Source organism: Coleofasciculus sp. FACHB-1120 (assembly GCF_014698845.1).
In the GTDB taxonomy this organism is placed as follows: domain Bacteria; phylum Cyanobacteriota; class Cyanobacteriia; order Cyanobacteriales; family FACHB-T130; genus FACHB-T130.
The window spans coordinates 1-53184 of the sequence record NZ_JACJTV010000036.1 but is presented as its reverse complement, the minus strand read 5'-3'; the positions used below and the strand labels follow the sequence as shown (position 1 = coordinate 53184).

General features: G+C 44.9%; 42 protein-coding genes and 1 riboswitch. Of the genes, 27 read left to right on the top strand and 15 right to left on the bottom strand.

The genetic code is table 11. From position 1 onward, the window contains the following. Window positions 1-312: 312 nt before the first annotated feature. Together H6H02_RS22885 and H6H02_RS22880 are read left to right on the top strand one after the other, a co-directional pair. Window positions 313-1458, top strand: a complete 1146-nt coding sequence (locus H6H02_RS22885; protein WP_190822109.1) for a hypothetical protein — start codon at window positions 313-315, stop codon at window positions 1456-1458. A gap of 135 nt (window positions 1459-1593) precedes the next feature. After that, complete coding sequence (locus H6H02_RS22880) at window positions 1594-1779, top strand: PCP reductase family protein (protein WP_190822107.1); 186 nt, start codon at window positions 1594-1596, stop codon at window positions 1777-1779. Window positions 1780-1841: 62 nt separating this feature from the next. Here H6H02_RS22880 and H6H02_RS22875 read toward each other — a convergent pair whose 3' ends face one another. The 4 genes from H6H02_RS22875 to H6H02_RS22860 form a co-directional block, all read right to left on the bottom strand. After that, the gene (locus H6H02_RS22875; protein ID WP_190822105.1) at window positions 1842-5825 is read right to left on the bottom strand and encodes a hypothetical protein; all 3984 of its coding nucleotides are present in this window, start codon (window positions 5823-5825) and stop codon (window positions 1842-1844) included. Next, entirely contained in the window at window positions 5822-7120 is a 1299-nt protein-coding gene (locus H6H02_RS22870; RefSeq protein WP_190822103.1) for an ATP-binding protein, read from the bottom strand. Before H6H02_RS22870 ends, H6H02_RS22875 begins: the two co-directional genes overlap by 4 nt. A 171-nt stretch (window positions 7121-7291) precedes the next feature. Next, entirely contained in the window at window positions 7292-8119 is an 828-nt protein-coding gene (locus tag H6H02_RS22865) for an SWIM zinc finger family protein (RefSeq protein ID WP_190822101.1), read from the bottom strand. A 69-nt stretch (window positions 8120-8188) separates the two neighbouring features. Further along, a complete protein-coding gene (locus H6H02_RS22860; protein ID WP_190822099.1) occupies window positions 8189-11398 on the bottom strand; it encodes a DEAD/DEAH box helicase in 3210 nt (1069 codons plus the stop codon). 310 nt (window positions 11399-11708) lie between these two features. Here H6H02_RS22860 and H6H02_RS22855 point away from each other — a divergent pair, with 310 nt between their 5' ends. The 4 genes from H6H02_RS22855 (at window position 11709) to H6H02_RS22840 (ending at window position 17163) form a co-directional block, all read left to right on the top strand. Continuing rightward, window positions 11709-11915, top strand: coding sequence for a hypothetical protein (locus tag H6H02_RS22855; protein WP_190822097.1), 207 nt, complete (start codon window positions 11709-11711; stop codon window positions 11913-11915). A gap of 334 nt (window positions 11916-12249) precedes the next feature. Beyond that, window positions 12250-14406 carry a polyribonucleotide nucleotidyltransferase gene (locus H6H02_RS22850; RefSeq protein ID WP_190822095.1) on the top strand — a complete coding sequence of 719 codons (2157 nt, stop codon included), beginning with the start codon at window positions 12250-12252 and terminating at the stop codon, window positions 14404-14406. A 539-nt stretch (window positions 14407-14945) separates the two neighbouring features. Then, window positions 14946-15136, top strand: a riboswitch (cyclic di-AMP (ydaO/yuaA leader). 163 nt (window positions 15137-15299) lie between these two features. After that, window positions 15300-16577, top strand: coding sequence for a glycosyltransferase (locus H6H02_RS22845; RefSeq protein ID WP_190822093.1), 1278 nt, complete (start codon window positions 15300-15302; stop codon window positions 16575-16577). Between the two features lie 364 nt (window positions 16578-16941). Then, a complete protein-coding gene (locus H6H02_RS22840) occupies window positions 16942-17163 on the top strand; it encodes a hypothetical protein (protein ID WP_190822091.1) in 222 nt (73 codons plus the stop codon). 104 nt (window positions 17164-17267) lie between these two features. On the opposite strand, the gene H6H02_RS27775 is transcribed toward H6H02_RS22840, so the two are convergent. Then, on the bottom strand, window positions 17268-17675 hold the full coding sequence (locus tag H6H02_RS27775) for a pentapeptide repeat-containing protein (protein WP_190822088.1): 408 nt from the start codon (window positions 17673-17675) through the stop codon (window positions 17268-17270). Window positions 17676-18031: 356 nt separating this feature from the next. Here H6H02_RS27775 and tpiA point away from each other — a divergent pair, with 356 nt between their 5' ends. Together tpiA and folP are read left to right on the top strand one after the other, a co-directional pair. After that, window positions 18032-18763, top strand: a complete 732-nt coding sequence (tpiA, locus tag H6H02_RS22830; RefSeq protein WP_190822086.1) for a triose-phosphate isomerase — start codon at window positions 18032-18034, stop codon at window positions 18761-18763. Window positions 18764-18818: 55 nt separating this feature from the next. After that, the gene (folP, locus tag H6H02_RS22825; protein WP_347342640.1) at window positions 18819-19772 is read left to right on the top strand and encodes a dihydropteroate synthase; all 954 of its coding nucleotides are present in this window, start codon (window positions 18819-18821) and stop codon (window positions 19770-19772) included. Between the two features lie 107 nt (window positions 19773-19879). On the opposite strand, the gene H6H02_RS22820 is transcribed toward folP, so the two are convergent. The 4 genes from H6H02_RS22820 to H6H02_RS22805 form a co-directional block, all read right to left on the bottom strand. Continuing rightward, window positions 19880-20695, bottom strand: coding sequence for a stomatin-like protein (locus H6H02_RS22820; RefSeq protein WP_190822083.1), 816 nt, complete (start codon window positions 20693-20695; stop codon window positions 19880-19882). 159 nt (window positions 20696-20854) lie between these two features. Then, window positions 20855-22681, bottom strand: a complete 1827-nt coding sequence (locus H6H02_RS22815; protein WP_242040833.1) for an alpha/beta hydrolase — start codon at window positions 22679-22681, stop codon at window positions 20855-20857. Between the two features lie 202 nt (window positions 22682-22883). Further along, entirely contained in the window at window positions 22884-25175 is a 2292-nt protein-coding gene (locus H6H02_RS22810) for a polysaccharide biosynthesis tyrosine autokinase (protein WP_190822081.1), read from the bottom strand. 88 nt (window positions 25176-25263) lie between these two features. After that, window positions 25264-26742: an SLBB domain-containing protein gene (locus H6H02_RS22805; RefSeq protein ID WP_190822078.1), complete on the bottom strand. Its 1479-nt coding sequence runs from the start codon at window positions 26740-26742 to the stop codon at window positions 25264-25266. Between the two features lie 271 nt (window positions 26743-27013). Between H6H02_RS22805 and H6H02_RS22800 the strand changes: the two genes are divergently transcribed. The 11 genes from H6H02_RS22800 (at window position 27014) to H6H02_RS22750 (ending at window position 38149) form a co-directional block, all read left to right on the top strand. Next, the gene (locus tag H6H02_RS22800) at window positions 27014-28381 is read left to right on the top strand and encodes an O-antigen ligase family protein (protein WP_190822076.1); all 1368 of its coding nucleotides are present in this window, start codon (window positions 27014-27016) and stop codon (window positions 28379-28381) included. Beyond that, window positions 28344-28493 carry a hypothetical protein gene (locus H6H02_RS22795; RefSeq protein WP_190822074.1) on the top strand — a complete coding sequence of 50 codons (150 nt, stop codon included), beginning with the start codon at window positions 28344-28346 and terminating at the stop codon, window positions 28491-28493. Before H6H02_RS22800 ends, H6H02_RS22795 begins: the two co-directional genes overlap by 38 nt. Before the next feature lie 160 nt (window positions 28494-28653). After that, window positions 28654-29568, top strand: a complete 915-nt coding sequence (locus H6H02_RS22790; protein ID WP_190822072.1) for a phytanoyl-CoA dioxygenase family protein — start codon at window positions 28654-28656, stop codon at window positions 29566-29568. 98 nt (window positions 29569-29666) lie between these two features. Beyond that, window positions 29667-31025 carry a flippase gene (locus H6H02_RS22785; RefSeq protein ID WP_190822070.1) on the top strand — a complete coding sequence of 453 codons (1359 nt, stop codon included), beginning with the start codon at window positions 29667-29669 and terminating at the stop codon, window positions 31023-31025. Then, entirely contained in the window at window positions 31022-32215 is a 1194-nt protein-coding gene (locus tag H6H02_RS22780) for a hypothetical protein (RefSeq protein WP_190822067.1), read from the top strand. Before H6H02_RS22785 ends, H6H02_RS22780 begins: the two co-directional genes overlap by 4 nt. Before the next feature lies 1 nt (window position 32216). Further along, window positions 32217-33125 carry a glycosyltransferase family 2 protein gene (locus H6H02_RS22775; protein ID WP_199329485.1) on the top strand — a complete coding sequence of 303 codons (909 nt, stop codon included), beginning with the start codon at window positions 32217-32219 and terminating at the stop codon, window positions 33123-33125. Window positions 33126-33139: 14 nt separating this feature from the next. Next, complete coding sequence (locus tag H6H02_RS22770) at window positions 33140-33757, top strand: acyltransferase (protein WP_190822065.1); 618 nt, start codon at window positions 33140-33142, stop codon at window positions 33755-33757. A 6-nt stretch (window positions 33758-33763) separates the two neighbouring features. Further along, a complete protein-coding gene (locus H6H02_RS22765) occupies window positions 33764-34495 on the top strand; it encodes an acyltransferase (protein ID WP_199329484.1) in 732 nt (243 codons plus the stop codon). A gap of 52 nt (window positions 34496-34547) precedes the next feature. After that, complete coding sequence (locus tag H6H02_RS22760) at window positions 34548-35471, top strand: NAD-dependent epimerase/dehydratase family protein (RefSeq protein WP_190822063.1); 924 nt, start codon at window positions 34548-34550, stop codon at window positions 35469-35471. Beyond that, window positions 35465-36628: a glycosyltransferase gene (locus H6H02_RS22755; protein WP_190822061.1), complete on the top strand. Its 1164-nt coding sequence runs from the start codon at window positions 35465-35467 to the stop codon at window positions 36626-36628. Before H6H02_RS22760 ends, H6H02_RS22755 begins: the two co-directional genes overlap by 7 nt. A gap of 33 nt (window positions 36629-36661) precedes the next feature. After that, window positions 36662-38149 (top strand): hypothetical protein, encoded by a 1488-nt coding sequence (locus tag H6H02_RS22750; RefSeq protein WP_190822059.1) that lies wholly within the window; start codon window positions 36662-36664, stop codon window positions 38147-38149. Window positions 38150-38195: 46 nt separating this feature from the next. Here H6H02_RS22750 and H6H02_RS22745 read toward each other — a convergent pair whose 3' ends face one another. Then, the gene (locus H6H02_RS22745; protein ID WP_190822057.1) at window positions 38196-38828 is read right to left on the bottom strand and encodes a methyltransferase domain-containing protein; all 633 of its coding nucleotides are present in this window, start codon (window positions 38826-38828) and stop codon (window positions 38196-38198) included. 219 nt (window positions 38829-39047) lie between these two features. Between H6H02_RS22745 and H6H02_RS22740 the strand changes: the two genes are divergently transcribed. From H6H02_RS22740 to H6H02_RS22730, 3 genes are all read left to right on the top strand, one after another. Next, window positions 39048-39920 (top strand): glycosyltransferase family 2 protein, encoded by an 873-nt coding sequence (locus tag H6H02_RS22740; protein WP_190822055.1) that lies wholly within the window; start codon window positions 39048-39050, stop codon window positions 39918-39920. Beyond that, the gene (locus H6H02_RS22735) at window positions 39917-41104 is read left to right on the top strand and encodes a glycosyltransferase family 4 protein (protein WP_242040832.1); all 1188 of its coding nucleotides are present in this window, start codon (window positions 39917-39919) and stop codon (window positions 41102-41104) included. Before H6H02_RS22740 ends, H6H02_RS22735 begins: the two co-directional genes overlap by 4 nt. Before the next feature lie 355 nt (window positions 41105-41459). After that, the gene (locus H6H02_RS22730) at window positions 41460-42719 is read left to right on the top strand and encodes a glycosyltransferase family 4 protein (RefSeq protein WP_190822054.1); all 1260 of its coding nucleotides are present in this window, start codon (window positions 41460-41462) and stop codon (window positions 42717-42719) included. Here H6H02_RS22730 and H6H02_RS22725 read toward each other — a convergent pair. Together H6H02_RS22725 and H6H02_RS22720 are read right to left on the bottom strand one after the other, a co-directional pair. Beyond that, a complete protein-coding gene (locus H6H02_RS22725) occupies window positions 42716-44047 on the bottom strand; it encodes a TIGR03279 family radical SAM protein (protein ID WP_190822051.1) in 1332 nt (443 codons plus the stop codon). The two genes, H6H02_RS22730 and H6H02_RS22725, sit on opposite strands and share 4 nt — an antisense overlap. Before the next feature lie 55 nt (window positions 44048-44102). Continuing rightward, entirely contained in the window at window positions 44103-45068 is a 966-nt protein-coding gene (locus H6H02_RS22720) for an undecaprenyl-diphosphate phosphatase (protein ID WP_190822049.1), read from the bottom strand. A 375-nt stretch (window positions 45069-45443) separates the two neighbouring features. Between H6H02_RS22720 and H6H02_RS22715 the strand changes: the two genes are divergently transcribed. Both H6H02_RS22715 and H6H02_RS22710 read left to right on the top strand, forming a co-directional pair. Further along, window positions 45444-46109 (top strand): DUF3120 domain-containing protein, encoded by a 666-nt coding sequence (locus H6H02_RS22715; RefSeq protein ID WP_199329493.1) that lies wholly within the window; start codon window positions 45444-45446, stop codon window positions 46107-46109. Window positions 46110-46247: 138 nt separating this feature from the next. After that, window positions 46248-47237: an FHA domain-containing protein gene (locus tag H6H02_RS22710; RefSeq protein WP_190822045.1), complete on the top strand. Its 990-nt coding sequence runs from the start codon at window positions 46248-46250 to the stop codon at window positions 47235-47237. Window positions 47238-47294: 57 nt separating this feature from the next. On the opposite strand, the gene lipB is transcribed toward H6H02_RS22710, so the two are convergent. Beyond that, window positions 47295-47990, bottom strand: coding sequence for a lipoyl(octanoyl) transferase LipB (lipB, locus tag H6H02_RS22705; RefSeq protein WP_190822044.1), 696 nt, complete (start codon window positions 47988-47990; stop codon window positions 47295-47297). A gap of 490 nt (window positions 47991-48480) precedes the next feature. Here lipB and raiA point away from each other — a divergent pair, with 490 nt between their 5' ends. Both raiA and H6H02_RS22695 read left to right on the top strand, forming a co-directional pair. Next, complete coding sequence (gene raiA / locus H6H02_RS22700) at window positions 48481-49137, top strand: ribosome-associated translation inhibitor RaiA (RefSeq protein ID WP_190822042.1); 657 nt, start codon at window positions 48481-48483, stop codon at window positions 49135-49137. A 475-nt stretch (window positions 49138-49612) separates the two neighbouring features. Beyond that, a complete protein-coding gene (locus H6H02_RS22695; protein ID WP_190822040.1) occupies window positions 49613-49975 on the top strand; it encodes a hypothetical protein in 363 nt (120 codons plus the stop codon). 23 nt (window positions 49976-49998) lie between these two features. On the opposite strand, the gene H6H02_RS22690 is transcribed toward H6H02_RS22695, so the two are convergent. Both H6H02_RS22690 and H6H02_RS22685 read right to left on the bottom strand, forming a co-directional pair. Next, on the bottom strand, window positions 49999-50898 hold the full coding sequence (locus H6H02_RS22690) for a metal ABC transporter permease (protein WP_190822038.1): 900 nt from the start codon (window positions 50896-50898) through the stop codon (window positions 49999-50001). 151 nt (window positions 50899-51049) lie between these two features. Then, window positions 51050-51820: a metal ABC transporter ATP-binding protein gene (locus H6H02_RS22685; RefSeq protein WP_242040834.1), complete on the bottom strand. Its 771-nt coding sequence runs from the start codon at window positions 51818-51820 to the stop codon at window positions 51050-51052. 141 nt (window positions 51821-51961) lie between these two features. Between H6H02_RS22685 and H6H02_RS22680 the strand changes: the two genes are divergently transcribed. Further along, window positions 51962-53008 carry a metal ABC transporter substrate-binding protein gene (locus H6H02_RS22680; protein ID WP_190822033.1) on the top strand — a complete coding sequence of 349 codons (1047 nt, stop codon included), beginning with the start codon at window positions 51962-51964 and terminating at the stop codon, window positions 53006-53008. Window positions 53009-53184 lie beyond the last annotated feature (176 nt).

The window sequence follows — 53184 nt, the reverse complement described above, 5'->3', positions numbered from 1 at the left end:
GCGATGTCTTTCCGTTTTATCGAGTGGCTGAACCACAATCGGGACGTATTCTTCGCTTTTAAAGCTGCTTTGGGCTTTGTTTGGGCTTGAAATCTGTCTAAGTCCCGCTAAGAAGTTGGGCATCTCACTTTCACGAATTATTTAGAGTCGCTATAGAAAAGTGGGAAATGCTTTGGAAGATGAACACTATCTGCAAGCTGGGTAGATGTGATTGCCATCTGAGGAAGTTCTGAGGAGCCATTGAGCGAACCTGATTTGTGTGATTTTCCAGGCAGTTGCGGGAACACTAACATGAGTTGCTGGGTGTAGTTTATGTCCCGTCTCAACAATCGCGCTTTTCAAATCCTCCACACCGAAGTGAAGAAATGTGCTGGTAATGATGCTTTGAGCCAAATGGAGCAGCGGATTGTACTAGAGGAATTAGAAAAACTGCGATCGCAACCAGGCTCACCTGCCTCCTTAGAAGAACTGCGGAAAATCGTTATTGCCACCTATGCAAACTTCAGCCAGAAAGCATTGCTAGCGGCAGCAAAAGCCAACCGTCCCCTGGGAATATTCGGCAAAATCAAATTAGCTGGCTGTGCGGTAGCTGGGGGGGCTGTGTTGCTAGTTGGGGGAACGGGGACGCTTGTTTTGGCAATTTTGCTATCTCCCACAGCTCATCAGCCAGCGGGACAAAATGCCCCCATGAGTACAGAGGATCGCTATCAGGAAGCGATCGCATCTTTAGACCAAGCAGAAGAATTAATTAACCAAGCCAAGACCGCAGCAAGTTTGGCATTAGGTGAAAATAAATTAAGTGAAGCCAAAACACATATTGATTATCTACCTGTTTCAGATACAGTTTCTTCGCGGCGACACTCTTACAACCGCAAGGGTCGGCGCTATGTTAGCGGGTACGATACGCAGACAATCCCTAATCAGCAAACTGCCAATATTCGCGATAGATTTGAGCAAATCAAGTCCCAACTTTCTCAACAACAGCAGATTTTGGGACGCACCAATACTTTAATTCAAGCCGCCAAACAATATGCTTTTGCTGCTGCTAAAACTGGGCAAAATCCACCCCATACTGCACAGCGGTGGCAACAAGGTGAAAGTTTGTGGTACAAGGCGATTGCCCAACTGCAAAACGTTCGGCTGGAAGACGTTGACTATGTGGAAGCGCAAAAGCTACTGGTAACGTACCAAATGAATTTAGACACTGTGCAAATTCGATTAAAAACAGAACGCGAGTCTCACGAAGCCTTCAATGATGCTCAACAACAAATCAACACTTTGCTTGCGTCGATACCCAAAGATAGTTCCCAAGTAGATCGCAACCAGATAGTCAGCCAGATGCAAAAAATAATCCATCGGTTGAAAATGGTCAAACCAGGAACAAGCGACTATCGAGAAACCCAACAACTGCTGCAATCGGCACAGAAGAAACTAAAACAAGCTCAGCCAAAGAGTTGATTCTCCTACGGCTGATGTGTCATAGCGCCAGGAGCCGCTAGGAAAGGCATACGCGAAAGCGATCGCAACTTGATAAAATGCGATCAAGTTTACCAGCTAAAAGCCGAACGGCTGATAGCTAAGGGCTGGTGTACCATGCGCGATTCTGATTTTACAGATGTTTTACAGTGGACGCCGGAAGCAAAGGCAAAGCTGAAAAATATTCCCTTTTTTGTTCGTTCCCAAGCGCGTCAGCGAATTGAGCAGATCGCTCGTGCAGGGGGTGTGGAAGTTGTCACTGCTGATTTAGTAGAGCAGGCGCGGCTAGAATTTGGGCAGTGAGCGCATCCCTCTTGGTATAGTGCTTGAGATGGTATTGGATAAGTTATCTTGCATCCTAGCAGCTACTTTTGGGTGCCGATACCGTTGCACAGACTTCTGTCGCTCTTACTTACATTAGGGTTGTTCTCCAAATAATCGCGTACCCAATCGCAACTGCGTACCAGTAAATCTTCTAAATCCAGATTCCACAGTTTGATGATGTTGTCCCAACTGGCGGAAGCCAACGTCTTGCCATCCGGGCTGTAACTAACGCTAAAGACTCGTGCGCCATGCCCTTCGAGGGTAGCAATCTGTTTACCCGTTGCCAGATTCCACAGTTTGATGTTGCCCCAAGTTGAGGAAGCCAACGTCTTGCCATCCGGGCTGTAACTGACGCTATTGACTCGTGCGCCATGCCCTCGCAGGGTAACAATCTGTTTACCCGTTGCCAGATTCCACAGTTTGATGTTGCCCCAAGTTGAGGAAGCCAACGTCTTGCCATCCGGGCTGTAACTGACGCTATCGACTTCTGCGCCATGCCCTTCGAGGGTGGCAGTCTCTGTACCCGTTGCCAGATTCCACAGTTTGATGGTCTTGTCCAAACTTGAAGAAGCCAACGTCTTGCCATCCGGGCTGTAACTGACGCTATTGACTCCTGCGCCATGCCCTCGCAGGGTAACAATCTGTTTATCTGTTGCCAGATTCCACAGTTTGATGGTCTTGTCATAACTTGCGGAAGCCAACGTCTTGCCATCCGGGCTGTAACTGACGCTCTTGACTCCTTCGCCATGCCCTTCGAGGGTGGCAATGAGTTTACCCGTTGCCAGATTCCACAGTTTGATGGTCTTGTCCGAACTTGCGGAAGCCAACATCTTGCCATCCGGACTGTAACTGACGCTGTAGACTCGTGCGCCATGCCCTTCGAGGGTGGCAGTCTCTGTACCCGTTGCCAGATTCCACAGTTTGACGGTCTTGCCCCAAGTTGAGGAAGCCAACGTCTTGCCATCCGGGCTGTAACTGACGCTATTGACTCCTGCGCCATGCCCTCGCAGGGTAACAATCTGTTTACCCGTTGCCAGATTCCACAGTTTGACGGTCTTGTCATCACTTGCGGAAGCCAACGTCTTGCCATCCGGGCTGTAACTGACGCTATAGACTCCTGCGCGATGCCCTTCGAGGGTGGCAATGAGTTTACCCGTTGCCAGATTCCACAGTTTGATGGTCTTGTCCGAACTTGCGGAAGCCAACGTCTTGCCATCCGGGCTGTAACTGACGCTATTGACTCCTGCGCCATGCCCTTCCAAGCGGTTGCGCTCTCTCACCCCGTAAACCGCCTGTCGCAGTGCAGTTACAACTTGTATCTCAGTATCTGTTTCTGCTTCCCCCGCTTGCTTGAGTGCTATCCCTGCCCGTAAACCTTCTATTAGCGCATCAAACTCTTTATTTGAGAAAAATAATGCATCGGAATAACGACTAAGAGCATCTATCTGCCCTATCTGAAATTCTTTTAATTTTTCTTCACTAAGTCTTCTCTGCTCTTTCTCCTTCCTCAGTTCTGCTAATAGTTCAGCTCCCTGCTGCTGACGGATAAATGCCACCAAATAATCGTGAACCAGTTGATAGCGGTCTGCGGGAGATTCTGGCACTCGCACTACCAAGCCCGAACCCACTAAAATCTCTAAAATCAAATCTAAACTGTCAGCTTTTAATTCTAAAGACTGTGCCAAATCAGCGCGAGTTTTTAAAGGACGGGTATTATTTTCATCGGTGAGTAAGTATAAAACCAGTTGAGCTAGTTTTCTGTTTTCTTCTGAGCCGCAATCTTGGATAACTTCTGCTAAATGTCGCTCTACCAGTTCTACTTTCGGGTTGTCCCCCAGGCACCGATACTGTTCTAAAGTGGTAATTTTTTCTGACTGGAGCTGTGCGCCAACAATTTGCAACTCTATCGGGCGTAACGCCTTCAGTTCTCCCGCCAAATCTTTTACCAATTCCTCAATCAATGCTGGCTCTAAGTAAAACTTAGAGCGTTTGGTTAAACTTTCAATAACTAACTTTGCCTCGGTCGGTGAAAAATCGCCTAAATAATACAGAATGTTTTTATCAAGTATATTGTTGTTAATCGCAGCCATTTGATGGATACGATTACATTCCAACAAATAATGTAAATAATCCTCCCGTAAAGCCAAGATTATCTTTACATAAGGAATATCCAGACAAGCTTGCAAAAAGTTATAAAAAGGTATCCTTTGGCTTTGCTCTTTGTAAACAAAGAAGAACTCTTCAAATTGGTCAAATATCAAAACAGTTAACAAATTTCGCTCTGCATTTTTACGCAATTGTTCAACAATAGCTTCTATTGAATCAAAAGCGATCGGTAATTTATCTCCTCTTACTTCCTCAAAAGCCTCTGCCAAACAATTCCTCAACATTCCAAGCCAATCTGTGTAAAACCGCACCACAACGGGTAAAGCATTTCGCTCTCCAATTGGTTGTTGTTTTAGGGCTGGAACTAACCCTGCCTCCAGAATTGAACTTTTTCCTACTCCTGACTGACCGTAAATTACGATTAGTTTATGTTGATTACCGCTAATTCTTTTTATTAAATTTTTGACATCTTGTTCCCGACCAGAAGCAGCAATTTCCTGAGAAATGATTGCTTCGTGACCAGGTTTTAATAATGGGTGATTTACCTGCTGTTTTGGTTGTAAATAAGACGTGCCTGCAAAAGCTCGGAAATTGTATTGATACTCAGTCGAAATTCTCTCTTGTTTGATTTTAAATGCTTTTAAGTATTCCCCTTCCTGATAATAAAGCAATTGCAATTTTTCCAAAATATCGACATGAAGTTTTGGATTATACTGTGGAATTGCTTCTTCCCTAGCTTTTTCTAAATTAACAACAGCTTCTTTAACTAAACCTAAATGCGATTGAGATCGCGCTAAAATCAATCGATATAAACCCCGCTTGTATGGCTGAATACTCGGAATCCTATCTAAAGTTTTCAATGCTTGTTGAGCTAATTGATTCGCATCATCCCAGCGCGATTGCTCTAGAGCTACTTCTGCGAAAAAGCCGTAATCTTGAGCTAATTGGCTTAAATTCCCGTATTTTTGGTGTAGATTAACAGCTTTTTGGGCAAGATTTTGTAAATCTCCCCATGCTTGTAGCTGCCGCAAAACGTCACCAAGTTTACTAATATGGCTAGCAACCAAATCCGGACGTTCAGCTTGCTCAAAAACATTAATGCATTGCTGAAGATAATCGCGGATTTCTTCCCAATACCGCTGATTTTCTTCAGCCTTGCTGTAATAACATAATGCAATATTAAGTAGCAATTTACCTTGCCGCTCTAGATGTTGCCTTTCCTGCCAATATCTTAAACTTCCCTGGAAATGTTCTATAGCAGCATCGATTTGATTATTTGCATAATCATCTAAGCCGCGGCAAAATTCTAAACCCGCTCCTACCTCTGGCTCTAATTCTTGTCCGCGACTTTTCAAATCCTGAAAAGCTGCCTCTATTTCACAACAAGTTTCTAAATTAGTAATTACATTGCCAGCAAATAACGCATCTGTATTTTGCTTCAGAAAACTAATTAACTCATCAGTACAGAGGGCAAACTCAACACTCGTTGCCCAACTCTCGAAATCTGGTGCTAACCGAAGCAGCTTTTGCAGCACCTCATCATTAATCCACAACACCAGTGGAAAGGGAAAATTTTTGCTAAACTCCTCTCGTATCGTGTTGCTAGACGTTAAAACTGCCTTGATATCGCTTACCGACTCCAAACCGAACACCATCAAGGCTTGTGGCATCTCATCACCCAATTGAGCCTTGATGGTGGTGTACAGCGTCTTGACAAACTTAGGCAAGACTATCTCCCGAATTGTGACAGGAGATAACTCCCGCAGGCGTTGCACCATGCGATCACGCAACGCCCCATAGTTACATCGCGCCAAAATCAGCCGAAATTGCCCTTGAGACAGTTTAATTGCCCGTACCAGAGCTTTCAGCGAACTCTCATTATTAGCAGCAACATCTTCCGGTTGGTGCGGGTTAGTCATAGCTGAAATTCTTTCGCTTCTCTCAAAATTGGATTGATATCAAACCAAGACCCATCTTCGTCTCGGTATTCAAATACAAACATATCGCGCACTAAAGTTTGGTATCGTTCCTCTCCTCTCAAGCTTTTCTGTTGCGCGACTTCCCGCAACCACTCCCACTCATCCTCAGTAATTGCCAAACTTAGCTCATTGCGCCGTTGCCGAATCACCCCCTCAATGCAATCTCGTGACAAAGGCGGGTCGTCTCGTTCCAGACAGCTCAATAGCAGGGTGAGCAAATTCCGTGCATGACCCCCACTCACGCGGCACAATCGCTCTAACGTCTCAAGGCTATCAAATACCTCTGAAATTAAATTCATGCGCTGAACTGGATGAACAGCAGGAAACGCTCTCGCCAGTACCATTTGTTGCAATAGCGCCATCCCTTCTTTACATTCATCCCCTTGACGGAGTTGCACTGGCACCATCGGCAACACCTTGGGGTCTCTACCAAAGCGGTTCGTCAGCCTTCCCAACGCATTAGAAAAAATCAAAAATAGCGGAACCGTATAAACCACATGGCAATGAAGCTGGTTCAACTGTTCGCCCCGGTCTACAAATAAATATTCTGGCAAGCGGCTCCCCACCGACTTCACAGAGTTATCCAATCGGTCAAGATTATCGATAATCACCACCAGTCCTTTTTTACCTTTCGCTTTGAGCTTCTCAATCGCAGGCGCAAGCATTTCCTGGTTAATAGCTTCTAAAATCCCATTCGTGCGCGGTTCTAGATATTGCCGTAATTGACCGCGGAGCTTAGGGCTATCTTTAGTCTTGGACGTAATCTTGGCAATGCCGACAGAAAACTCCACATCGCTGATTTCAACAGGTGTTTGCAAAATATCGCCAATCTCGCGAAACAGATTCACAAAGTATCCTGGCTTCAGCTTGATCTGAACCGCTTCTAAGCTGTCGCTCACCTGACGAGCGATCGCCAGCATGATATCTGTAACATCAACGTCTGCCATTTCCAAGACTTGGCTAGACTCGAAATAAACTACATGAAATCCCTGCTGCTCTAAATCAGCCTTAAGTTGCTGCAATTCTGTGGACTTGCCACAGCCGATATGTCCTGTAAACAATTGGCAGGTCGGCTTATCAGGTGAAAGACGGGTGACGGTTCGTCCCAACTCGCGGATAATATTGCCACCGCGCACTGAGGAGAAATCGATGTAATACTTTCGCTCCTCAGTATTGCCCATGTTCAGAGGGCTAGGGTTACACGCTTGATAAAACCTCTGCAAATCCAGTTTCATGCATTTCCTCGCAACCGGGCTGATCCTTACTTCCTACCGCCGCCATTCTATCCATTCCGTAAAACGCTTTGAGCGCTCAATCGCCCAAAGCATCCTGCCGGTAAGTCCTGCTTGCGTCAACAAGCGATCGCACCTTCAATTATCATCAGTGCGATCGCGTCTCTCAAACGCTCAACTCTCTTCTAAATTCATCGCCGCTAGAAAAGCTTGCTGACTCACTGTTTGATAAACGGTGTCTAAATATTGCATCACCGGCTGACTAGAACCGGATGCGAGGGGAATCGATCCCAGTACATTTAATACAGTGTCACCAGTCGGTGCAATCACCACCAGTGAAGAATCCAGCGGTTCGTCGTATTGCCAGAATTGCTCAATTTTTAGTGGAGTTGCTGGTAGGGATGAAGTATCCTCGCCCGATGGCTGGGATGTCTCAGCCGTGGTAATTTCAGCCTCAGAATTTTGCTCGCTACCGCGTCTTAGCTTGCGTAAGGTATCGAGAATTTGTTCTTTGGTGCGTCCCCGCAACTGGAAGATGACGAAAGGATCTTCACTGAAGCGATCGCCTAACTGATAATAAACTGCACCAATGTGTTTGCAGGGAATTTCTTTATCCGGGCAGCTGCACCGTGCATGGATATCGGACAGAGTAAAGGGAAATATGCTTAAACCATTGGCGGTAAACACTTCTTGAATGTTAGGCGGCATTTCTCCCGCCAATAGTTGGGCAGAAAAAATCGCCCGTTGAGACATCGTTTCAATTACGTAATCCCACTGTTCATCTGTAAAAGGATCTAGGGATAGAGAAACTTGATAGGGTTCTGGTGCCGTACCTTGTACCTTTGCTAACACCTTTGGACCTTTAAACTCGATGCCGAGAACATTTCCCTGCATTGCATAATTTCGTGCCCTTTCCAATCGCTTTTTGAAGCGGGACTTCTCTAATAGATCGATCCATTCTTGTACCCACCATTCGCGACTTTGAATTTCGTAATTGTTCATATTATTGCTTATTTGTTATTCGTTATTTATCTAAGAAATCTAACTAACGACTGATGATTTTGGACTGGCTTATTCATCATCAATTACAGCAGTCCGATCCAGCAGTAATAAATTGCGGAGTTGGTCAGTATTCAGTTCCGTAATCCACTGTTCACCGGCACCCACCACTTGCTCTGCCAATGCTTTCTTACTTTCAATCATTTCATTAATTCTTTCTTCGAGGGTGCCGGTACAGGTAAATTTATGTACCTGTACATTCCGAGTTTGACCAATCCGAAATACCCGATCCGTTGCCTGATTTTCGACTGCTGGGTTCCACCAACGGTCGAAATGAAAGACATGATTCGCACGAGTTAAATTTAGACCCGTTCCACCCGCTTTTAAAGAAAGAATAAAGATTCTGGGACCTTCTGGGTCGTTCTGGAATCGGTCAATCATTTCCTCCCGTTGTTGTTTGCGGGTGCCTCCATACAAAAACAGGGTTTCTCCACCTAGATGTTTCTCTAAATAAGGTTGGAGAAGTTTTCCCCACTCAGCAAATTGAGTGAAAATCAAAGCGCGATCGCCTTCTAATAAAGCCTCCTCCAACATCTCTTCTAAACGCTGAAGTTTGCCAGAGCGACGCTGTGCTACCAGTTCTTTTTCCTTTAAATATTGGGCGGGATGGTTGCAGATTTGCTTTAACTTTATCAACAAAGCTAAAATGATTCCCTTCCGTTGCACACCTTCGCTGGCTTCAATTTCAACTAGCGATTCTTCAACCAATTTTTGATAGAGTGCAGCTTGCTCGGCAGAGAGTCCGCAGAATACAGTCATTTCCTGCTTTTCGGGCAAATCTTGAATGATATTGCGATCGCTTTTCAGGCGTCGCAGGATAAAAGGACTCACCAGCGATCGCAATGTCTGCAACGAAGCCACATCACCATATTTCTCAATCGGCAAGGCAAATCGGCGTTGAAAGAAATCCCGCGTTCCCAAATACCCCGGATTCAGAAAATCTAAAATTGACCACAGTTCTGCCAAGCGATTCTCTACCGGAGTTCCGGTTAGTGCAATCCGAAAACCTGCTTTTAACTGACGCACTGCTTGCGATTGCTTCGCCTGGGGATTCTTAATATTTTGAGCTTCATCCAGCACCACACCCCGCCAAGAAATACTTTGAAGGTCTTTGGCATCCCGAAACGCCAGTGAATAACTGGTAATGACCAAATCTTTGCCCTTAACGGCTTTTGCTAACGCTTTCCCTTTCGGTCGTTTATCCCCGTGATGGACGGCAACTTTCAGCGTCGGGCCAAATTTCTTAACTTCCCGTTCCCAGTTCCCCAAAACTGAAGTCGGGCAAACTAATAGCGTCGGTGCCTCTAATTTTTCTTCGTGTTGCAAATTTAGCAGAAATGCAATGCATTGAATTGTTTTGCCCAGTCCCATATCGTCTGCGAGACAGGCTCCCAAACCCCAGCGTTCGAGGAAAGAGAGCCAGCCGACGCCCCGCGCTTGATAAGGTCGCAACTGCCCCTGGAAATTGGCAGGAGGCGCGATCGCTTCCACCGCCTGATTATTGGTTAAAGTTGTTAGCAACTGCTGAAGCGGCCCTGCTGCCTCAAAGCTAACCACCGGAAGTTTTTCAATTACTTTGGTATCGCCGGTACTCAGCCGCAGAGCATCTTCTAAGGAGAGAGCCATCTGGTCTTTGGGCGTTGCCAGCAGCAACTGAGCGGCTTTCACATCAGAGGGTTGTAGGGCTATCCACTCCCCATTTACTTGCACCAGCGGGCTTTGCAGGGCGATTAGACGGTCAAATTCTTGTTTAGAAATCGTGCGATCGCCAATCGCTAATTCCCACTCGAAAGACAGCCAGCTTTGCAATCCTGACTGACCTTTGCCCGGTGTGGTGCTAGAGCGAATTTTCAGCCCCAAATGCCTATTTTCTCCCTCCGCAGGCATCAGACTGGACGGCATTACGACTCCCAATCCACTGTCTTTCAGTCGCCATGCACCAGCCTTGATAAATTCGTACACCTGCACGGGTGTCAAACGGCAAGACTGCGGGCGACGGTCATGCAAGCTGGATTCAATGGGAGGATAAAGTCGAGCAGCCAGACCTAAGCCACTCAGAAAAGTCTCCTGATGATGCTCAATCGTGCGACCTTTGAAGACCAAGCGCTCTAAGGGATGGTTCCAGATAGTTTCTGCATCTACCAAAAATTCCGGGTCGCCCGTTGCCTGGAGAAAGTATTCTAAACTCCAATTCTCGTCGCCTGATGGGGGTGGTTGGAGAAGGAAACAGGTGCGAAATCGGTTTTGTTGGTATTGCCGGGTTCTCAAATCGCCGCTAGCGAACACTGGGGCGACTAAATGATCTCGTACTGGCGATGTCCAAGTCTGAAAGGCTGCTTCCAAACGTCCAATTGCCGCCGGTTCTGCCTTGAGGGTATTCGATGCGGTCGAAAGGGCTTGCAACCACTCCTGCACTATCGGTTCTACTGCTGGTAAGGCAGAATTCCCAACACCCGAACGCAGTTGCGCGTCTATGACACTGCCTAAAAATCCCAAAAGTAATTCCTTGGGTTCGTCTGGTGTCCGTTGTTCGCTAGATTTTTCTTTACCGCTAACCTCTGAGTGTTGATAGGTGCGGCAGGCAGAGGGCATGAGCTGGGTAAACTTTTCTAGACGGGCTTGATCTAACCCACTATCGAGCAGGGGTTGCCAAGCGGCGACAACTGTACCATCCGACTGCCGATGTAGGGTTGGTAAAAACTTACATCGCACCAAAAGATCCAAAATCCATCGGCTAACCTGTGCCCAAAAGCGTAAATCTCCCCCGACATAAGCATCAGATTCTTTAAAAGAGCCAAGGGGCAGCGCTTGCAAAAATTGTATTGCTTCGAGAGGATCGAGACACAGCCCTTCAACTTGCCAGAGGTGTAAGGATAACGTTGCAGCATCCGCACCTTCTGAAAGCATTTTGGTAGACAGCACTGGGTAAATTGGCTCACCTGTGTCTAAAGTTTGGCTGGGCAGAGCGATCGCTTTCTTGAGCCATTTCTGGTTAGCTCGACTTCTCGAATGGCTGCGCGATTCTTCAAGGAGACTACGCGATCGCAAAAAATCGATTAATTCTGCCTGCGTCATCGCCATCGGATGGGATGCCACTGTATTGGGTTGAGAAGAATCGGGTTGAGAAGACATCGCAGGCGTCATGGGTCGCCAAATTTCTCCCCAAATAAATAGATAACCCCCCTGAGGTTGAACGAGCCAACTACCGTGTAAAATTGCCATATTTAGAAGCTTTTTTAGGAGAAATAACTCAATTTATTAACGTTTATTAGAGCAATAATTAGCGATTAGATAATGCGATGCTTTTTCTTATGCAGCTAATTTATAGACATCACTTCTTTCACAAAATTACTGGAAAATAAAAACTAATCTGCCTTTTTTAACGACCTTGCAAAATGAAATTAAAATTAAAGACCCGATGTTTCCTCATAAGCAAGATGCCAACACAGCGTTACTGAATCAGATTATTATTGAGGGTTGAACTTATCCCGAAAGTAAACCTCTATCCAAAGTAGAATTTGCTGCCTACTGAATGACCCACGATGATTTTTTTGCCACCGACAATCCCAATAAAGCCACCAACGCCGATGAAAATCTTGGTAGCTTTCTATCCCAAACCCAACTTTCTCGGACGGTGCAGCCACATCTGCAAATGCTGGATTTATTGTACAACCTGCTTGGGCGGGGTCAAGGCATCGGTAGGTTGATGGAGAGCAATGCTAGAAATCCCTGCGGTTAAGGGTTACACCGCGATGATGTTCAATTTTGTTTCGGCAATTAACACGCCTTCTATCCGATTGTGACAATCTTTAATATTTGAGATAGTCCATCAGATTTTGAGCGCTGCACATTTATCTGATGGACTATCTCATGGACGGGTAGGAAATGCCCTAAAGAGTCCCGCTCTTTGCGCTAATTTATCAGCCGTCAGTTGTTATTGTCGATCCCCTGCGCCCTTACTCCTCTGTCCGTCTTCGTCTCCGGAGTGCCGTCATCTACCTAAAGGCACCACCAGTACCTAAGTGCTACGATTGCGAAAGATAAAGAAAAATGATAGAAGGACAAAGTACCGCATGGTAGAGCTAGACAAGTCAATATCCTTTGATGGACGGGATATTCGACTGAAGGTGGGTTTGCTTGCCCCTCAAGCTGGGGGTTCAGTTTTAATTCAGTCAGGAGACACCGCAGTTTTAGTCACGGCGACTCGCTCCGGAGGCCGAGAAGGCATTGATTTCCTGCCATTAATGGTAGATTACGAAGAAAGGCTTTATGCAGCCGGTCGGATTCCCGGTGGTTTCTTGCGGCGAGAAGGGCGTCCCCCCGAAAAAGTAACGCTCACGGGTCGTTTGATTGACCGTCCCCTGCGTCCCTTATTTCCTTCCTGGCTGAGAGATGACATTCAGGTAGTAGCAACCACGCTGTCGATGGATGAGCAGGTACCGCCGGATGTTCTGGCGGTAACAGGTGCTTCAATTGCGGTGCTTTTAGCACAGATTCCCTTCCAAGGACCGATGGCAGCAGTGCGGGTTGGTTTGGTGGGGGATGATTTTATTATCAATCCTACCTACGCCGAAATCGAGGCAGGGGATTTGGATCTGGTGGTGGCAGGCTCTCCAGATGGCGTGATTATGGTGGAAGCTGGAGCGAATCAGCTGCCAGAGCAGGATGTGATTGAGGCGATTGATTTCGGCTATGAGGCGGTGCGCGACTTAATTGAGGCGCAGCGAGAGCTGATGGCAGCACTGGGGATTGAATTGGTGCAAGAAACGCCGCCGGAAGTAGATCCGACCCTAGAGAATTTTATCCGCGATCGCGCGACTGCCCAAATCAAAGAAGTCCTCTCCAAATTTGAACTCGACAAAAATAGCCGCGATGCTCTTTTAGATCAGATCAAAGAGACACAAATCCTGGCAGCGATCGCAGAATTGGCGGAAGACGACCCCATCCGAGTTGCTTCTGAAGCTAACTCTAAAGCGGTGAGTAACGTCTTTAAAGACATCACCAAGAAGCTGATGCGCCGTCAAATTGTCGAAGACAGCGTCCGGGTAGATGGTCGCAAGCTTGATGAAGTGCGCCCTGTCTCTTGTCGCGTTGGTCTGTTGCCCAATCGGGTTCATGGTAGCGGTTTGTTTAACCGAGGATTGACCCAGGTCTTATCTGTTTGTACTCTTGGCACCCCAGGCGATGCCCAGGATCTGGCAGATGACCTGCACCCAGAAGATGAAAAGCGCTATTTACATCACTATAATTTCCCGCCCTTTTCTGTTGGGGAAACCAAGCCGATGCGGGCACCCGGTCGTCGGGAAATTGGTCACGGGGCACTAGCCGCACGGGCAATCGTGCCGGTGTTACCGTCGAAGGAAGAGTTCCCCTACGTGATTCGGGTAGTGTCTGAAATTCTTTCTTCCAATGGTTCCACATCAATGGGTTCGGTGTGTGGTTCCACTCTCGCTTTGATGGATGCTGGCGTGCCCATTGCGAAGCCGGTGAGTGGCGCGGCAATGGGGCTGATTAAAGAAGGCGAGGAAGTTCGCATTCTGACTGATATTCAGGGCATTGAAGATTTCTTAGGTGACATGGACTTTAAGGTGGCAGGTACCGATACTGGTATCACTGCCTTGCAAATGGACATGAAGATCAGCGGACTGCCTCTGGATATCATTGCCAAAGCCGTCGAGCAAGCAAAGGGCGCTAGGCTGCACATTTTAGAGAAAATGCTGGCAACCATTGACCAGCCTCGCACCGAGATGTCACCTTATGCACCTCGCTTGCTGACGCTCAAGATTGAGCCAGAACTTATCGGTATGGTCATCGGGCCTGGAGGCAAGATGATTAAGAGCATCACTGAAGAAACAGGTGCCAAAATTGACATTGAGGATGATGGCACGATCACGATTTCAGCGGTGGATGGAGAGAAGGCGAAAAAAGCCCGCAACATCATCCAAGGGATGACGCGGAGGCTGAATGAGGGTGATGTATACGCTGGTCGCGTAACCCGGATTATTCCTATTGGGGCGTTTGTGGAGGTGCTTCCCGGAAAAGAAGGGATGATCCACATTTCTCAACTTGCTGATTACCGAGTCGGTCGCGTCGAAGATGAGGTGGCTGTCGGGGATGAAGTCATTGTCAAGGTACGGGAAATTGACAGCAAAGGTCGGATTAATCTGACGCGCTTGGGGATTCACCCAGATGAAGCAGCTGCTGCTCGTGAAGCGGCAGCAAGTCGTTAAAAAAAGCACTTAGCGATTAGCGATTAGCGGTTAGCAATTAGGGGCGGAAATTGCTAACCGCTAATCGCTAAAGCAAGCTTTGTTGTTTACCAAACACGATTTGATTTTGATGTTAAACATAATAAATTGTCCCGTCTTTATAAAAATCAAAATTATATTGATGAATCGTGTCAACGATAACGAGTTATTGATAGTAGTCTTTAATTCGTTGTTATTTAAATAACGAGTAATTATTAATTACATAAAAGTTTTTATTCATAACGACTTGCAGTTCTTTGAGGGCAGGTTAAACCCCTGTGCATGGGTTTCCCAATCAACGCAGGCTTATTGAGTTTTGCTACTTCAATCACCCTACTTTGTCTACCCCCTCAGGAAACATCAAATGCTTAACGTAGCAAGCCTAACGCTTAGATGGTAAGCCTGAAGAGGGTCATCCTATCTCAAAAAATCATCTACCTTAGGATAGGTTGACGATTTCAAAATTGTAGTGTTATCTTTGCAGTCAGTCTATATAAGTCAGCCTAATCCAGTATCTCGCCTTTAAAAACCTTCCTTATCTGATGAAGGTGAAGCTGGAGCGGAGGAACCAAATTTTGGGGCTTATTGATGAGAGATTAAAAATTAAAAATAGTAATCCTAATTTTTAATTTTGCATTCTTAATTTCTCAGCAAGGGACATCTCTCAGTCCTCGCCCGTCAGCTAACTCCGTCGGCATTGAGAGGAGACTGAAGAGTCAGCAATTTTGTAGAATTTGCGCGATCTCATCAGTGTCCTTGGCTGGTATCTGTTCGCTTCGTTGTACCTGCCCTCGACTATGAGTAGAGGCACATGCCGTGCTTCAACTGCTGGCGTAGGAGAGCAGGTGCGCTAGCTATGAGGAGAAAATCAACCGATGTTACTGACTGACAAAAATCGTATCGCCTTAATTTCGGTAGATGGCGATCCGGCGGTAGAAATTGGGCAAGAAGAAGCTGGAGGTCAAAATGTCTATGTGCGTGAAATCGGATTAGCACTGGCTGAGCAAGGATGGCAGGTGGATATGTTCACTCGCCGCAGCACTGCGGAGCAACTGGATGTCGTTCAGCATACGCCTAACTGCCGGACAATCCGATTAGTTGCTGGCCCAGCCCAATTCATGAGTCGGGATCGGCTCTTCGGCTATTTACCAGAGTTTGTTGAACAATTCCAAGCATTTCAGCAGCGTGAAGGTTGGGAATATACCCTGCTGCATACCAATTATTGGTTGTCATCTTGGGTGGGAATGGAACTGAAAAAGCACCAACCTTTGATACAGGTACATACTTATCATTCGCTGGGGGCGGTGAAATATCGTACAGTTTCCGATATTCCAGCGATCGCTTCCACACGACTGGTCGTTGAAAAAGCGTGTTTGGAAACAGTGGATCGAGTAATTGCCACCAGTCCTCAAGAAGAAGGTCAAATGCGATCGCTTGTTTCCACTCAGGGACAGATTGAAATGATTCCCTGCGGTACAGATATCGTTAAATTTGGCTCCATTGAGCGCCAAGAAGCACGCCAACAGCTAGGAATTGCCACCGACGCCAAAGTAGTGCTGTATGTGGGTCGTTTCGATCGACGCAAGGGAATTGAAACTTTAGTCCGAGCGGTGAACAAATCAAGCTTACGCAAGTCTGGCGACCTAAAACTAATCATTGCAGGCGGAAGCCGTCCGGGACAGAGTGACGGAATCGAACGCGATCGCATTGAGAAAATCGTAGCTGAAGAAGGCATTGGCGATCTCACCCATTTCCCCGGTCGTCTGGAAGATAGCGATTTGCCTTTCTACTACTCAGCTGCCGATGTGTGTGTTGTCCCCAGTCACTATGAACCCTTTGGTTTAGTTGCAATTGAAGCAATGGCTAACCGGACTCCCGTAGTTGCAAGTAATGTAGGCGGCTTGCAGTTTACCGTAGTGCCAGAGGTAACAGGTTTACTGGTGCCTCCCAAAGATGAAGTCGCCTTTGCACAGGCGATTGACCGTATCCTAGCCGATCCCGATTGGCGAGACCAATTAGCCCAGATAGGTCGCCAACGGGTAGAAATTGCTTTTAGCTGGAATAGCGTGGCATTACGGCTCAGCCATTTGTACACCAAATTACTGTGCCAAACCGCTGTTGAATATGCGAACAAACCTCAGCTAGTCGCTTGAGATTTTTTTTCCTGAAAAGTGCTGAGTTCTTTGAGGTAGGATTTTCATCTCAATAGTGACCAAGAAAAGGCACTAGAAAAGAGTTTCCATTCAACGGTTGTGGGCTTCCAGTGTATAGGCGTTTCTTGCAATAAAAAAACAATCTTCTTGGTTCCTTGCAAGGAGGAAATGAGACTCCTTCGTCGTTTACATAAGTTGGGAAAATTCCCAATGTTTTTGCAAGAAACCTATTCCCCAACCATAGAAAAGTTGCTGTCAAGCCAAATCGATGGATTGTTGGTAAAACGAGATATCCATCCAATTATTTGAGAGTCATTCAAGCAGTAAGAAAACGGCAAATTACCGAATTAGGAGATTTGAAATCATGCTGAATATCGGAGATAGCGTGCTACACAAGAAAACCGGACGCTTTGGCAAGGTTTTTGGCTATGGTTATCAGATGGTTAATAGCACTTACTTACCAACACTTATCGTCAGAGTCGTTGAAGCCGCAAGTTTGAGCCAGAAGAGTTTTGTAGAAGATTTGTCTTCGTCATGGATTCTGGAGCAAGAAGTTTCTCGGCTTTCGGCAAAGGCTGCACGCTAGAGCCTAGAACTGCTGCATTTGTACTTTAGGCGATCGCTCAAAACAAAGCTCGGTTCAAATGAACCGAGCTTTGGCATTTTTTCAAATATTTAGCGACAGATTCACTAATCCCATTTAACGTTATTCGGCAGAATTGCGTTATCAAGAGCCGCATCCTTCAAGTTAGCATTCATCAAGTTAGCCTCTCTCAAATTGGCACTACTTAAGTCTGCTTGCTGGAGATCGGCACTATTTGCAAATACACCCGTCAAATTAGCTTCTTCCAGATTAGCCTGCGTTAGATCGGCACCTTCCAAATTAGCATTTGCTAGATTAGCTCCCTGCAAATTTGCCCCTCTCAAATCAGCCCCAGTTAGATGGGCACTTACAAGATTGGCTCCTTTCAAGTCGCAGTCTTGACATTGCTTAGTTTCTATTAATCGTCTGACATGAGCGGGATTTTCGGCTCGGACGGGAGCAATTAAGCCTAAGGGAAGCAGGAGTGCTGCGGCTGCTAGAAATTTTAATTTCATAATTTACCTCACAAAAATTTTATTTATTTTTTTAATTGCCTGATATAATTTTACGTCTACCTTTTTTTAAAAACTTCCTACGATAGGGGGAAATGTTGTCGGTAAATACCCAACTAAAGTAATAAAAATATTTTTGAAGCCAGGAGCGGCTAAGAACAGCATCCGCAGGAGCCATCGCCTTGGGGATTGACTATTGGTGTGCAAGGATTGCACGGTGAAATCATCGCGGCGCTTTAGGAATTGCGCTTTTAACAGCCAGTAAAGTATAAATGCGATCGCCTTTAAAGCAGGGGTTCCCCCTCCGTACTAAACTGGAGGTTACAGTTTTTAGCATTCTGAACTTGACTGAGTTAGCTGTGCGGAAAATAGTTATTGCCGGTAATTGGAAAATGTACAAAACTCAGACCGAGAGTCTGGAGTTTTTGCAAGGATTCATGTCTCACCTAGAAGAAACCCCAGACGAGCGGGAAGTAGTCCTAGCGGCTCCTTTCACTGCTTTGAGCATCATGTCTAAAAATCTGCACGGTAGCCGCGTGCAGTTGGGTGCCCAAAACATCCACTGGGAGGAAATGGGAGCCTACACAGGTGAAATTGCCGGACCCATGCTGACAGAAATTGGGGTGCGTTTCGTAATTGTGGGTCATAGCGAACGGCGTCAATACTTTGGCGAAACCGATGAAACTGTGAACCTACGGCTGAAAGCAGCGCAACGCTATGGTTTAACGCCCATTCTCTGCGTCGGCGAAACCAAGCAACAACGCGATGCAGGTGAAACCGAATCCCTGATTTCTACCCAACTGAAAAAAGGCTTGGTTAACGTTGATCAAGAGAACCTGGTTATCGCCTACGAACCTATTTGGGCAATTGGCACTGGCGATACCTGCGAGTCAAAAGAAGCCAATCGGGTGATTGGCTTAATTCGCACTCAATTGACGAATCCGAATGTCTCGATTCAGTACGGTGGCTCGGTTAAGCCCAATAATATTGATGAAATCATGGCGCAGCCAGAAATCGATGGGGCTTTGGTCGGGGGAGCTAGTCTGGAGCCGGCAAGTTTTGCCCGAATTGTCAACTTTCAAAAAGGATAAAGGATGTTCGAGAAGCAGCGCTTTCTTCGCCGGATGACGGATGAATCAATCCAAAATCCAAAATAGCTTGACCCTCCGGGGTCAAATTTTTGACTGGGGACAGCGCACTTATTTAATGGGTGTGTTGAATGTGACGCCTGATAGTTTTAGTGATGGCGGAGACTTTAACACGCTAGGAGATGCCTTGGCGCAGGCTAAGCATCTTGTGGCAGCCGGTGCCGATATCCTCGATGTGGGGGGACAATCAACCCGACCAGGAGCCGCTCAAATTTCTCTAGAAGAGGAATTGAATCGCGTGCTGCCAGTGGTGCAGGCGCTCCGAAAGAGTGTAGGAGGAAGGAGAAAGGATAAATCCGATTCGGGGGCGGGAGTCATACAATCCGCTCAACACGGCGATCCCTTATCCCACCCTCCGAGATACATCCCTCATCCTTCTGAGGTTCCGATTTCCGTGGATACGACGCGGGCATCTGTAGCACGAGCAGCGGTTGCGGCGGGGGCTGATATCGTTAATGACATTTCCGGCGGTACTTTTGACCCGGAAATGTTTGCGGTGGTGGCAGAGTTGGGAGTCCCCATTGTGTTGATGCACATCCGAGGGACGCCAGCTACTATGCAGCAGATGACGAATTATCAGGACTTGATGGGGGAAATCTCCGAGTTTTTGTCAAGTCAAATTGAGCAAGCGATCGCATCTGGCATCGATCGCTCGAAGATTATCATCGATCCCGGCATTGGCTTTGCCAAAACTTACGAGCAAAGCTTGGAAATCTTGCAATGCCTGTCGATGTTGCATTCCTTGGGTGTTCCTTTGTTAGTGGGACCATCCCGGAAAAGTTTTATCGGGCGGATTTTAAATCAACCCGATCCCAAAGCCAGAGTGTGGGGAACGGCGGCGGCTTGTTGCGGAGCGATCGCGGGAGGTGCTGACATCCTCAGAGTTCACGATGTCCAACCCATGCACGATGTCTGTCGCGTTGCGGATGCCATTTTCAGAAAACAACAATAAAAAAGCTAAGAGTGATCGCTGTTTGGAAATGCCTTGAAAATTGCTCTTTTAAATTTCAAATCAGACTTTCTACTCTTACAACTTTTTTATTTTTTGTTTTTTACCTTTTAAGCCGCACCATCTCCATTCCCATTAGAGCCATTAGGAGCATCAGGCGTAGACATTAAGCCAGACAGGGCTTCTGTTAAGGCTTTTGGGTCCATAAATACCACTTTGGAGTTAGGACTAGCACTCAATTTCTGATTGGCATCGACATATCTTTGAGCAACGAGAAACTGCAATACTTCTCTACTTAAAGGCTGTGACTGCAAAGCTTGACTAAGAATTTCTATCGACTTCACAGTTCCCTCCGCTTCCAAGATAGAAGCGCGTTTCTTACTTTCCGCTGCTCGTTCCAGCTCCAGAGACTCCAAGACAGTTTTGGCAGGCGTAATATCTCGCACCTCGACGCGAGTCACCTTAACTCCCCACGTAGCAGTCGCTTCATCCAACTGCTGCAACAAAGTCTGATTAATTTCGGTTCTGGAAGAATACGTTTGCTCCAGTTCCATTTGACCAATTGCAGAACGAAGCGTCGTTAAAACTAAGTTTTCGATTGCTTGCTCAATATCTTCAACGGCGTAGTAGGCTTTTTCCAAATCCAGAATCTGCCAATACACCACTGCATCAACTTTCAGCGAAACGTTGTCTTTGGTAATTGCCTGTTGAGGGTCAATATTCAAAAACTTCTCGCGGCTGGTTTCCTCCACCACAATTGAGTCAACAAAGGGAACGATAAAGTTGAGACCGGGTGCGAGTCTTCGATTGTACTGACCCAAGCGCTCTACTAAAGCTTGATTTCCTTCGTTGATAATTTTCACAGAACCCACTGTGTAGCCAATGATCACCAAGGCGAGGGGGGCAAGAATCGTGATGGGGTCCATAATGCGCTCTCTCCTGAAGAGGCTACTGTTAAAAGTAGCTATTAGCTTAATGCTAACTTTTAATTAGTCACAGCTTAATTTTGATTCAATCAGGATTTGATCTAAAACTCAGAGCCTTGCCCTTGTTCCGAAAAACATTTCACCTTGATGCCAGCGTTTCTAAGGGAGTGGTGGCAAAGCCAGCCACGAAGTAACCCTTGGGGGTAGTTGCGTATTCAGGCGCAGGGATAGTCCTGGGGTAGAGAGAGATTGGGCGTAGGCGGGTGTTAAAAAGGGTTCGTAAGTTGAGGCGGCTGGAGTCAGCTGTTTGACAAATGCCAAAGTGACGCCTTTAAGCAACTCGTGCAGGGGAGCCACTGCTTCGCCCGTGCGTTCATTGACGAGGGTTGTTTGAGTCAGAAATTCACCTTGGCTACCAGGGGCAAAATTGCTAATGCTTAAGTGAGTTCCGCCAATTGCTGTGAGGAGATATTTAGGGCTGGGTAGTTGGGTAAAAGGTCGTAGTTGATGGTTCAGCGATGGGGTGAGGGAATCACTGGTGCCAGTCAAGATTAAGGTAGGAGTGCTAACTTTGCCAAGACCTTTTTTGCCAAACAAGTCTCCGACAACGGGGTTAAGGGCGATCGCTTGCGCCACGCGCCGATCCCGCAAGTTCAAACGTTGGTCAGGCAGATCCGCTGCTGCACACTGCAACCAATCGCCCCCGGATTTCCCTAGAGGATTGCGATTTTTGCAAAATTGCCGCAACTCATCCAAATTCAGTTCGCCTCCCGCCAACGCTAAAGCCGTGTAGCCGCCCAAGGAATGACCAATTACGCTCACTTTCTCAGTATTTAGCTTCCCTTGAAGGGAACCTGGTAGCTGGTTGAGCCGACCTAGCTCATCAAGCAAAAAGCTAATATCTTTGGGCATGGCGACAAATTCGGACGCCGGTAACAAGGGCACTAAACCGGGCACTCCGACGGAGTTGCTGCCAAATTGCCCCCCAAAGATTCGGTTGGCATTGCTGCCTGGATGCTCGATGGCGGCGACGGTGATGCCGTGAGAAGCTAGGTGACGGGCTACATAAGCCAGGAAGGAGCGATCGGCCCCAAAGCCGTGGGAGAGGACGACAAGGGGATTTTGAGAATTTTGGAAAGGGGGCTTCTCGTTTGTGTTTGCCCAGTAGAGATCGACGACGATCTTGCGATCGCTGGTGTATGTCCCCAGAACTGGCTCTTGGCGTCGCCAGTCGTGGAAGGTCAGAGTCTGCTGCTGTACTGTTTCCGAACCTGCTTGGGCGGGGTTAAAGGCGGGACGGAATTTTCCTTTGGTGACGGTCAATTCCCGCTCCAATAGCGGGCTTAAAGCTCCGCTTTGCCAGTAGGGGGCGTTGAATTCTAAGGCGATCGCGATCGCTGAAGAGGCGTCTACGGTAATGGTGTCGGATGGATAGGACTGCAAAAAGCTGATGACGCTTAAGCCATTGGCTTGTCGCAAGGCTAGAGTTAGACCCGCTTGCAGTTGTTCTACCGTGCTATTCGGGAGCGCCAAGCCTAGCTTCTTGATTAACTCTTCTCCAACAGACGATCGCAACACATCTTTCACCACTTTGTCTCCCAAATTCGGATCTAGATGCAAGCGACGATTGAGGACTTCTCGAAATTCTGAGCTTAGCAATGCCTTGTATGGCTTAAGACTGGCGGGAACTTGCCCCGTTTTAGCGAAATCCTCTAAATCTTCGATCTCTACCGATTGCTGAAACGGTCCCAAGCGCAGTGTTACCCGTTCTGCTGCTAAGACGGGTGCCCCAATTGACAAAAGTGCGATCGCGTTGCTTAAGGAAGTGAGGGTAACTCCCCATAAGAAACTTTGGGTAAGCAAGCGCGTCCGTCCGATTGGCTTTGCTGTTGCTAACTTTGTCCTTTCTAAAAATGGCGATCGCTTTATTGGCAACATTGTGGGAAAAACTCGGCTCTGAAACCAGTTCAGCTTTAACTTCATCATTTCCATTCACCCCGTTTGAGTGCAGCAGCGCCCTAATGTAGAAGCAATTCGATTGCGGTTGTTCCCATTCTTAAAAAGCTCTGCACTTATGCGAACTTGTGCGATTGCTCTCCTAGAAACTGGAGACTCAGTGTTGTCAGCACAGCAAAGCCAAGCACGGACTCAGTGAAAATAAGAATGCGCCCCTGCCCCTAAAGCTCTCTTAATTGCGGCTATAGGTACGGCTATAGGAAGGATACGCGGGAGAAGTATATCCTTTAATCCCATTGGCGACGATACCCAAGACTGTGCCACCGGAGATTTTTAGTCCATCTAATGCTTTCATTAGCATGGAACGGTCTGTTTGATCGATCCCCACCACTAAAATAGTGCCATCTGTATTCGCAGCCAAGATGTTGCTGTCTGCCAAACCGACTAGGGGTGGTGAGTCGTAGATCACCAAGTCGAAACGGGCTTGAAATTGCTCAATCAGATACTGCATTTTATCTGACGAAAGCAGTTTAATCGGGTCTGAAGAGTTTTGACCCGATGTTAAGACAAACAGGTTGTTATCTTCTGGCGATCGCTGAATGGCATCATTCAGACTTAGATCGGTGGCGATAACATCGCTGAGTCCTCGCACGTTCGGTAAGCTCAAGCGAGTATGTAAACTCGGACGCCGCAAATCGGCGTCTATCAATAACACCCGCTGACCAATTGCCGCTGCGGCTTTCGCCAAGTGAATGGCAACCGTTGATTTCCCATCTCCCGGTGTCGCGGAACTGATTGCCAAAGAGGTAATCGGCGTTCCAGAACTGAGCAAGCGAATATTGGTATAGAGAGAACGGAAAGCTTCCAAAAATGGCGAATCGGTGTATACATTCAGCTTCTTACGACCATTGCCATTGGCTGAATTGTCCCCCAGCAGTTGATTTAAACCGGCAACCTCCGCTGCGGTAGAGCGTTGGCTGGGTTTCTTGGGCGGTTTCTTGAGTTCCTTGGCAAAAGGAATCACTCCCAAAATTGGCAGTTTCGTTTCCCCTTTGACATCTTCGGGGGTGTGGAAGACTGTATTGAGAGCCTCGATGAGAAAACCTAACCCGATGCCCAGTAACGCACTTAAAACGATTGCGATCGCTAACTGTTTTTTTGTTTGTTTCGTCGCTACTGATATCAGGTTGCCATCTTCATCACGCCGTAGCTGAGGCTCTTCAATCAGTTCCCAAGGCACTTCCTGCTGAGCAGCATCTAAGTTCAAGGCTTCTCGTTTGCTTAAAAATTGCTTGAGGTTATCGGTTGCAACTAATAATTTTCGCTGTATATCAGCGTGCTGGCGGGCTACCGCAGGTAATTCTTGCAGTTGTGCTTTAATTTTTCTTTCAGTTTTTAGAATTGTTTGGTAGCGCTCCTGTATTCCTTGGATTCTTCCCTCCAATTTTTTGAGAAGCCCTTGGGCTTGTTCGCTCAGCAGCCGCTGTAAATTTTCCCGCTTTTCCTTAAGAACCAGAATCGGTGGGCTATCGTCCCGAAATTGGGGGGATTGTGCCGCAATGGTACTATCGAGGGTCTGAATCTGCGCTAGCAAGGTTTCATAGGTTTTCGCATCAGTAGACAAAATTGCAGTAGAATTCCCTTCTTGCAACTGTTTTTGCATACTGGCATATTGCGCTTGCGCGTCAGCGAGTTCCGCTTGGGTATCCGATCTTTGTCTTTCAAGCGTCAAGGCCTGCTCATATAGCAAGGAATCTGCTTGTTCCGGATCGCTGACATTATACTGCTGCCGCAGTTTTTGGAGTTGTGCTTGCAGCGTATCAACTTGCCCCTGTAGCTGAGGTAGCTGCTGCTCGATAAAGTTAATGCCCTGCTTGAGGCTTGACAGGCGCTCTTGGCGGCTGTAATTCAGATAATTTTTATAAACAGTATCCAATACAAACTGAATTTTTTGCTGGTCTTCATCCCGGTAACTAACTTCTAAAATTTTGGTGCCGTATTGAACTCCATCTTTTTCATAATTGACTCGAAAAATTAAGAGTTTCGTCATCAAGAAATTATAAGTAATCTCCGGATACTTTTTTTGCAATTCCTTGAGTACTGGCAACATTAACTTCGTGCTTTGCAAAACTCGAATTTGCGTCTCATAATCCAACAAACTAGATTTTTCTACTTCAATTTTTTGGATATCTGCATTGTTCGTTTGAGACGACAAAAATTGCTTCGCTAATCTATCTTCAGCGGTGACGGGTTCCACCAAAAGCCGAAAAGCTCCTTCGTATTCTGGAGCAATTTGCTTTGAGGTAAAGACAATCATGCTTCCTGACATGACAGTTAATATAATTGTTACTCCTGCCATAACTGGGAGTCGGCGGCGCACAACCCCTAACAGCCATGCCAAGTCCAGCTTCTGTTCATCACTGTCGTCAGAGGGTCGGGTGAGGTGCCCTGGCAATGACTGAGTCAACTTGCTATTGCTAGTGTGTTTATTGAAGAACGGCTGTGAATTGTGTTCGGTATCCATTTACCTATTAGATAGAAGTAGATAAAACAAAAGAAGCTAACTACGGTTTAAGAAAGCGTTTATAGATACACCCTGAAGATATGCTTACCTAATTGTCATCGTCTCCCAAGATTCCAAACAAATTAAAAATGTTGAAGAATGTGAAAACCTTCTCAATCGGTTCTAAGAATGTTCGCACACTGTCAGAAGTTTTGGCGCTTCCAGAGCGGCTAACGACAATAATGTCGTTATTGCGGACGAGTGGATTATTGGTCTCGTTGATTCCTTGGGTTAAATCAATATTGACTTTACTTTTTGACACCGTACCGTCAGGGTTGAGACGAATTAAATCAACCGCCTTTCGATTCGCTCTAGCATCATTGAATCCTCCCGCAGTCAGCAATGCTTGATTCAAAGTTGTGTTTGGCGCAACCTGCACCACTCCTGGGCTTTTGACTTCTCCTACCACACTTACCTTAATACTACTGGGAGAAAAGCTAGTGGTTGCTAATTCAGAAATTTCTGCCGGGTTGACTGCTGATGCAGTGGGAATAAAAATAGTATCTCCATCTTGCAAAAGCGTATCTTGACTGAAATCCCCTGCCTGCAAGAGTTGCCAAAGATTCAAATCGATAATTTGTTCTGGCCCTGTTTTGGTAAGTCGCCGCAACTGGATACGGCGAATATCTGCCAATGGCTTAATCCCCCCAGCCAAATCGATTGCCCGCGTTACGGTTGGCAGTCCCAGGGTTCTTTGCTCTAGTGTTGTCTTTCCTCCAATCACAACATAAGTGCCAGGACGGTTGACTTCCCCTACGACTGCAACACTGCGGGGTTCTTCTAAAGGAGGTGAAAAACGAGTCGTGGCGATTTGGCGTACTTCGTCTAAATTAATGGTGGTGGTTGTGGGAATAAAGACAGTGTCTCCATCCCGCAAATTTAAGTCTTGGCTGCTGTCGCCGGTTTGTATCAGATCCCAAAGATTCAGATTTATTACTTGCTCGGAACCGGATGCTAGCTTGCGACGCACCTGAACCTTACGAATATCAGCCGTCAGCGTAATTCCCTGCGCCAGCTCAATTGCCTGGGTTACGGTGGGATATTGGAACCCAGGCACGCTCCCGACTCCGGCTATCAGGGGAATTGTGAAGCCGCCTGGGCGAGTCACTTCTCCTCCCACCCGAACATTGATCGGGCGAGGAGACAAAACGTTAATGGTGATGATAGGTCGTTTGAGGAAGCGAAAGTATGCAGACGAAATGACATTCGTCGCTTGTGGCACTGTTAGCCCCTGTACCGATAGGTTTCCAATCAAGGGTAGGGATAAGGAGCCATCTGCTAGAACTTGGTACTCGCCGCTATATTGGGGAACCTCGAAGATATCAAGGCGAATGCGATCGCCTCCACCCAATGTATAGGCTATATCCGGTCGAGCGGGATTGGTATTCGCTTGTGCAAGAATCGTCGGTTTCTGAAAACGCGGCAGAGTCGCCTGGGTAGGATTGGGGCAAGCAATGGCAAATGTTGCCACTAAGGTTATCCCGGCAGAAGTTCGGGTGAGTTGTCTATAAAAACCTGGATCGACCATACATAACCTACTTGTTTTATCTTTTTAAATTTAAGCTGTGTGAGTATAAACCTGCCACTCTAAATAGTAGTTATTTCCCTTCAGTTTTCTTGGCGAAACTCTTAACCCTATCTACAGCAAGCTTTTTAAACATACCCGTTTTTAATCTGTATCTTTAAAATAATTAAATACTCGTAAATATACGCAAATAACTTTTTTCTTTCTTGTTTAATCAGCCGCTATACTCGTATAGGGTGAGCTTCCTGTTATTTTTCGGCTAAGACTATTAAACATGAATACTCTAGCTTCAAACCCTTTGTTTCTGCTAATAGCTGCTGCCAGCGCCATCATTTATGTTTTATTACTATTTAATTTTGCTGGTAGAAGTAAGGCGACTTCCAAAACACTAGAAAAAGTTTTTATTGGCTTAATAATCCTTGCCATCGCTGGAATCACTCTTAATGGATTTGATAAAATTCACCCCAGAGCTTTATACTTACAAGGAAAAAAACTTTATTCTACAATTTTCCAAATTGGCATTTATGCCACCTTTATGTTTATTGTCTACTCGCGGCTCCTACAGAATCTTAAAGATTCAGTTTTTGTTGCTTTCAAATTATTAGTTAATAATATTTATTTTTGCGGATTACTGTTTGTGTTATTTTTATCGGCGGCTTGGTCAGGAACTCCAAGTTACACACTCAAAGCCAGCATGGTTTTTTTAGGCACAACTGCTTTTTGTGTTTACGTTGGTAAGCAGTATAAGTGGAAAGAATTATTTGACTTGTTACTTATAATCAATAAATTTATACTTGTGGTAAGTGTCTTTTATGCTTTATTTAGACCGTCCATTGGAGTAACTTCCAAGGGTTGGCAAGGAATTTTACCCCACGGAAATGCCTTCGGCTTCTTGATGGGTCTAACAGCGGTCATGTGTTATATACAGTCAGTCCGCAAACCGAAAACTAAATGGCAATCTCTTGGTTTCGCTGCTTTATCGATTTTTGCTCTACAACGCTCAAACAGCGGCATGGGAAAAGTTCTATTAGTTCTATTGATAAGCGTGTTAGTTGTTATCCGCTTTATCAAAAACTTACCTCCCCGATTAGCTTTTGCTTGCATAATCTTTTTTATGGCAATTGCTATGTGTTTGTGTATTGTAATTACCCAAAATGCCGAATTTATTATTGTAGATACCCTGAATAAAGATTTGACATTAACCGGACGCACAGACTTCTGGCCTTTGGTAATCAACCATATTAAACAACATCCACTACTGGGCTATGGATACCAAGGATTTTGGCAGTCTTGGCGAGGAACAGCCGATCCGGCGGCTGATATTATCGTGGTAAAAACCCAATTTAAGCCTGAGCATTCTCACAATGGGTTTTTAGACCTAACTGTAGATTTGGGATTCGTAGGATTAGGGTTATTTTGTCTTTCTTTCTTAACTAATATTGCTCTAGCAGTCCAGTACATGAAGCGTACTCAAGAACCTGAATTAGTTATGCCTCTGCTACTGATTACCTGGGCAGTCATGACAAACATTACTGAAACTGGATTAATGTCAATTACCTATGCTTGGCTATTTTATGTTATAGCAACAGTTCGATTGTGCCTGGATGCTACAGAAAAAAGTTCTCAAGATTCCAGCGTTTAAAAAGTGGTTTGCCGGTCTTGAGGGGTGTCTGCTCAATCAGGCGATCGCTCAAAGAGGCAGAGGATTGGGAAGCGATCGCTTCCATAAGGATGAATTTTACAAAATATATTAAGCCGTGTTGCAGCAAGATTCAACACTTTTTCCGGATATTTACGTAGGGAATTTTCCCTTGCATCTAATTTCCGGATATTTACGTAGGAAAATTTTCTCAATATCTAATAATATACATTTAAAAGTGAAGCAAAACACTCGGTTTCTAAAGGATTTAGTTTATGGACAGACCTAAAGATTATTACGAAACCAATGGATACTACGTATTTAGAAATCTTATCCCTAAAAATCTAATTAATAATCTTTTAAAAGAGTATAGCTCTAATATTCTTCCATCCAAATCTCCTTTCTTTAGGCAATCAACTAATAAATGGGAAACCAATAGAATCACTCTTAACGGATACTCTGAAGAATCTTTCCGGGATGTTCACGATTATCCAGATTATCCAGCATTTACTGAGGCAGCTAAAGAAATTTTCTGTTTACAGCAGGTTAGGGAAGCGCTGACTGAACTGACGGGTAGTGAGGAGCATAACCTCATGCAAACGATGTTCTTTGATATGAACACGGCTACCCCAGCACATCAGGATTGGTACTATTTAGATTCCATGCCTAATGGTCATCTTCTGGCTGGATGGTTTGCGCTAGAAGACATTCACGAAGAAGCTGGTCGATTTTATGTTTTACCAACATCCCATCTCGTTGACTTTGAGTTAACAGATGATGAAAAACTATCTAATCGGTTTTACTTGGAAAAGTTGAAGGAGTATATCAATGTTCATAAGAGTAATATTCAAGCTCCTGCCTTGAAAAAAGGGGATGTCTTATTCTGGAACTCTAGAACGATTCACGGTTCCTTGGAAACACTCAATCCCCAATATTCTCGCAAATCTCTCACGGCTCATTATTTACCAGCCATATATGAATTCGGTAGCCGCAATGCAGAATCTCCGACTGCTGTAGATTATGCCACGTACAAAGGAATGAAGTATCGTTTGATTCCTGCAATGTACAAAAATTATTCAGCAGCAGCAAAACTGAAAACAGATTTATTGCAGTATTTGTGGGAGCAACCGAAACTAATGCGAACCGCAAAATTTGTGAGAAAAGTCTTGCAAGGTGCTAAAGGTAAATAATCGATTCCGTTCTGTTCACCTCAACAACAAATAGGGTTTTGTAGGACGACTCAGTTCTCAAACCCTATCTTTATTCCTTCATAAATTGCCCAATTCTAATGTTAGACAAGCTGAGTCTGGTCAATCAAAAGCTTAGCCCAGGTCTACGCAAGGTGTTCAGCAACATCGCGTGGCTGTTCGCTGACAAAATCCTCCAAATGGGCTTAAGCCTAATTGTAGGGATATGGGTGGCTCGCTATCTAGGGCCGGAACAGTTTGGTTTATTTAATTACGCGATCGCATTTGTAGCGCTGTTAGGGCCGATTGCCAATCTGGGGCTAGATAGCATCGTAGTACGCGACATTGTGCGCGATCCAATTACCAAGAATGAAACACTTGGGACTTCTCTTGCCCTAAAACTTATTGGCGGTGTTGTAACAACTTCATTAGCGGTTGGCGCAATTTCCTTCCTACAACCCCAAGACACTTTAACCTCTTGGTTGGTAGGAATTATTGCTGCTGGAACCATTTTTCAGGCTTTCGAGACGATCGATCTTTGGTTCCGTTCACAAGTTCAATCCAAATATACAGTTGTTGTTAAAAATTGCGCTTATTTGCTTGTCTGTGCTGTCAGAATTGTCTTAATTCAAATTAAAGCTCCTCTAATTGCATTCGCCTGGGCAAGATGTGGAGAGCTTGCCTTAGCTGCTGTGGGATTGGTAATAATTTATCAGACGAGTGGCCAGGATATAAAAGCATGGCGTAGCAGTCTGCCTCAGGCGAAAAACTTAATCAAAGAAAGCTGGCCCCTGATTGTGTCAGGAATCGCCATTTATATTTACTCCACCATCGATCAGGTCATGCTGGGTTCCTTCTCTGCTCAAGACCTTAAATTCGATCCCCAATATGAATTAGGCATTTATGCCGCTGCTGTTAAGATATCGCAGATATTTGATTTTATTCCCTCTATCATGCAAATATCTTTTTTTCCAAAACTCGCTGAGGCGAAGGCTCAAGGGGAAATTGAATATTTAAAAAAATTTCAGGCTTACTTTGATTTAACCTTAATTTTGTGGTTGATAATAGCAATTCCAGTTTCACTGCTTTCCACTTACATCGTTCATTTCTTGTACGGAGATAAGTATGCAGCTTCAGCAATAATACTATCAATCTATGTTTGGTCACAGTTTGGTAGCGGTTTTGGTCTTGCTAGAAATGCGTTCATTATGATTGAAGGAAAAGCCAAAAATGAATTGCTTTTAACATTTGTCGGGGCAGTCGTGAATATAATTTTAAATTTATATTTAATTCCTAAATATGGAGCGCTTGGAGCCACAATAGCAACGTTGATTACTTATTTCATCGTGACTGTACTTCTCAATTTTATAATTCCTGATCTAAAGCCAATTGGTAAGTTTATTTTACGTTCTTGTAATTTATATAAGGCTGCTACAAGAATTAAAGGAATTGTGCGATGATTGAAATAAAGCCAAGCATTCAGCACCAATCCACCTGTCCCCACAGCGGGACACTGCTTAAGCCTCAGGGTATTCTTTGGCAGGGAATGCATATTTGCGTAAAATCCAAGTGCGACTCCTGTAATACAGAAATTATTGAGGATTTAGAAGTTGGTCATGCTGTCGCCTTTCCTTATCAAATTGATTTAGCGAAAGGCGAGGTTTTTGGAAATGAATCTTGTAGATATTGGTTAGGTGAGAAACTTCTTTACTCTCTGCAAAATCCCCAATCTGAAGAGATTGCAATATCTAAGGAGGTTTTTAAGCAGCATCAACGTGTCATCATCTTAAATTGTATTGATTATCTGTATGGGCATAGTTTGTTAAAGCTGCTTAATGTCCAAAGACATTTGGATAATTACTCAGACTGGGGCTTAATTGTCATCGTACCCAAGTTCTTGAGATGGATGGTTCCAGAGGGCGTCGCAGAAATTTGGACGGTGAATATTCCTTTACGGCAGGGGCAATGCTACTATCCGAAGTTTGACCAATTTATTTCTGAGGAATCTAAGCGTTTTGATGAAATTCGCGTAAGTAAGGCGTATTCTCATCCGAATCAGTTTGATATTAGTAAATTTACGCGGGTTCCCAGCCATAACTTTAATAAAGAGCCAAATCAAATAACCTTTATTTGGCGCGACGATCGGATCTGGTGTAATCCGCTTCTCTTCAAAACCTTGAGGAAATTCAAGAGGGTTGATATTGCCCTCAAGCTTCAGAATGAACGGGTGCAAAAACTATTTTTAAAGATTCGCTCTAGAGTTCCTTTAGCAAAGTTTGTGATCGCTGGTTTGGGAAGGAAAACTCAGTTTCCCGGCTGGATCGAAGATTTGCGGGTAAACAAGTTTAATTCAGACACTGAGAATCAGATGTGTCAAGTTTATTCCCAAAGCCGCTTGGTCATTGGTATACATGGCTCCAATATGCTGCTACCTTCTGGTCATGCTGGCATGACTCTCGATCTGATGCCAGAGGATCGCTGGGGAAACTTGGCGCAAGATATCCTCTATCAAGAGACAGATCCTCGATTGGCTGCTTTTCGATATCGCTATGTTTCGCTTCAAACTCCTTTAGATGAAATAGGAGCGATCGCTTCCAGTATGCTCCTATATTACTCCGAATATAAACAGAATATGACCGCTGATAAATGACATGAAAACTCCCGTTGCTCTGCTAATCTTTAAACGGCCTGAGACTACAGCCAAGGTTTTTGAGGCAATTCGTCAGGCAAAACCACCGAAGCTTTTAGTAGTCGCTGATGGCCCTCGTCCTGATAAGCCAGGTGAAGCGGAAAAGTGTGCTGCTGCTCGTGCAATTATTGACACTGTAGATTGGGAGTGCGAAGTTCTAAAAAATTATTCTGAGATCAACTTAGGCTGTGGTTTACGTCCAGCCACGGGTATTGATTGGGTATTTGAACAAGTAGAAGAAGCCATCCTTTTCGAGGATGATTGTTTACCTCATCCAACTTTTTTTCAGTTTTGCGAGGAGTTATTAGAAAGATATCGCGATGATGAAAGAGTAATGAGTATTGCGGGAACCAATCTTTTAGGCGAACGGAAATCACCTGAGCAAAGTTATTACTTTTCTTGTTTTGGTGGAAATTGGGGTTGGGCATCCTGGCGTAGAGCCTGGAAATATTTTGATTATGACATTAAGCAATGGCCTGAAATTTTAGAGAGTCGGTTCCTGGAAAATTACTTAAGAGTACCGAAATATTATGTATTTTGGCAAAAAATATTTCAAAATGCTTACCAAGAGCAAAATAGATCCTGTTGGGATTATCAATGGCTGTTAGCTTGTTGGCTTCAACATGGATTAAAAATAGTGCCTGAAGTTAATTTAATTACGAATATTGGTTTTGGAGCTAATGCAACTCACACTTTTTCTACAGAAAATCCATTAGGTAAAATGAAAACGCAAGAAATTGCTTTTCCTTTAAAGCATCCTCCCTTTATGATTCGAGATGTAGAAGCAGACACCTTGTTTCAAGAAAAGTTTTTCGATAATAGAAGCCTTTTAACTAAAGTTAAAAATAAATTCCAAAAAAGTTTTGCTTAAGGAGTAATTGCTAGATGAACCCCTTCTTAAAAATAAAATCTAAGATTAATGCTGCTTTAGTCAATAAAAAATGTGTAATTGGTAATCACTCAAGTGTTTTAAATCATAGTTCTCTGGTAAGTCATAATTATGATAGGGATAGTATTGTTTTGGGCGATAATACTCATATCGAAGGTCAATTAATGACTTTCCCAGGAGGAAAAATAAAAGTAGGAAATTTCTGTTATTTAGCCCAAGGTTCTAGGATTTGGTCAGACACTTTAATTGAAATCAAAGATAGAACAATTATTGCTCATAATGTTAATATATTCGATAATCAAACTCATCCAATCGATCCAGTAGCGCGTCATCAGCAATTTGTTCACATTATCCACAAAGGTTTTCCTAAAGATTTAAACTTAAATGGAAAACCCGTCATTATTGAAGAGGATGTTTGGATTGCTTGTAACTCTATTATTTTGAGAGGAGTAACAATTGGGAAATGCTCGATTATCGGTGCAGGGTCAGTCGTTACTAAAGATGTTCCTGCTTGGACGATTGTTGCGGGAAATCCAGCTCGAATTATTGGCAAGGTTCCTGAAGGTGAGCAGAAGATATTAAATCACAAAGAATTAATGAGCGATCGCGGGTAAAAATTAATGAAGCGATTTATAGTATCTAAATTAACAGATGCTCAAATAGACAGAATTAAATGGTTAGGAGGTAATTTAAGAGCCTATTTTACTAGAAGGCAGAATGTAGGTAAAAACTCTTATATCGATCCATCGGTTCACGTACTAGGATGGGGTAACGTAAAAGTTGGTAAAAATTCAGTCATTGGTGCAGAAACAGTAATTGTAATTAACAAACGAGAAAAAGACAAAATCTCTGTCATTATTGGTGATAACTGTTTTGTAGGTCGGAGAAACTTTTATAGCGCTGGAGCTTTGATAAAAGTCGGTGACTATAGCTTAATTGGCAATGACTGTAAACTGTTAGGAAGTGGTCACGATTATACTTCTCCCTTTATCCCCTATCATACTGCTTCAACAACTACTGATTCAGTAATAGAAATTGGCACAAATTGCTGGCTAGGTGTAGACGTAACTATTTTGAAAGGGGTGAAAATAGGATACGGCTCAATCATTGGAGCTTCCACAGTAGTAAATTCTGATATTCCTCCCTTCAGCGTGGTAGTAGGAAATCCATGTCGAATCGTTAAAAGATTTGATATGCGATCGCAAGAGTGGGTAAGAGCTAAAGATTATTCTGAAGATGGCGATCAATATCTTCCTGGTGAAGATGAATATTTAGCAATCTTAAAAAAAGATTTTCCTGCTACTAGAATGCCAACAATCGCTGTTAGCAAATTGTTTGGAGATTTGGACTGAAAAAGTAGAGAAATCAATAGATAATTATACGAAAAGAATCAAAAAAATCTCCATGAAAACTGTTCTAATTACAGGTGTAACAGGGTTTATCGGGCGATATGTTGCTCGTCAGTTTACAGAAACTGGATGGAGTGTTGTTGGGCTAGGAAATCGTCCTCCAGAGAATGCGCCTAGACAAGATTTGTTTCGCTATGAACAATTAAATTTGCCTTCTGCCGATCTAGCAAAAATCGTTCAAGAGTTGCAACCGGAAATTTGTATCCACTGCGCTGGAAGAGCCTCAGTAGAGCTTTCAATTGGCGATCCATCAGCAGATTTTAGCAACAGTGTTGCCGTCACTTTCAACCTTTTAGATACATTACGTCTTTATGTTCCGAAATGTCGTTTAATTTATCTTTCTAGTGCTGCTGTCTATGGAAATCCTGAAACCTTACCCATTCAGGAAAACCAAAACTTGAAGCCAATTTCCCCCTATGGCTTCCATAAGCTGATGTCTGAGCAACTTTGCGCTGAGTTTTTCCAAGTTTATAACTTACCCACTGCTATAGTACGCATTTTTTCGGGTTATGGCCCAGGACTAAGGCGACAAGTTCTTTGGGATATGTGTCAAAAAGCTTTGACACACCCCGCGCTAAAGTTACGAGGCACTGGCAACGAAAGCCGTGATTTTATTCATGGTAGAGACGTAGCAAAGGCACTTCATGTTCTTGCTGAAAAAGCTAATTTTGAAGCCGAGGTTTATAACCTTGCGAATGGTGTCGAAACAACAATCAAAGAATTAGCAGCATTAGTATTAGCCAAACTAGGAGAAGATATTCCGGTTGAATTTGATAGTAGTACTCCTGCCGGAACTCCGATAAACTGGCAAGCCGATATGAGCAAACTTGCCAAAATTGGATTTACCCCTGAAGTAACGATAGAAAGGGGTGTAAACGTCTATGTTCAATGGTGTCGAGCTGAGATTTTAGGATGGTAAAAAATCTACATATTTGCCTCAACATGGTGGGTGGCTCTGGCTGGCTAGGGGGCGTGCTATATATTCAGAATTTAGCTCGTGCGATCGCTACTTTACCGGAAACAGAAAAAGCGAATATCAATCTAACAATAGCCGTTCACGATAAAGATATAAGTTTGATAGAACCAGCCCGCTGTTACGTTAACCAAATTTATGCGACTTCCAAGTGGCAGCGTGCCTATCTAAAAATGTGTAATTTTTTAGCTGAGCGTATCTCTTTCATTCCTCTGGAACTACTGAATCCTCAAAAAATAAATTTTCTTTACCCGGCGATAGCAGGAACCCGCTCACCTTATCAGTGGGGAGGTTGGATTCCTGACTTTCAACACTATCACTTACCCCACCTTTTCTCTCCGGAAGAAATCGCTCAACGTAATCGAGATCAGCAACAAATTGCTCACGCTGCTCCTATTATTGTCCTCAGTAGCAATATGGCACAAGAAGACTTTAAATATCTTTATCCAGAAGCAGCTTCTCGAAGCGTTGTAATGAACTTTGTAAGCTGTCCCGCACCTGAATGGTTTGAGTTAGACCCCAAACTAACGCAAGCAAAGTATAAACTTCCAGATAAATTTTTTCTGGTCAGCAATCAATTTTGGAAACATAAAGATCATGCTGTGGTAATTGAATCTTTGGGGCTACTGAAACAACAGGGGCTTACACCTACCGTTGTTTGTACTGGAAGTGCTACTGATTATCGTAATCCTGATTATTACAATTACCTCTTAACAAGAATTGAGGAATTAGGAATTAGCGAACAAGTACGTCTTTTAGGATTAATTCCTCGTGTAGACCAAATTCAGCTCATGAGGAGGTCTTTAGCTGTAATTCAGCCTTCTTTATTTGAAGGTTGGAGTACGGTTGTAGAGGACGCACGTTCTCTTGGTAAACCCATGTTTCTTTCTGACTTTCCTGTTCACCTGGAGCAGAATCCTCCTGATTCTTACTTTTTTGAGCGTAGTAATGCGGAACAACTAGCAGCACTGATTGATAAAAGTTTCACTAGATTAAGACCAGGACCAGATGTAGAAAAAGAAAGTTTAGCTAAACAGGATAATGTTGAAAAAATCAAAGGATACGGTAGGCATTTTTTAGAGATAGCACGCAGTGTTGTATAACTTACAAAATTTTATCTAAGGATTTTTTAGATGTTGAAACGCTCAGAGAAATACTTACATTACGTACTCTTTGATACGCTCAAAGAAAAGAATGTTATTCCTCCAACCTTTTTCTGGATAGCGGTAGCTACTTTGTATGCAGTAGCGAATGCGCCGAAAAATAGAATAATCATGGCGTTTCAAGCAATTTTCAATCGCCTGCCTCAAGATTGGGTTTCTACAACTGTTCAAGCAATCGAAAGTCGTTTCACCCAAGGGGTAATTTCTCCAGAAATCCTAGCCAAAACTGCTCCGCAGCAACTAGCTGAGATTACTACTAATTACGGCATAATCCCTATCAAGGGATTTCTCTTTTTTATCGCAACTTTAGTTATTGGATACCCAATTTTAATATCGGTTATTAAGTCGCGCCATTCACTATTTCAGTCTAGGTTTAAAAGAAGAGCGATCGCGTCCTTAGCCATCTTCGCAATTATATCTTTACTCATCGTCCCTTTTCGCTATCCTTTAGGTCCAGGGGTGATGGGTTTAGAGTATGCCATTAGGAGTTTAGAGCCTTTTAGTCAAAATGCTGACTGGTATTATCGACGCTTGTTTATGCTAGCGATCGCTAACTTTATCCACATGAGTGGACCGTTCCTGTATTACATTTTTTCTCTGGCTTGTACCTATCTTTTAATCTTCTTGACTTTAACCTTTATCGAGTCCAAAATCTTTGCTTCAAAGGAGCCTGATGAGGGGCAACAAGAAATTGAATCCAAATCAATAAATTATCAAAAACTTGGTTTATATTACCTTTCAATTGCAACCAGTAGTTATTTAATCTTTAATTGTCAATTTCCGGGCTATGTCGATCAGCTATTTTTTAGTCTGCTATTACTTCCAGCTTGTATCCCTATGACTCGACAGGGAAGACTCGCAACCCTTGCTTTTGCTTTAGCCACGCATGAAGCCAGTGCTTTTGTCTTCATCCCAATCGTTATTTTCTGTTTTCCCAGGCGAGAAGTATTAACCGCTTTATCTTTAGTCCCTATTTATTGTTTTATTTGGTTTGCTGGTAGTGGATTTTCTCTGGATAGCCCAGTAAAGGCACATTTGATCCTGGAGAATAAGACGGCATTGCAGTATTTAGCTGAAAACCCAATGTTGGGGTTAGCAGGCTTTTTCTTCTCCTACAAGCTATTGTGGATTATTATTTTGTATATTTTGTGGATACTTTGGTGTCAGGGCGAGGCACTTTTGGTAGGCGCGATCGCTAGTATCATTGCATTCCCTATTTCTACAATGTTTTTGATTGTGGATACTAGTAGAAATGTCGGCTATGGCTTCTTGGGAATGTTAATTGCTTTTGCTATCTTAATACGGGAAGAAAAAGCTTTTCCGGGGCATCGTATCTTGTTTTATATTGCCCTCATAAATATTATTGTTCCTTCTTACTACGTAGGGTTAAATACGGGGTTTCAGACTTATACGGGGCTTTATCATCTTATCCCTTTGTTTCCCTCTACTTATGTTCCATAAATATAAAATTTTCGGGTGAGCATTGCCCACCCTACAGTCTTTAATTTTATTTAATACATTCCATAAATAGGGATTCTGGACGTTCTTCTCGTTCTGAAATACCTGCTATTTGACTGTCTCGATAGTCACATCTCACCACTTCCCGAAAGCCAGTATCTAAGAGGATTTTTCGCAACGAGTTTTCGTTATAGTGCCAGTGGTGGCGATTCTTTTCTAATGTCTGCGTTGCTTCTAAAAATTCTGTCAGAAATACTTCTGGACAGCTAGGATCGTAGCTCTTTATCAATTGATCGAGGTCTGGAACTGCAACCCGGAATATTCCACCTGGCTTCAGAACTCGATAAACTTCAGAGATACAATTCAAAGCACCTTCAAGGTATAAATGCTCAAGTACATGAGAAGTATATGCTGCATCGACACTATTATCAGACCAGGGAAATTTTTTAGTCAGATCCAGATATGTAAGCTGACGAAAAATTCCTTTTTGGTGTTCCTCATATCTTTCTTGATCGAGCTTCCCCACTCTATACATGACATCAGGTAAAAAGGGGATTTTTGAAACCCAGATATGAGGAGTAATATCTGTATTGATCCAGCCTGAAAAGATTCTGTCGAAAGAGCCTAAATTTAATTTCATTGCCGCAGACATATTGTTGATTTCAGAAAGTGAATTAAGCATCTTTAATTTAGCTTAATAAAAATTAATAGCAAGAACCTTGAAAACATTCTTCAATTTATAAAAAGGTAAGTCTGGGGCTTCTTAAATTGTAGAATATAGGTTAGCTAAAAAATAATTACTTTGCTAACTTGTTCATGCTTCCAATCTTAGTATTCCCAAGTTTAGGAATAATATAGCTATTATGATAACTAACATTCATTTTAATAATTTGAGGGGTTGATGGAAAATACTAGCATAGCCGTCCTTATCACTTGCTATAACCGAAAGCAAAAAACCTTAGCAAGTCTAGAGGCACTTTTTAAGCAGGTACTTCCAACTGGCGTTAAGCTTTGGGTATATCTTGTAGATGATGGCAGCACTGACGGTACAGCAGCAGCCGTCAACCAAAACTATCCTCAAGTAAAGATTATCCAGGGAGATGGAAATTTATTTTGGAATGGAGGAATGCGGCTGGCATTTTCTGAAGCCATAAAGCATCCTCATGATTACCATCTCTGGCTGAATGATGACACGCTAATTTACCCAGACGCTTTAAGTAATTTTCTGACAACCTCTCATCTTTTAGCCTCGCAAGGAAATGCAGCAGTCATTGTAACAGGGGCGACTTGCGATCCGGAGACGAATACGGTTTCTTATGGCGGTGTCGTGAGAAGTACGTGGTGGCACCCCTTCAAATTTCGCTGGCTAGAACCGGGTGAAAAAGCTATACGATGTGACACCATGCATGGAAATTGTGTATTGATTCCTAAAGAAATATTCCAAGCCATTGGAAACTTAGATCCTGACTTTAAACATTATGCGGGAGACTTTGATTATGGGTTACGCGCGAGACGAAAAGGATATACAGTTTGGCTAGCTCCAGGCTACATCGGAACCTGTTCCGGAAACCCTCTGTACGCGAATTGGATGGATTCTAATTTGCCGATTCGCGAACGATGGCAAAAGGCAGAACAACCTAAAAATTTCACATTTCAAGAACGGAAGTTATTTGCTCAGCGCCATGCTGGGCTTTTATGGCCTATTTATTGGTTACTGCCGTATAGAAAATTGATTTTTTCAAGCTTTAGCAAGCGGGGGCAGATGGGAACATGAAAGTTAGAAATTCTGAAAACAAGAAATTAAAGATGGATGATCTCCGCATTGCAATTGTGATTCCCTCAGTCGAATTTGGCTCTTATTGGCGACCTGTCTTGTACGAACTTACGAAAATATGTAAACATACAATTTTTTATACTGGCTGTCTTTGGCCAAAATTCGATGCTGACGCTCTTGGAGCTTCTGCGGTTAAACTTGTAGGAAAATTTAAATTCGTAGAAGCAACTCAAGTATCGGGTGGCTATGGTCGCGGTTTTATGGTAGCTTCACCGAAGATTGTGAATGAGTTACTTAAGTTTAAGCCTCATGTTGTCTTCGCCAGTGCTTTCTCTATGTGGACTGTTTTAGCACTGCTTTTCAAACCTTTGGGAGGTTGGAAAGTTGTAATTATTTATGATGGTAGTTCACCAAATACAAACTTTGAAGATTCTAAACTTCGTACCTTTTCGCGTCGTTTAATGGTTAAGTTCACAGATGCTTTTATTGCTAATAGCAATGATGGCAAAAAGTATCTTCATAAGGTAATTGGAGCTGACAAAAGAAAAATTTTTACTAAAACTTATCTGGTGCCTGAACCCCAAGCTTTGCGGGAACAACTTGAAGCTGCTAAACCAAGTGAATTAAATTTAAAACGTCCGGTTTTTCTATTTGTCGGGCAAGTAATTTCTAGAAAAGGGATAAAGGCGCTTTTGGAGGCATGCTCGCTTCTTCAAAGTCAGGGATATTCTGATTATTCACTGCTAATTATTGGGGATGGAGCGCAACGCGAAGAGCTTGAAGCTTTTGTTAAAGACAACAATTTAACAGAGCTTTTTACCTGGACAGGATGGGTGGATTACGGACAACTAGGGGCATATTTTCAGAATGCTGATGTCTTTATTTTTCCTACCTTTGAAGATGTCTGGGGAATGGTGGTGCTGGAGGCAATGGTATTTGGCAAACCCATATTGTGTTCTAAAGGCGCAGGCGCTTATGAAATGGTGATAGAAGGAGAGAATGGGTATTTGTTCGATCCGCAAAACCCAGAGGAAATTGCTGAAGGAATGGTCCGTTTTATAGATAATCCAAATCTTGTTGCTTCAATGGGACAAAAATCAAAGCAATTGATAGACCAGCACACTCCAGAGGCAGCAGCAAAATCAATGGCAGAAGTAGCAATGAATGTTTTACAAAAAAGTTAAATAAACGTCCAAGGATATTGAATTGAGGCGGAGCTTCTGAAATTGCGTTCCCCAGCATAGCCTGGAAACCAGAAAATAATTTTGTGAAAGTGGGTAATTTTGAAGGTGGGTGGGAACTATAGATAGGGAAAATTGCTAATTTTATAAGAGGTAAGAAGCCTATGAAAATCCTTCTATCTGCATAAAAAAGTTAAATAAACGTCCAAGGATATTGAATTGAGGCGGAGCTTCTGAAATTGCGTTCCCTAGCATAGCCTGGAAACCAGAAAATAATTTTGTCAAAGTGGGTAGTTTTGAAAGTGGTTGGGAACTATAGATAGGGAAAGTTGCTAATGTTATAAGAGGTAAAAAGCCTATGAAAATCCTTCTATCTGCATACGCTTGCGAACCTGGGTGTGGCTCTGAGGAAGGGGTAGGCTGGAATACGGTTCGGCAAGTAGCGAATCATCACGAAGTTTGGGTGTTAACTCGTATTGGTTATCGTGCCGCAATTGAAGCCGAGCTAGATCGTCATCCGGTTCCCAACTTACACTTTGTTTATTTCGATCCGTTTAATTGGACAGAAGATTGGCGGAATAAGCAAGGGTTGGTGCAACTTCATTACTACCTTTGGCAAATACAAGCTTATTTTCTGGCAAGGCGGCTGCATCGGGAGATTGACTTTGACTTGGTGCGTCATGTCACTTATGTGAAACACTGGTCTCCTAGCTTTTTAGCACTATTGCCAGTTCCCTTCATTTGGGGACCTGTCGGAGGCGCTGAATCGGCTCCAACAGCTTTTTGGAAAGATTTTAGTCAGCGTGGCAAGGTTTACGAATTGCTGCGAAACTTCGCTCAATCGCTGGGTGAGCAAGATCCGTTTGTACGACTGACGGCAAAGCGAAGTTGTGTGGGATTAGCAACCACTGAGGAGACAGCAGAACGATTGCGATCGCTTGGAGTAAAAAATGTCCAAATCGCTTCCCAAGTGGGTTTATCTAAGGAGGAAATTAATCAATTAGCCCACCATACTGTGCCTGATGATAGTCCAATACGGTTTATTACCGTGGGTCGCCTTATCCACTGGAAAGGAGTCCATCTGGGGATTCGCGCTTTTGCTTTGGCTCAAATTCCCAAAGCAGAATACTGGATTGTGGGAGATGGACGGGAACGGGAACAATTGGAAGCGATCGCTCACTCACTGGGAGTGGCGGATAAAGTTCGCTTCTGGGGCGCTTTACCGCGCCAGGAAACCCTATCTAAAATCGGGCATTGCCACGTCCTCGTTCACCCCAGCCTGCACGAATCTGGGGGGTTTGTCTGTGCGGAAATGATGGCGGCGGGGCGTCCAGTCATTTGCTTGGATTTGGGAGGGCCAGCGGTACAGGTAACGGAGGAAACTGGGATTAAAGTGGCGGCGATAGATCCCGAACAAGTCGCACGCGACTTAGCTACTGCGATGACTCGTTTAGCGGAAGATCCAGCATTACGGCTGCGAATGGGACAAGCGGGACAAAAACGGGTGAAGGAAGTCTTCGATTGGGATCTCAAGGAAAGGCTTTTGCTCGATTTGTATGAGAAAATGCTGCCTCAGCCCGCTATCGTCACTTCAGTTGCTAAAGGCTTGACGGATTAAGGGTGAATGCAGGCGTCGATGAGTTCTTCGATGCCGTTGATGGGCAAGATGGGTGTACCCAAATCGGTGGCGAGTTGTTCCACCGTCATGTCATCCAGGAAGCAAGAATCGCCATGTTTTAGCATGACTGAGGGGAGGAGAATGCGATCGCCTAAATCTCTTCCCTTTAATTTCAGCAAATCTTGACCCGTTAACAAGCCCGTAACGCTAATCTCTTGTCCCCAGTATTCGCTACGCAATGCCGCCAGATTTACTTGCAGTCCTTCCACTTTATTCAGGTGTTGTACGATCGGCTCAAAGGCTTTTTCCACTGCATTCCCCACCACCCAAGTGAATTTCCGGGGTGTTTCTAAACGTCGCGGCAATTTTTTCTCGGCAACCTGCTGAAATTCCTTAAGAAATTGGCGAATCGAACCGACTCCATTGGCAATTTGAGGATAATCTTCGTAGTCTGATTCTGGCGGTAATTCTTGCCCAGCAATTAAAAACCACTCGTCGGCTAACCAGGCAAAAGTAGATCCCAATTGGCTGCGGAATTTTCCCTGGAGTGCCTGGACTTGCAAAATCACTTCAGTGGCTTTCTGGGGGGTCACGGGGGTTAGTTCGTCTTCGGTTGGACGGAAGCGTGTCAAACCGACCGGAACCACTGCCACGGAGGCTACCGCCGAGATATCTCCCTGATGAAAAGAGGCTAAATCCCCCAGGGTGGTATCTAGGCGATCGCCATCGTTAATGCCAGGACAAAGAACAACCTGAGCATGGATTTGCAGACGCCGTTCTTGAAACCACCGCAGTTGCTGCAAAATCTCACCAGCGCGGGGATTTTTTAGCAGGCGGCTGCGGACTTCTGGTTCGGTAGCGTGGATGGAGACGTAGAGGGGGGATAGGCGCATCTGCTCAATCCTGTCCCATTCCCGTTGGGTGAGATTGGTCAGAGTTAAGTATGAGCCATAGAGAAAGCTGAGACGGTAGTCGTCATCTTTGAGATAAAGCGATCGCCTTTTACCGGGTGGCTGTTGGTCGATGAAGCAAAAAGGACAGCGGTTATTGCACTGAATTAAGCCATCAAATAGGGCAGTTTCAAATTCCAAACCCAAGTCATCGTCGTAGTCTTTCTCAATTTCCACCGAGTGGCTTTTCCCAGCAGTATCTAAAACTTCCAGTTCCAGTACTTCATCCGCACACAAGAACTGGTAGTCAATAAGGTCGCGGGGGCGCATCCCGTTGATGGAAACAATTGCGTCTCCTGGTTCAAAACCAACTTCGGCAGCAATGGAGTCGGGGAGAACCTGGGTAATTAAGGCTGGACGAATAGAAATCTCGCTCATAAAACTAAGAGAAAACGAACCGCTTCAGGCACAGAGGGAGTCGAGGAAAAAGTAATTAGATATTCGGGATTAGTTTGCCGAAAATTGCGCCCAAGATAGCTATTCCAAATGCTAACCGATACCAAATAAATACCCAGGTATCCTGGGTTTGCAGGAAGCGCAGCAGCCACGCGATCGAGAGATAGGAAAATACTCCCGCTGAGATGACTCCCACCAGCAAAGGCAGCAGTCCACCATCTCCTAATCCTGTTTCTACAACGCCTTTTAATTCCACTAACCCCGCCAGAGTAATTGCTGGGATTCCCAATAAAAAAGAAAAGCGGGCAGCGGTTGCCCGTTCTAAATTCATAAATAGTCCAGCAGTGAGGGTGGAGCCGGAGCGAGAAACACCAGGAATCAGCGCCAAAGCCTGCGCCAAGCCCATCAAAATGCCATCTTGAAGTGTTAATTGCTCAAAGTTCCGCTTTTTATTCCCAATGCGCTCTGCAATGCCCAACAATAAAGCCATGAAAATAGAGGCAATCGCGATCGCTGTCATACTCCGCAACGGGGAGTTGTCAAAGTTGGGAATAAACTTTTTGATCAGCAGTCCAAAAAAGAGGATGGGTAACGTTCCCAAAACGATCCCCAGTGCCATGCGGAAGTCGTTTGATTCGTAATTTTTGTGAGCGATCGCTTTGAAAGCACCCGTTGTGATTTGACGCAAATCCCCCCAGAAATACCACAGCACTGCGGCAATACTGCCTAGCTGAATCACGGCGGTAAAGGCGACTCCTGGATCGCCCCATCCCAGCATCACCGGCACCACCTTCAAATGCGCCGTACTACTAATGGGCAGAAACTCAGTCAACCCTTGCACCATACCCAGAATCACCGCTTGAAAGATATTCATCTGGGGTGTGGTTGCGGCGACGGGTGCCACGTCTTGCGCCCTTACCATCGTTTCTAAAGGAAAGGTCAACGCAGCGCTGGCAGCACCGACACCGAGAATCGCCAATTTTTTACGTTTTGATACAGCCATGAAATCCTCTAATTAGCAGCATTCCAGACAAGTCAGCCTTTCTTGTTTGCGAGTCACCGGCAGAGGCATCTTGCGCCACTACACATAACACAGACATTACAGAAGACGGGCATTTTTTAGAAAATCTCCGACTCTCAGCGCCGAGTTTCTCTCAACTTCCCATTCATTTTCTGCCAACCTACTCCGAAAAGCCACTTGTATTGCTCAATAAAACTCAGCTAAGATTGCCATATCCCCCCCTAGGGCATTTTTCTTGTGATATCGTAAAAGATGTAAACTAAAGTAAAGAATATTAACAAAATCTTGTTTAACGATACCTGGTTTTCTCACTCATCTTCTTCTGTCCCTGGTAATCTCCCCGAGCCAAGTAAAACTCTGTTCGGGCTTTTTGATTGGGGAATTGGCACCCGTCAAGCTTGGTTCGTTTTCGCAGCTGCGTCCTTTCTGGTGTCAGTACCAGTATTTGTGCAAGCCCCTTTAGTGCGGCTGCTGCCAGAACTGAGTTTATTAATGACAGCGGGATGGGTTTGGCTGAGTGTGGTTCTCAGACGGCGTCCTGCGACTCATGTATGGGGAGATTTACTGCTGGGATTTAGCTGGAGTTGGTTGGCAGGGTCGATTTATTGGGGCTGGCTGCGTTGGGAACCCACGATCCACTTGCCGGTGGAAGCCATCGGTTTACCGTTTGCCTTATGGTGTTTGAGCCGCCGTTGGGGTCTAGTCGGCAACCTATTTTATCTTGGCTCCCTGTTTGGCACGGCAGTAACAGATATATACTTCTACTTAACTGGTTTGATTCCACACTGGCGAGCCGTCATGCAAGTTGCACCAAGCGAGGCATCATTGGTTTTTCAAAGTGCCATCGCTCAAGTCAGTACCCTTTGGGGAACAAGTTGGGCAATGGTGCTTCTCGGAGTCCTACTCGGTGTTGGTCTGGTACCATTGCGATCGCGCCAGCTGCATTGGTGGGCGTTTGGTGGAGCCGTTTTGAGTACCATCTTGGTAGACGGTCTGTTTTGGCTGGCTGCTACTATGGCTTAAAAATATCTGAAAGTCTCCCCTGAAAAATTTATTCGGGAAGGGACAGCTAGCCACTAAGGTTCCCAAATTACTAATCAAGCTCCAGAAGAAAGCTAAAATTTAACCACTCCATACGATGCGTCGTCGCTTCTCTAACCTGTGGTGACTTTGCGACCCACTCCTTACTTACTCCTTCGTACCGAGTCCGGCAATCGCTATCTCCCCCTGGTGAGTAGTAACTGCTGGACAGTTGGTCGCAGTGACGATAACAATTTTGTGTTGCCGGATCGTTGGATTTCTCGCAACCATGCAATGTTGCAGTGTACTGAAACCGGCGAGTTCTACCTAATTGACTTAGGAAGTCGCAACGGCTCTTTTGTCAATGGCAGACGAGTTAGTATTCCGGTTACTTTACGCAATGGCGATCGCCTCACCTTTGGTCAGACGGATCTAGAGTTCCACTGTCCCACTGCCAACCGCAACAATGAGCCATTGCCCAGTGGCGACAAAGATACGCTGACCTCGACTTTGCACGTGCGCCGCCTGATGTCAGTCATGGTCGTGGACATCCGTGACTTCACAGTCCTCACTCGACAACTGGATGAAAAGATATTATCGGCAGTGATTGGGACGTGGTTCCGTCATGCAGGAAATATTATCCGACAGTATGGCAGCTGGGTTGATAAATATATTGGCGATGCGGTCATGGCGATTTGGTTTCATGGCCCCCAAGGAGTGACCGAGGAGGATATGCTGAACATTTGTCAAGCGGTCAGCGCCCTCCATAAAATCACAATGGATTTAAGTAATGAATATCCCGTGCCCTTTCCGCTACGAATTGGGGCAGGAATTAATACGGGTTTTGCAATGGTTGGGAACACGGGTAGCGGGGATCGACCCGATTACACCGCGATTGGGGATACGGTGAATGCAGCATTTCGTCTAGAATCTGCCACCAAGCAACTGGGTCTGGATATTGCTGTGGGAGAAACCACTCACGAATATCTCATCTCCTTGGCAAAACAAGAGACTGGTTTTAAGCAATATATCGTCAATCTCAAGGGCTATGAAGTGCCCACCGTGACCTATGCAGGCTCCTATGCTGACTTGGATAGTTTTTTGCAGGTCAACACGGTGAATAAAGACTAAGGGAAAAAGGGTCACAACGAACCATTCGCGATCGGCAATACGCGCTCGGCAAAACGATTAGCCATTTTGCACAATTAGCTGAACGGAGAAAACTTCCGCAAAGGCTTTCGCCACTTCTTGGCGCACCTGGTGCAAGTCAATTCCGGGAATGAACTGGGCGAGACTGCCAACTGACTTATCGGCAATGCCGCAGGGGACAATGCGCTCAAATCCGGTGAGGTCGGGGCAAACATTTAAAGCAAAACCGTGCATGGTAATCCACTTGCTGACCTTAATGCCAATCGCTGCCACCTTACAACCTTCCAGCCAAACGCCAGTCATTCCGACAACGCGATCTCCCTTTAACCCGTAAACATCCAGCACCCGAATCAATACCTCTTCTAACTGCCGCAAGTACCAGTGCAAATCTTGCTGGTAATAGCGCAGATTCAGAATTGGGTAGCCCACCAGCTGACCCGGACAGTGGTATGTCACCTCACCCCCTCGTTCCACTCGGAAGACGTCCCAGTCGGTTGCTGCGGGGTCAAATTTAAGAAATTCCAGACTGGCTCCCTGTCCGAGAGTGTACACCGGCGGATGCTCAAGCAAAATCAGGGTGTCAGCCAGACTAGGATCGTTGATGCGTTCGGAAACCAGCGATCGCTGCCAGTCCCAAGCTGCCGAATAGGGAATTTGCCCCCGATTGTATAGCCAGAGTTGGCGCAGTTGCTCAGGGGCATTCCCGGCATAACCTTTGGAGCTACTTAAAATCATGGCAAAAATCAACAGTAATTTGACTTAGATTTTCTGTAGAATCAATCTGCTGGAATCAAGAAATGCAAAGGATTCTGAAGAGAAGTCAAAGCCATAAGTTGTCTAGAATACAAAGTGCTAATCTTGAAGTTATAACCTCAAGTGTTGAGGGAGGACGCCTCTTCAAAATAACCCCAAAAATAGACTTGGCGATCGCAACCAAGCAGGGGAACGTAGGTTAGGTTAGATAGAACCCTAGGAAGGCTAAACAAGAACATCGGCAGTTGCTTATTCGCGGTTGTGCAGCTGGCAACCTCTCTAGCTGAGGGGGATGCAAGCAAGAACATCCAAGCAACAGTGTGACATCAGGAAAAAATTGCTCTCTCTCAAAGTTTTAGCTCCGTTCAACGTTTGCTAACACCAAAAAACGGGAACGCGATCGCTACTGGGAAAGCCACAATTTAGGTGGGCTTTCTGAATTATCACAACGGTACAGCATGGAGTATCCGGTATGAAGCTTGTTATCCACGGCAAAAACATTGAAATTACCGACGCGATTCGTGAGTACGTAAATCAAAAAATGGAAAAGGCAGTCAGCCACTTTCAGAGTTTGACGAGCGAAGTAGACGTGCATCTTAGTGTGGCTCGCAATCCCCGGATAAATCCAAAACAAGCCGCTGAAGTGACTATCTTTGCGAACGGTACAGTAATCCGCGCTGAAGAGAGTAGCGAGAGCCTCTACGCGAGCATTGACTTAGTTGCGGATAAAATTGCCCGCAAACTCCGGAAATATAAAGAAAAGCGTCTGGATAAGAAGACCCAGACTCAGATGAAGACTGGCATCGTGGTAGAACAAGAGCCAGTGCCAGAGGATCTCATTGGTTCTCGCACCCCGGAACTCCCCTCAGAAGTGGTGCGTACCAAGTACTTCGCAATGCCGCCAATGACGATGGACGAAGCGTTGGAACAGTTGCAACTGGTGGATCATGACTTCTATATGTTCCGCAATGCTGAAAGTGGTGAGATTAACGTCATTTATGAGCGCAACCACGGTGGTTATGGAGTGATTCTGCCGCGAAATGGCAATGGACATACCAATCACAAAAATGGCAAAACTGACAACCACAGTAGTGGAACACCAGAAAAGTCAAGCTCTGCAAAGGCATAAACCGAACTGAAGAGCATCTAAATTCTCGTTCTTAAGCTTACTTGATACGGGAGGGGCATCCTTTGTGAATGCCCCTCCCGTATTGCTTTTACAGTATCGCTTTCAAAGTATGGATTTCACAGGATCGCCTCACAGGTCGTAGATAAACTTTGTCGGATTTATCTTGACTTATAAAGTTAAATATAATAAGGCGATTTTCGGAATTTTTTGTAACTGTAAGCGATCGCTTCCTAGCTCTCTACAACACAAACTTTTCAACTCTCATCAAGAACGCGATCGCTATCGGGGAGGAGGCAATTTTGCACTCTCATAACTGCTTGGAAAAAATCGCGAACGACTGTGCCTTCAACGAATATGCAGGGGTTGCTTAGCAAACCTACATTAAGCCAGAGGATGAGCAGGATAGGCAAGTATTAGCCTGAGACAAGTGGGTTGTACAAAAGACAGGTTAGTAGAGAAAAAGGAAGATAAAGCCATGATGCATAACATATCAGAGGAAAAAGCGAAGGCAGCAGAGGAACACGCGAAGCTCTCAGAGGAACATGGGAAGTCAATAGAGCACGTAGGAAAGATTCTAAAGGCACGTGGAAACAGCGCTCAAGAGCATGGAAAGTTGATAGAAGAGTACGGAAAAGCCACCCAGCAGCACGCCAAGGCATCGCAGCAGCACGCCCAGGTCTCACAGCAGCATAATGAAAACTCAACGGAGGAATTCGTGAAAGCCGCAGAGGAACACGCTAAGGCAGCAGAAGAACATACCAAGGCAGTCAAGGAGTACCTCCAGGTAGCACAGGAGCAGGTAGAGACAGCCAAAAAGTTTTTGGACAAACAATCTTGACTAGTTTTGGATATCTCTACGTCTTACGAGCGCGATCGCATCAACTGTTTCAACTCTCGCAAAACTGGCAAGAGGTGCCCAACATCTGATTGTTTATTCGTGAATATTCCGTAGCTGGGGCTGAATAATAAAGCTAAAACAAATAATCCAGATGCAACTAATACAATTGCTGGGCCGGAAGGCAAATTTTGGTAATAACTGAGGTACATCCCGCTGATGCTGGAAATAATGCCAATCCCCGCCCCGACTATCATCACATTATGCAGCTGCTTCACTAATAGATAGGCGGTTGCTCCTGGTGTAATTAGCAGCGATAACACTAGGATGACACCCACGGCTTTCATGCTGGCAACAATTGTTAAGGCAATCAGCACCATTAAGCCAAAATTTAACAAGTTAGTGGGCAATCCAGCTGCCTGCGCTCCCAGCGGATCGAAGGTATAAAACAATAATTCTTTGTACAGTAGCACGACCACCAGCAGGACAATTGTGGCAATGATAGCGGTGTCGCGGACTTCTTCAATGGTAACACCCAAGATATTGCCGAATAAGAAGTGATTGAGGTCGATTTTGTTATCTTTTTGGATCGTAGTAATTAGGGTGACGCCGAGGGCAAAAAAGGCGGAGAAAACGATACCCATTGCGGCATCTTCTTTAATAGGCGATCGCGTTCTGATCCAAGCGATCGCCATTGTACTCAAAACCCCGGCAATAAATGCCCCGACAAAGATATTGGCACCTACCATAAATGCAATCGCTAACCCCGGCAAAACCGAGTGGCTGATGGCATCTCCCAGCAATGCCAGTCGTTGCACCATCAGGTAGCTGCCGACAACAGCACACAGCAAGCCGACAAGAATAGCAATAATTAGCGATCGCTGCATGAAGCCGTACTGCAACGGCTCAATCAACGCTTCTAACATAAAAATTTAGAGGATTCTAACCGCTCCAGGCACAAAGGACACAAACATCAAGAGGGACAAGTGAGAAGTGATTTCTTTAATTTAAAACTCACTTCAGACGGATCAATTCACTATATTTCTGGGCGGACAGATAAATTGGTAAAAACCGCCTCTACGCAGCTGCCTCTGTAAAGAACATCACCTGTCCACCATAAGCACGATACAGGTTTTCCTGGCTCAACACCTCTTGGCGCGAACCGAAGGCAATTAACTCAGTATTTAATAAAATTAAGTCATCAAAGTGGGTGATAGATGCCCCTAAGTCGTGATTGACAACAAGAACCGTTTTCCCAGCGTCGGCAAGTTCGCGGAAAATGTCAAAAATAATCGCTTGGGTTTTCTGATCGATCCCGGCAAACGGTTCATCAAAGCAGAAAACCTCTGCTTCCTGGGCTAATGCCCGCGCTAAAAATACCCGCTGCTGCTGTCCTCCAGAGAGTTGTCCAATTGGGCGATCGCGGTAATCCCTCATTCCCACCCGATCCAAAGCATCTGCTGCCACCCGTCGGCTCACCGCTGAGAAGCGACGAAACCAGCCAGTTTTCTTGACTCGCCCCATCATTACCGCATCCCAAACCGTCGCCGGATAAGTCCAGTCAATTTGCGATCGCTGTGGCACATAGGCTACCCGTTCCCGTTGCTCCATCAAAGGTCTATCGCCATACAGCACCATGCCACCCGTCACGGGAATCAACCCCAGCATCGCCTTCATTAAGGTACTCTTTCCAGCACCATTGGGACCAATAATCCCCGTTAAACGTCCCGGTGCCACCACACAACTGACATTCCTTAGGGCCTCTACCGTGCGGTACTGCACACCCACCTGGCTGATGTTAATCGTTGCAGATGCTTCTAGCGGGGCGGTTGCCAGATGGCAAACCATTTTTGCCCAATCGGTATCAGGGGAGAAGGTAGCAGTATTCATAGGGTGGTTTTATCTTGCTTTCTTTTTAGACTACTCTAATAATGAAAAGAATATGAAAACATCTATAAAGAGAAATAATCTGGAAGATAGGTGAAATTGATGGTACAGCCCCCTAGACTCTACCGAAAGGCAAAAGAAAGTGATTTTTTCCTTGGTTCCCAGGCAAAAACGGGGAATCCTCTAGCTCTGATTTCTAGCCTTTGCTTAGGAATACTCTTGCCTTTTGCTTTATTCAGCTGTACCCAGCCTTCCTCAAATCGTGCGAATCCAATTGCAAACGGTAAACCGAATGTAGTTGCTACCAGCACCATCATTGAAGACTTGGCTGCGGAGGTAGCGGGAGACGAAATTCAGCTCCAAGGAATCCTCGAACCGGGAGCCGATCCCCACGTTTATGAACCTGTGCCCCAAGATAGTCAGGCTTTGGAGAAAGCGAACCTGATTCTGTATAACGGCTACAACTTGGAACCAGGGCTGATTAAGCTGATGAACGCAACCAGCGGAGAGATTCGCAAAGTAGCGGTGGGAGAAGTTGTAAAGTCTTTGCAACTTGATAAAGGCAAAGGACAAGTGGTGCCAGATCCCCATGTTTGGGGCGATGTGGATAACGTCATTCAAATGGTAGGTGCCATTCGTGACGCCTTGATTGAGCTATCACCAGAAGACAGAGAGAAATTTACTCAGAATGCGGCGCAGCTAACAGGTGAATTAAAACAATTAGATAGTTGGATTACCCAGGAAATTAAAACTATCCCAGAAAATAAGCGCAAATTAGTAACAAGCCACGACGCTTTTCAGTATTATGCTCGTGCCTACAGCATTCCCGTTGCTGGTACTTTGATTGGCATCAGTACGGAAGAACAACCCAGTGCCCAAACAGTAAAGCGATTAGTAGAATCTGTGAAGGCGGAAACTGTACCGGCGATTTTTGCAGAAACCACCATTAACCCAGCGTTGATTAAGACGGTAGCCGAGGAATCCAGGGTGAAATTAGCCCCGCGCCAACTCTATTCTGACTCGATTGGTGCTGCTGGTAGCGATGGAGATTCTTACATTAAGATGATGGTTGCGAATACCCGCACGATTGTGGAAGCTTTGGGGGGGAAGTACACGCCATTTGAGGCAGCAAAGACACCGAAGAAATAAGCTGTTTAGATGAACTAAGTAGCTGGGACTAATTAAATATAAGATGGGATAGGTTCTCTAAACGGAGTGTTCCATTATTTATGCCAGCTCCGATTCGGATTATCTTAAGCGAAGCAGAGGACTCGATGTTGAGCGAGTTGCGAGTTGCCCAAACAGTGCCGCAACGCACTCGTGAC

Excerpts from the sequence above, each read along its gene's own strand:
- H6H02_RS22885 (WP_190822109.1), top strand. The coding sequence starts at position 313 with ATGTCCCGTCTCAACAATCGCGCTTTTCAAATCCTCCACACCGAAGTG.
- H6H02_RS22880 (WP_190822107.1), top strand. The coding sequence starts at position 1,594 with ATGCGCGATTCTGATTTTACAGATGTTTTACAGTGGACGCCGGAAGCA.
- H6H02_RS22875 (WP_190822105.1), bottom strand. The coding sequence starts at position 5,825 with ATGACTAACCCGCACCAACCGGAAGATGTTGCTGCTAATAATGAGAGT.
- H6H02_RS22870 (WP_190822103.1), bottom strand. The coding sequence starts at position 7,120 with ATGAAACTGGATTTGCAGAGGTTTTATCAAGCGTGTAACCCTAGCCCT.
- H6H02_RS22865 (WP_190822101.1), bottom strand. The coding sequence starts at position 8,119 with ATGAACAATTACGAAATTCAAAGTCGCGAATGGTGGGTACAAGAATGG.
- H6H02_RS22860 (WP_190822099.1), bottom strand. The coding sequence starts at position 11,398 with ATGGCAATTTTACACGGTAGTTGGCTCGTTCAACCTCAGGGGGGTTAT.
- H6H02_RS22855 (WP_190822097.1), top strand. The coding sequence starts at position 11,709 with ATGACCCACGATGATTTTTTTGCCACCGACAATCCCAATAAAGCCACC.
- H6H02_RS22850 (WP_190822095.1), top strand. The coding sequence starts at position 12,250 with ATGGTAGAGCTAGACAAGTCAATATCCTTTGATGGACGGGATATTCGA.
- H6H02_RS22845 (WP_190822093.1), top strand. The coding sequence starts at position 15,300 with ATGTTACTGACTGACAAAAATCGTATCGCCTTAATTTCGGTAGATGGC.
- H6H02_RS22840 (WP_190822091.1), top strand. The coding sequence starts at position 16,942 with ATGCTGAATATCGGAGATAGCGTGCTACACAAGAAAACCGGACGCTTT.
- H6H02_RS27775 (WP_190822088.1), bottom strand. The coding sequence starts at position 17,675 with ATGAAATTAAAATTTCTAGCAGCCGCAGCACTCCTGCTTCCCTTAGGC.
- H6H02_RS22820 (WP_190822083.1), bottom strand. The coding sequence starts at position 20,695 with ATGGACCCCATCACGATTCTTGCCCCCCTCGCCTTGGTGATCATTGGC.
- H6H02_RS22815 (WP_242040833.1), bottom strand. The coding sequence starts at position 22,681 with ATGATGAAGTTAAAGCTGAACTGGTTTCAGAGCCGAGTTTTTCCCACA.
- H6H02_RS22810 (WP_190822081.1), bottom strand. The coding sequence starts at position 25,175 with ATGGATACCGAACACAATTCACAGCCGTTCTTCAATAAACACACTAGC.
- H6H02_RS22805 (WP_190822078.1), bottom strand. The coding sequence starts at position 26,742 with ATGGTCGATCCAGGTTTTTATAGACAACTCACCCGAACTTCTGCCGGG.
- H6H02_RS22800 (WP_190822076.1), top strand. The coding sequence starts at position 27,014 with ATGAATACTCTAGCTTCAAACCCTTTGTTTCTGCTAATAGCTGCTGCC.
- H6H02_RS22795 (WP_190822074.1), top strand. The coding sequence starts at position 28,344 with ATGCTACAGAAAAAAGTTCTCAAGATTCCAGCGTTTAAAAAGTGGTTT.
- H6H02_RS22790 (WP_190822072.1), top strand. The coding sequence starts at position 28,654 with ATGGACAGACCTAAAGATTATTACGAAACCAATGGATACTACGTATTT.
- H6H02_RS22785 (WP_190822070.1), top strand. The coding sequence starts at position 29,667 with ATGTTAGACAAGCTGAGTCTGGTCAATCAAAAGCTTAGCCCAGGTCTA.
- H6H02_RS22780 (WP_190822067.1), top strand. The coding sequence starts at position 31,022 with ATGATTGAAATAAAGCCAAGCATTCAGCACCAATCCACCTGTCCCCAC.
- H6H02_RS22775 (WP_199329485.1), top strand. The coding sequence starts at position 32,217 with ATGAAAACTCCCGTTGCTCTGCTAATCTTTAAACGGCCTGAGACTACA.
- H6H02_RS22770 (WP_190822065.1), top strand. The coding sequence starts at position 33,140 with ATGAACCCCTTCTTAAAAATAAAATCTAAGATTAATGCTGCTTTAGTC.
- H6H02_RS22765 (WP_199329484.1), top strand. The coding sequence starts at position 33,764 with ATGAAGCGATTTATAGTATCTAAATTAACAGATGCTCAAATAGACAGA.
- H6H02_RS22760 (WP_190822063.1), top strand. The coding sequence starts at position 34,548 with ATGAAAACTGTTCTAATTACAGGTGTAACAGGGTTTATCGGGCGATAT.
- H6H02_RS22755 (WP_190822061.1), top strand. The coding sequence starts at position 35,465 with ATGGTAAAAAATCTACATATTTGCCTCAACATGGTGGGTGGCTCTGGC.
- H6H02_RS22745 (WP_190822057.1), bottom strand. The coding sequence starts at position 38,828 with ATGCTTAATTCACTTTCTGAAATCAACAATATGTCTGCGGCAATGAAA.
- H6H02_RS22740 (WP_190822055.1), top strand. The coding sequence starts at position 39,048 with ATGGAAAATACTAGCATAGCCGTCCTTATCACTTGCTATAACCGAAAG.
- H6H02_RS22735 (WP_242040832.1), top strand. The coding sequence starts at position 39,917 with ATGAAAGTTAGAAATTCTGAAAACAAGAAATTAAAGATGGATGATCTC.
- H6H02_RS22730 (WP_190822054.1), top strand. The coding sequence starts at position 41,460 with ATGAAAATCCTTCTATCTGCATACGCTTGCGAACCTGGGTGTGGCTCT.
- H6H02_RS22725 (WP_190822051.1), bottom strand. The coding sequence starts at position 44,047 with ATGAGCGAGATTTCTATTCGTCCAGCCTTAATTACCCAGGTTCTCCCC.
- H6H02_RS22720 (WP_190822049.1), bottom strand. The coding sequence starts at position 45,068 with ATGGCTGTATCAAAACGTAAAAAATTGGCGATTCTCGGTGTCGGTGCT.
- lipB (WP_190822044.1), bottom strand. The coding sequence starts at position 47,990 with ATGATTTTAAGTAGCTCCAAAGGTTATGCCGGGAATGCCCCTGAGCAA.
- raiA (WP_190822042.1), top strand. The coding sequence starts at position 48,481 with ATGAAGCTTGTTATCCACGGCAAAAACATTGAAATTACCGACGCGATT.
- H6H02_RS22695 (WP_190822040.1), top strand. The coding sequence starts at position 49,613 with ATGATGCATAACATATCAGAGGAAAAAGCGAAGGCAGCAGAGGAACAC.
- H6H02_RS22690 (WP_190822038.1), bottom strand. The coding sequence starts at position 50,898 with ATGTTAGAAGCGTTGATTGAGCCGTTGCAGTACGGCTTCATGCAGCGA.
- H6H02_RS22685 (WP_242040834.1), bottom strand. The coding sequence starts at position 51,820 with ATGGTTTGCCATCTGGCAACCGCCCCGCTAGAAGCATCTGCAACGATT.
- H6H02_RS22680 (WP_190822033.1), top strand. The coding sequence starts at position 51,962 with ATGGTACAGCCCCCTAGACTCTACCGAAAGGCAAAAGAAAGTGATTTT.